The 57,671-nt window shown below is 38.7% G+C and carries 47 protein-coding genes and 4 tRNA genes (1 of these 51 running past the window's edge); 28 read left to right on the forward strand and 23 right to left on the reverse strand.

Features of this window, described 5'->3' with window-relative positions; all coding sequences use genetic code 11:
* The 3 genes from RFX69_RS11755 to RFX69_RS11765 all read left to right on the forward strand — a co-directional run.
* On the forward strand, positions 1-4,261 hold a 4,261-nt coding region (locus RFX69_RS11755; protein ID WP_309169430.1), incomplete at its 5' end, for a BapA/Bap/LapF family large adhesin.
* Between the two features lie 146 nt (positions 4,262-4,407).
* Positions 4,408-6,063 carry a hypothetical protein gene (locus RFX69_RS11760; RefSeq protein WP_005128045.1) on the forward strand — a complete coding sequence of 552 codons (1,656 nt, stop codon included), beginning with the start codon at positions 4,408-4,410 and terminating at the stop codon, positions 6,061-6,063.
* Complete coding sequence (locus RFX69_RS11765; protein ID WP_289332668.1) at positions 6,060-7,784, forward strand: CapA family protein; 1,725 nt, start codon at positions 6,060-6,062, stop codon at positions 7,782-7,784. The genes RFX69_RS11760 and RFX69_RS11765 overlap by 4 nt, the downstream gene beginning before the upstream one ends.
* On the opposite strand, the gene RFX69_RS11770 is transcribed toward RFX69_RS11765, so the two are convergent.
* A complete protein-coding gene (locus RFX69_RS11770; RefSeq protein ID WP_005128048.1) occupies positions 7,781-8,497 on the reverse strand; it encodes a hypothetical protein in 717 nt (238 codons plus the stop codon). The two genes, RFX69_RS11765 and RFX69_RS11770, sit on opposite strands and share 4 nt — an antisense overlap.
* A gap of 81 nt (positions 8,498-8,578) precedes the next feature.
* Here RFX69_RS11770 and RFX69_RS11775 point away from each other — a divergent pair, with 81 nt between their 5' ends.
* Positions 8,579-8,908, forward strand: coding sequence for an MGMT family protein (locus RFX69_RS11775; RefSeq protein WP_001986539.1), 330 nt, complete (start codon positions 8,579-8,581; stop codon positions 8,906-8,908).
* A gap of 55 nt (positions 8,909-8,963) precedes the next feature.
* Here the strand turns inward: RFX69_RS11775 and RFX69_RS11780 are convergent, their stop codons facing one another.
* The 5 genes from RFX69_RS11780 to carA form a co-directional block, all read right to left on the reverse strand.
* Positions 8,964-9,401: a universal stress protein gene (locus RFX69_RS11780; protein WP_000966781.1), complete on the reverse strand. Its 438-nt coding sequence runs from the start codon at positions 9,399-9,401 to the stop codon at positions 8,964-8,966.
* Positions 9,402-9,522: 121 nt separating this feature from the next.
* Positions 9,523-10,155 carry a CatB-related O-acetyltransferase gene (locus RFX69_RS11785; protein WP_000380745.1) on the reverse strand — a complete coding sequence of 211 codons (633 nt, stop codon included), beginning with the start codon at positions 10,153-10,155 and terminating at the stop codon, positions 9,523-9,525.
* A 78-nt stretch (positions 10,156-10,233) separates the two neighbouring features.
* Positions 10,234-10,710, reverse strand: a complete 477-nt coding sequence (gene greA / locus RFX69_RS11790) for a transcription elongation factor GreA (RefSeq protein ID WP_001190204.1) — start codon at positions 10,708-10,710, stop codon at positions 10,234-10,236.
* 87 nt (positions 10,711-10,797) lie between these two features.
* The gene (gene carB, locus RFX69_RS11795) at positions 10,798-14,028 is read right to left on the reverse strand and encodes a carbamoyl-phosphate synthase large subunit (RefSeq protein WP_001126293.1); all 3,231 of its coding nucleotides are present in this window, start codon (positions 14,026-14,028) and stop codon (positions 10,798-10,800) included.
* A gap of 14 nt (positions 14,029-14,042) precedes the next feature.
* Positions 14,043-15,182 carry a glutamine-hydrolyzing carbamoyl-phosphate synthase small subunit gene (gene carA / locus RFX69_RS11800; protein WP_000106446.1) on the reverse strand — a complete coding sequence of 380 codons (1,140 nt, stop codon included), beginning with the start codon at positions 15,180-15,182 and terminating at the stop codon, positions 14,043-14,045.
* 313 nt (positions 15,183-15,495) lie between these two features.
* On the opposite strand from carA, the gene RFX69_RS11805 reads away from it, so the two are divergent.
* Positions 15,496-16,083: a hypothetical protein gene (locus tag RFX69_RS11805; protein ID WP_001282876.1), complete on the forward strand. Its 588-nt coding sequence runs from the start codon at positions 15,496-15,498 to the stop codon at positions 16,081-16,083.
* Between the two features lie 59 nt (positions 16,084-16,142).
* Here the strand turns inward: RFX69_RS11805 and RFX69_RS11810 are convergent, their stop codons facing one another.
* On the reverse strand, positions 16,143-16,679 hold the full coding sequence (locus tag RFX69_RS11810) for a DOMON-like domain-containing protein (protein ID WP_002059670.1): 537 nt from the start codon (positions 16,677-16,679) through the stop codon (positions 16,143-16,145).
* Positions 16,680-16,693: 14 nt separating this feature from the next.
* Positions 16,694-17,017, reverse strand: a complete 324-nt coding sequence (gene yhbY, locus RFX69_RS11815; protein ID WP_000729551.1) for a ribosome assembly RNA-binding protein YhbY — start codon at positions 17,015-17,017, stop codon at positions 16,694-16,696.
* Between the two features lie 199 nt (positions 17,018-17,216).
* On the opposite strand from yhbY, the gene rlmE reads away from it, so the two are divergent.
* The 4 genes from rlmE to RFX69_RS11835 all read left to right on the forward strand — a co-directional run bounded on the left by rlmE (position 17,217) and on the right by RFX69_RS11835 (position 21,330).
* On the forward strand, positions 17,217-17,867 hold the full coding sequence (gene rlmE / locus RFX69_RS11820; protein ID WP_000235573.1) for a 23S rRNA (uridine(2552)-2'-O)-methyltransferase RlmE: 651 nt from the start codon (positions 17,217-17,219) through the stop codon (positions 17,865-17,867).
* 134 nt (positions 17,868-18,001) lie between these two features.
* Positions 18,002-19,897 carry an ATP-dependent zinc metalloprotease FtsH gene (gene ftsH, locus RFX69_RS11825; protein ID WP_001286662.1) on the forward strand — a complete coding sequence of 632 codons (1,896 nt, stop codon included), beginning with the start codon at positions 18,002-18,004 and terminating at the stop codon, positions 19,895-19,897.
* A gap of 132 nt (positions 19,898-20,029) precedes the next feature.
* Positions 20,030-20,881 (forward strand): dihydropteroate synthase, encoded by an 852-nt coding sequence (gene folP, locus RFX69_RS11830; protein ID WP_289332669.1) that lies wholly within the window; start codon positions 20,030-20,032, stop codon positions 20,879-20,881.
* A gap of 134 nt (positions 20,882-21,015) precedes the next feature.
* Entirely contained in the window at positions 21,016-21,330 is a 315-nt protein-coding gene (locus RFX69_RS11835; RefSeq protein ID WP_000461267.1) for a DUF5713 family protein, read from the forward strand.
* On the opposite strand, the gene RFX69_RS11840 is transcribed toward RFX69_RS11835, so the two are convergent.
* Both RFX69_RS11840 and RFX69_RS11845 read right to left on the reverse strand, forming a co-directional pair.
* On the reverse strand, positions 21,331-21,696 hold the full coding sequence (locus RFX69_RS11840) for a hypothetical protein (RefSeq protein ID WP_001112529.1): 366 nt from the start codon (positions 21,694-21,696) through the stop codon (positions 21,331-21,333).
* 54 nt (positions 21,697-21,750) lie between these two features.
* Positions 21,751-21,836 (reverse strand) — tRNA-Leu (locus tag RFX69_RS11845).
* 196 nt (positions 21,837-22,032) lie between these two features.
* On the opposite strand from RFX69_RS11845, the gene RFX69_RS11850 reads away from it, so the two are divergent.
* Positions 22,033-23,796 carry an alkaline phosphatase gene (locus tag RFX69_RS11850; protein ID WP_289332670.1) on the forward strand — a complete coding sequence of 588 codons (1,764 nt, stop codon included), beginning with the start codon at positions 22,033-22,035 and terminating at the stop codon, positions 23,794-23,796.
* 98 nt (positions 23,797-23,894) lie between these two features.
* Here the strand turns inward: RFX69_RS11850 and RFX69_RS11855 are convergent.
* Positions 23,895-23,980, reverse strand: a tRNA-Leu gene (locus tag RFX69_RS11855).
* 11 nt (positions 23,981-23,991) lie between these two features.
* Positions 23,992-24,065: transfer RNA gene (locus RFX69_RS11860), tRNA-Cys, on the reverse strand.
* Between the two features lie 152 nt (positions 24,066-24,217).
* On the opposite strand from RFX69_RS11860, the gene folD reads away from it, so the two are divergent.
* Both folD and RFX69_RS11870 read left to right on the forward strand, forming a co-directional pair.
* Positions 24,218-25,066 (forward strand): bifunctional methylenetetrahydrofolate dehydrogenase/methenyltetrahydrofolate cyclohydrolase FolD, encoded by an 849-nt coding sequence (folD, locus tag RFX69_RS11865; RefSeq protein ID WP_001229846.1) that lies wholly within the window; start codon positions 24,218-24,220, stop codon positions 25,064-25,066.
* Between the two features lie 240 nt (positions 25,067-25,306).
* A complete protein-coding gene (locus tag RFX69_RS11870; RefSeq protein ID WP_001278008.1) occupies positions 25,307-25,975 on the forward strand; it encodes a methyltransferase in 669 nt (222 codons plus the stop codon).
* Between the two features lie 22 nt (positions 25,976-25,997).
* Here the strand turns inward: RFX69_RS11870 and RFX69_RS11875 are convergent, their stop codons facing one another.
* Together RFX69_RS11875 and RFX69_RS11880 are read right to left on the reverse strand one after the other, a co-directional pair.
* A complete protein-coding gene (locus RFX69_RS11875) occupies positions 25,998-26,420 on the reverse strand; it encodes a hypothetical protein (protein WP_001043188.1) in 423 nt (140 codons plus the stop codon).
* Positions 26,421-26,536: 116 nt separating this feature from the next.
* On the reverse strand, positions 26,537-27,868 hold the full coding sequence (locus RFX69_RS11880; RefSeq protein ID WP_001984607.1) for an MFS transporter: 1,332 nt from the start codon (positions 27,866-27,868) through the stop codon (positions 26,537-26,539).
* 374 nt (positions 27,869-28,242) lie between these two features.
* Here RFX69_RS11880 and glpK point away from each other — a divergent pair, with 374 nt between their 5' ends.
* Together glpK and glpD are read left to right on the forward strand one after the other, a co-directional pair.
* Positions 28,243-29,751, forward strand: a complete 1,509-nt coding sequence (gene glpK, locus RFX69_RS11885) for a glycerol kinase GlpK (RefSeq protein ID WP_000063780.1) — start codon at positions 28,243-28,245, stop codon at positions 29,749-29,751.
* A 154-nt stretch (positions 29,752-29,905) separates the two neighbouring features.
* On the forward strand, positions 29,906-31,423 hold the full coding sequence (glpD, locus tag RFX69_RS11890; protein ID WP_000868051.1) for a glycerol-3-phosphate dehydrogenase: 1,518 nt from the start codon (positions 29,906-29,908) through the stop codon (positions 31,421-31,423).
* A gap of 41 nt (positions 31,424-31,464) precedes the next feature.
* Here glpD and RFX69_RS11895 read toward each other — a convergent pair whose 3' ends face one another.
* A complete protein-coding gene (locus tag RFX69_RS11895) occupies positions 31,465-33,297 on the reverse strand; it encodes a phosphoenolpyruvate carboxykinase (GTP) (protein ID WP_000214355.1) in 1,833 nt (610 codons plus the stop codon).
* 391 nt (positions 33,298-33,688) lie between these two features.
* On the opposite strand from RFX69_RS11895, the gene RFX69_RS11900 reads away from it, so the two are divergent.
* The 4 genes from RFX69_RS11900 to groL all read left to right on the forward strand — a co-directional run bounded on the left by RFX69_RS11900 (position 33,689) and on the right by groL (position 37,535).
* A complete protein-coding gene (locus tag RFX69_RS11900; protein ID WP_001247651.1) occupies positions 33,689-34,627 on the forward strand; it encodes a diacylglycerol kinase family protein in 939 nt (312 codons plus the stop codon).
* The gene (locus RFX69_RS11905; protein WP_005128066.1) at positions 34,608-35,366 is read left to right on the forward strand and encodes a metallophosphoesterase family protein; all 759 of its coding nucleotides are present in this window, start codon (positions 34,608-34,610) and stop codon (positions 35,364-35,366) included. The genes RFX69_RS11900 and RFX69_RS11905 overlap by 20 nt, the downstream gene beginning before the upstream one ends.
* Positions 35,367-35,551: 185 nt before the next feature.
* On the forward strand, positions 35,552-35,842 hold the full coding sequence (groES, locus tag RFX69_RS11910; RefSeq protein WP_000065579.1) for a co-chaperone GroES: 291 nt from the start codon (positions 35,552-35,554) through the stop codon (positions 35,840-35,842).
* 58 nt (positions 35,843-35,900) lie between these two features.
* Positions 35,901-37,535 (forward strand): chaperonin GroEL, encoded by a 1,635-nt coding sequence (gene groL / locus RFX69_RS11915; protein ID WP_001274623.1) that lies wholly within the window; start codon positions 35,901-35,903, stop codon positions 37,533-37,535.
* A 175-nt stretch (positions 37,536-37,710) separates the two neighbouring features.
* Here groL and RFX69_RS11920 read toward each other — a convergent pair whose 3' ends face one another.
* Positions 37,711-38,085 carry a diacylglycerol kinase gene (locus RFX69_RS11920; protein ID WP_289332672.1) on the reverse strand — a complete coding sequence of 125 codons (375 nt, stop codon included), beginning with the start codon at positions 38,083-38,085 and terminating at the stop codon, positions 37,711-37,713.
* 106 nt (positions 38,086-38,191) lie between these two features.
* On the opposite strand from RFX69_RS11920, the gene RFX69_RS11925 reads away from it, so the two are divergent.
* Positions 38,192-39,154 (forward strand): MBL fold metallo-hydrolase, encoded by a 963-nt coding sequence (locus RFX69_RS11925; protein ID WP_000732900.1) that lies wholly within the window; start codon positions 38,192-38,194, stop codon positions 39,152-39,154.
* A gap of 44 nt (positions 39,155-39,198) precedes the next feature.
* On the opposite strand, the gene RFX69_RS11930 is transcribed toward RFX69_RS11925, so the two are convergent.
* Positions 39,199-40,341, reverse strand: a complete 1,143-nt coding sequence (locus RFX69_RS11930) for a glycerophosphodiester phosphodiesterase (protein WP_032059408.1) — start codon at positions 40,339-40,341, stop codon at positions 39,199-39,201.
* A 263-nt stretch (positions 40,342-40,604) separates the two neighbouring features.
* Here RFX69_RS11930 and RFX69_RS11935 point away from each other — a divergent pair, with 263 nt between their 5' ends.
* Positions 40,605-43,700, forward strand: coding sequence for a multidrug efflux RND transporter permease subunit (locus RFX69_RS11935; protein ID WP_289332673.1), 3,096 nt, complete (start codon positions 40,605-40,607; stop codon positions 43,698-43,700).
* A gap of 72 nt (positions 43,701-43,772) precedes the next feature.
* Positions 43,773-44,348 carry a DUF4112 domain-containing protein gene (locus tag RFX69_RS11940; protein ID WP_001135457.1) on the forward strand — a complete coding sequence of 192 codons (576 nt, stop codon included), beginning with the start codon at positions 43,773-43,775 and terminating at the stop codon, positions 44,346-44,348.
* A gap of 50 nt (positions 44,349-44,398) precedes the next feature.
* Here the strand turns inward: RFX69_RS11940 and htpX are convergent, their stop codons facing one another.
* Positions 44,399-45,304, reverse strand: a complete 906-nt coding sequence (htpX, locus tag RFX69_RS11945; RefSeq protein ID WP_000984535.1) for a protease HtpX — start codon at positions 45,302-45,304, stop codon at positions 44,399-44,401.
* A gap of 257 nt (positions 45,305-45,561) precedes the next feature.
* On the reverse strand, positions 45,562-46,425 hold the full coding sequence (locus RFX69_RS11950; RefSeq protein WP_000798650.1) for a lytic transglycosylase domain-containing protein: 864 nt from the start codon (positions 46,423-46,425) through the stop codon (positions 45,562-45,564).
* Positions 46,426-46,928: 503 nt separating this feature from the next.
* On the opposite strand from RFX69_RS11950, the gene ttcA reads away from it, so the two are divergent.
* Both ttcA and RFX69_RS11960 read left to right on the forward strand, forming a co-directional pair.
* Positions 46,929-47,834, forward strand: coding sequence for a tRNA 2-thiocytidine(32) synthetase TtcA (gene ttcA / locus RFX69_RS11955; protein ID WP_000271249.1), 906 nt, complete (start codon positions 46,929-46,931; stop codon positions 47,832-47,834).
* 206 nt (positions 47,835-48,040) lie between these two features.
* Positions 48,041-48,424, forward strand: coding sequence for an SCP2 sterol-binding domain-containing protein (locus RFX69_RS11960; protein WP_001110719.1), 384 nt, complete (start codon positions 48,041-48,043; stop codon positions 48,422-48,424).
* A gap of 91 nt (positions 48,425-48,515) precedes the next feature.
* On the opposite strand, the gene RFX69_RS11965 is transcribed toward RFX69_RS11960, so the two are convergent.
* The gene (locus tag RFX69_RS11965; protein ID WP_001984613.1) at positions 48,516-49,628 is read right to left on the reverse strand and encodes a transglycosylase SLT domain-containing protein; all 1,113 of its coding nucleotides are present in this window, start codon (positions 49,626-49,628) and stop codon (positions 48,516-48,518) included.
* 372 nt (positions 49,629-50,000) lie between these two features.
* Between RFX69_RS11965 and greB the strand changes: the two genes are divergently transcribed.
* Both greB and RFX69_RS11975 read left to right on the forward strand, forming a co-directional pair.
* Positions 50,001-50,495 (forward strand): transcription elongation factor GreB, encoded by a 495-nt coding sequence (greB, locus tag RFX69_RS11970; protein WP_000841361.1) that lies wholly within the window; start codon positions 50,001-50,003, stop codon positions 50,493-50,495.
* A gap of 89 nt (positions 50,496-50,584) precedes the next feature.
* Positions 50,585-50,674, forward strand: a tRNA-Ser gene (locus RFX69_RS11975).
* A 78-nt stretch (positions 50,675-50,752) separates the two neighbouring features.
* On the opposite strand, the gene RFX69_RS11980 is transcribed toward RFX69_RS11975, so the two are convergent.
* Positions 50,753-51,307, reverse strand: coding sequence for an SgcJ/EcaC family oxidoreductase (locus RFX69_RS11980; protein ID WP_289332674.1), 555 nt, complete (start codon positions 51,305-51,307; stop codon positions 50,753-50,755).
* Between the two features lie 583 nt (positions 51,308-51,890).
* Between RFX69_RS11980 and posA the strand changes: the two genes are divergently transcribed.
* Positions 51,891-55,889, forward strand: coding sequence for a delta-poly-L-ornithine synthetase PosA (gene posA, locus RFX69_RS11985; protein WP_289332675.1), 3,999 nt, complete (start codon positions 51,891-51,893; stop codon positions 55,887-55,889).
* A 69-nt stretch (positions 55,890-55,958) separates the two neighbouring features.
* Here posA and RFX69_RS11990 read toward each other — a convergent pair whose 3' ends face one another.
* Positions 55,959-56,465, reverse strand: coding sequence for a GNAT family N-acetyltransferase (locus RFX69_RS11990; protein ID WP_001027817.1), 507 nt, complete (start codon positions 56,463-56,465; stop codon positions 55,959-55,961).
* A gap of 33 nt (positions 56,466-56,498) precedes the next feature.
* A complete protein-coding gene (locus RFX69_RS11995; RefSeq protein ID WP_029423986.1) occupies positions 56,499-56,756 on the reverse strand; it encodes a YjhX family toxin in 258 nt (85 codons plus the stop codon).
* 278 nt (positions 56,757-57,034) lie between these two features.
* On the opposite strand from RFX69_RS11995, the gene RFX69_RS12000 reads away from it, so the two are divergent.
* Together RFX69_RS12000 and RFX69_RS12005 are read left to right on the forward strand one after the other, a co-directional pair.
* Positions 57,035-57,454, forward strand: a complete 420-nt coding sequence (locus RFX69_RS12000; protein WP_000750920.1) for a hypothetical protein — start codon at positions 57,035-57,037, stop codon at positions 57,452-57,454.
* Between the two features lie 136 nt (positions 57,455-57,590).
* Positions 57,591-57,671: the 5' portion of a hypothetical protein gene (locus tag RFX69_RS12005; RefSeq protein WP_109850703.1), read on the forward strand. Its footprint extends 666 nt past the window's final position; the window shows 81 of its 747 coding nt (coding positions 1-81); its start codon is at positions 57,591-57,593; its stop codon lies off the right edge, out of view.

The raw sequence follows: 57,671 nt of genomic DNA on the forward strand, positions 1-57,671 counted from the left end.
CCCTGCAGGCAATGCAGGTACAGATACAGCAGTGGTGACCATTGATACCACAGCACCAACGCTTGCGATTATCACTGATGATCTAGCTCTTGCAGCTGGTGAAACAGCGAACATTAGCTTCATATTCAGTGAAGCAGTAACAGGCTTTGATGCAAATGACATCACTCTTATTGGCGGTACGTTGAGTGCATTGGTTACAACTGACAACATCACGTGGACAGCAGTGTTCACACCAGATGGTACAGGCACAGCACCAAGCATTAGTGTGGCTAATGGTACTTATACAGATCTTGCTGGTAACTTGGGTACAGGTGATGTACTCGATGGTACAGACGGCTTTATCGTTGATATTATTGCGCCAGTAGTCGGCTTCACAAATGTAACTACTAATGATGATACGCCACCATTGACTGGTACGATTGATGATCCTACCGCGACTGTTGTAGTGACTGTTGATGGGTTGAACTATAATGCGACCAACAACGGTGACGGTACTTGGACGCTTGCGGACAATACACTTCCTTCATTAATCGATGGTCCACATAATGTAAGTGTAACTGCAACAGACCCTGCGGGTAATGTATCGATTCCTGCAACTGGTACGGTAACGATTAGTTCGTCTAGTATCATTGCTTTCGATAACACTGATACAGCTGTACTTGCTCCTCAACCATTGCTTGTACAAGATGATGCAGCACTAGGTAGTAATACCTACCTAGCACTTGTATCGCTTGCTGGACTTGATTTGCAGTTAGGATCTGAGTCAATCGGCTTTACAGTAGGTGCTGGTCAAGAAGGTAATGCGACATTTACTTACAGTGCTTTAATTGGAGTAGATGCATTATCAGACTACTCTCTGGTAGTTCAAAAATTTGACACAACGACTGGTCAATGGACTGCAATTTATGGCGGTGGCCAAGCAGATATTCTTGATCTCACGCTATTAGGTTCAACACCTGGTGTAGTGATTGATGGGTTAGAAGAAGGTCAATACCGTGCATTCATGACTTACAACGGTCTTCTAGGTATTGGTTTACTTGGCACCTTAACAGGCACAATGGATGTTTATGACACAACACAAGTAGGTGGTTACTACACTGAAGTTGCTGAAGGTAACGTCATCACAGAAATAAATGATGCAGGTGAGGTAGATGTTGTAACTCCAACAACAGTTATAAGTGAGGTTAATGGTCAGCCTGTTGTAGCAGATGGCACGAGCATCACTGGTACTTACGGTACATTAGTGATCAATTTGGATGGTTCATACACTTATACGCCTACTGCTAGTGCGGCAGGTGTAGGACAAACAGATCAGTTTACCTATACCTTAACTGATCCTGTAACTGGTGATACGGCTCAAGCAAACCTCAATATTCAATTGAGTTCTGTGAAAGCTGTGGATAATGTTGTAACTGCAGAAATCAACCCAGAACCGTTGCTAGTTGCAGATGATGTTGCTCTAGGCACTTCAACTTACCTTGCAGCAGTATCGTTAGCTGGTCTGGACTTACAATTGCTTGGTAACGACGCAATTGAGTTTACTGTTGATCCAAACCGCGAAGGTACAGCAACGTTCACATTCGATGCGATAATCACAGCAGATTTACTCAGTGATTATGCGATTGTTGTTCAGAAATTTGATGAAGCAACAGGCCAATGGGTATCGATCGGTGGTACTAACCCAGAAGCATCACTCATCGATCTATCACTAATCGGTGGTACGCCAACAGCTGTGCTTGAAGGATTGGATGCTGGTCAGTACCGCGCGTTCATCGGATATGAAGGCTTGCTAGGTGTAGGTTTAGGCGGAACATTAACTGGTACGATGGATGTCTACAATCCATACATCGTGGCTGGTTACTCTGTTGAACCGATCTCTGGTAATGTCATCAAAGATGCGAGCCTCACTGGTGAAGTTGATGCAGCAAGCAGTAGTGCTGTGATCTCTCAAGTGAATGGTGTTGCGGTTGACCCAGTTGCTGGTGCAACAATTACTGGTACATACGGTACATTGGTGATTGACCAAGATGGCAACTACACTTATACACCGACTGTAAATGGAGCAAACCTAGGTCAGGTAGATCAATTTACCTACACCTTGCTTGATCCTGTAACGGGTAACACTTCTGAGGCAACACTTTACGTTCGTCTCGATAGTGACAGTGTAGATATGACTTGGAACGATGCAGATCCATCTCAACCAGCTGTAATTACTAGTCCGCTTCCAGTAGATGCGATGGATAACGTTGCTTCAGCTGAAATAGACATGGTTTATCCAGTAACGACTGAGGTACTTGATAATGCGATTAGCTACAACTGGTTACTCGGTGTAGGTGGAATTGTTATCGGTTCTAAAGAAGGTACAGCGACATTTACAGTTGATCCAGGTAATCTGACTGATGCGATTATTGCAGTGAACTTTGGTTCGGTTGCTACGGTTGTCGATGGTTTACATGTGGTATTAACACGATTAAATCCAGATGGCACTCGTACTGTAGTTGCAGATAGTTCTGATACTGGTGTGATTGACTTGTTAGGTATCTTTGGTTCTGAAGTTCAATTCAAGATTGATAACTTAAGTGCTGGTACTTACGAGTTGTTCATGGAAAGCAATACACTTCTTACAGCTCTAGGTAGTGTTACTGCGGATATCACGCTGAATCATGGTGATATCACTCAACCGCCTGTACTGGTTGTTGACCCAGTAACTGGTAATGTACTCGCTGATGATAACTCGGCTGTTTACGGTACAAACTATGTGCCAGATTACATTACAACAACTTCAGTAGTAACTGCTGTTACAGCTGAAAATGGTAATACAACTACAGTTGTAGTGGGTACTCCAGCAACGGTTGTAGGGGTATATGGAACTCTGACTATTAATGCAGATGGTACTTATAGCTATCAGGCAACTGCGGATATGGCGAATGTAGGTAAAGTTGATAGCTTCACTTACACAGTGACAGATCCTGTAACAGGTAGAACTGATACTGCTACATTACATGTTCAAGTCGGTTCGCCAGATGTTGATGTAACTTGGAATACAGCAGATCCTTCGGCAGATGCTACACTTCCAACACCATCAGTAACAGCTGATACAGATGATGCAACAATCAGCATGGCACCAGTGGTAGATCCAGTTGTAGATGTTGCGAGTGGTAACGTGACCATTGGTAACTTGGCTGGCTTCCCACCACTACCTGTATTAAGCAGTACAGTAACCTCTAGTCAGTTTACAATAGCTGCAAATACAGTAAGTGATGTACATGTACAGTTGAACTATACAGCATCGTTAAGCTTGTCGGCTCTTCCAACGACTGGATATACAATTCAGCAATTGGTTGGTGGAACATGGGTAAATACAGCGTACTCTGGTTCTGCGACAGCATTGGCAGGTGTGTTGGGTGCCCCAGCATATTCAGCAGATGTACCTCATTTGTCAGAAGGGACTTACCGTGTAGTATTCAGCTTATCAAGTCTGATTTCTCTAGGTACTGTAACTCTAGACTCTGTAGTGACAACTACAGCGACTCATCTAGACCAATACACACCAGATGGTCAAACAGACTGGATTACTGGAAATGTCCTTACTAATGATGTCGTAGAAGGTACTCAGCTCTACGTAATGAACTCAACAACTGGTACTTATGAACTAGCTGCTGGTCAAGGAGTCAATACAGGTGAAGGTACGTTGTATCTATACAATGATGGTTCTTACTTCTACAAACCATTAGACAGCGCTGCAAATGCGACAGTTGATGTGATTGATTACAAGTTAGTTTCGGTGATTGATGGTAGTGAATACACTTCTTCATTGACAATTAACTTGAGTCAAGAGTTGAATAGCCTTGCAGTGAGTACTGCGGCAAATGATACATTTGCTCTTGGTAACGGCTCTGATACCTTGATCTACAACACATTAACAGCTGCAAGCGTAACTAATGCAACTGGTGGCAATACAACGGCTGGTGGTGTAGATGTATGGACTGACTTCCATGTAGGTAATACTGCAACGGATGATCAGGCTGATAAGATTGACCTAAGCAACTTGTTGATTGGTTCACAAACTAACTTAACAATCGGTCAATATGTATCTGTAAGTTACGATGCTGCGTCTCAAACTGCGACAATCAGCGTAGACCGTGATGGTGGATTACTCGTAGAAGGTACTTACACTGAAACACCATTGCTTCAATTGACTAACCTCACTGGTCCAGTCACATTGAATGACTTGATCAACAATGGTCAAATCATTTTCTAATCTGACAATCGATTTATAAAAAGAGAACCCTAGGGTTCTCTTTTTTTATGTTTAAACAATACGTTAACCTAGCTTTGAAAGAGTTCATGCTATGATGCATTGAGAATTTTATAGAACAACAAATAACGGATAGGGACTTAATTCGAGTGGCGGTATTTTTAGACTTCAAAAGACAGCTCAAGCTTTGGTTAGAACATATCGTTCACCATGTTTCAGACCTTCAAGAAGAAACTATTTTATTTATATCATTTGGCCCTAAAGATCACAGATGTAGCGTATGGCATAGTGAAAAAACAGTGCTTACACAAGCAACTCTACAATTATTTGATTTTATTGATGATCAGTTTTCGCCAGATCAACTTCCAGACTACATAAAAATTGATGTTGCGTACAATTTAGAAAAGCAAAGTTGGAACCAAATAGAGCAGCAGGTTCATCACCAATTTCACAATAATCATTACCGCAGAGGTATTGGATTTGATGATTCCTGTTCGGTAGCTTTTCTGGAGCAAGAAATATATGGAAAAGCCATTATTCGGGGCTTAAGTTATGACAAGCCGAACTTTTTTGATGAAACAAATCTGAACTATGCAATTAAACAAAAATATTGTGCAACAAAGCCGGAAATTAAACTTCAGTCACTACAAGAAGTGTGGACTTTCGATACCTATGCAACTTTTTATGAAAATGGACAATTTATTAATTTAGCAAGTCGCTACGATGCAAATGGTATTAGAGCCATTGCTAGCAATAAAAAACAGCACTTTAGAGACCTCATTGAAAAAAATGCAGCGTTTTTACATAGCCAGATTCAAGAAAATGGCAAATTCATTTATGGATATTTTCCTGCTTATGATCGTGATATACGGAACTATAATACGGTACGTCACTGTACTTCGCTTTACGCGCTTTTAGAGACTTTTGAAGTACAAGATAAACCTGAATACTGGCCTAAAATTGTTGCAGCAATTCAATACGCACTTACTACTTTCTATAAAGAAAAAGACCCAATAACTGCGTTTATGATTGATGGTAAAGAAGGGGAGCTAGAAATTAAATTAGGTGCAAATGCCGCAGCTATTTTAATGTTAACGAAATATCAAGAAATCACAGGAAAAGATGATTATTTAAAATATGCGGAGAAACTTGCTCATGGTATTTTAGAATTAGTGGATCCGGATGGATTAACTACTCATGTATTAAATTATCCAAATTATGATTTAAAAGAAAAGTTCAGAATCATTTATTATGATGGAGAAGCAGCATTAGCTTTATTAAGGTTATATCAAATTAATCAGGATAAAAGATTATTAGACACAGTTAAGTTAATGTTTGAAAATTTTATTCATAAAAGATATGAAAAATATCATGATCACTGGTTAAGTTATTGTACCAATGAGCTTACAAAAATATGCCCTGAAGAAAAATATTTTATTTTTGGTTTAAATAATTATTTAAAACATTTTATTTTTATTCGAAATAGAAAAACAACATATGCCACTTTATTAGAAATGCTAATGGCAGCCTATAAAATGGTTAATCGTTTAAAAGAGCAAGGCCATAATGCACTTTTTGAACAAGCATATATGTCTGAGTTAAAAAAACTCATTACATTTCGAGCCGAATTTCAAACCACAGGTTTTTTCTATCCAGAAATAGCCATGTATATGGCTCGACCAGATAAAATATTGCATGCTTTTTATGTACGGCATGATCGCTTTAGAGTAAGAATTGATGATCAGGAACACAACCTTTCTGGTTATATTGCCTACGTAAAAGATTTCGAAGGGGGGGAGATATGACTTACCCTCTATTTGAACTTAAGCTGCTAGCTGCTCTTGATCATGCTCAATTTGAAGAGGCAATTTGGGCATTTGAAATTGATGGAGACATTTCTACATTATTACTGATTGATTATGCATTAGAACAATTCCATCAAAAAAAAGTTCAAGCTGATGAAATCTATCGGGTTCCTGAACAAAAAATTAAGAAAATTGGTGAACAAAATTTAGGTCTAGAAAAAAATGAATCATATACATTTGCCGAGCTCTTACAATTCTTAATTTTTACTCAGGCAAATGATGTTAAAGATGCCTTAAGCAATATGCTGTTGGGTTCTGTTGAGCAAACACAATTGATCTTGTCTAAAAGAGCAGAATATTACCAGTTAGCTTTAAGAGCACCTAATCAATTAAAAAATCTATTTTTGTTGGTAAAACACATTTATAGCTATCCAGCCGAGCTGAAAAAACTTTTCTTTATTAGAACACTTTCTTTTAAAAATAAAGTATATCAACCGATTACGCCTTTGCTTGGTCATCCGGTACTCACTTCGGTTTTATATATCTCACATACCTTTAGACAGATTTATATCACTTATTCCGAACATAACCGGAGCATTGGTTTTTTCTCTTTTCTGGATGATATTCACCGTCTGGAGCATTTGGTTCCTTACTATCATTATTTTCAAGAAGGGCATGTTGAGGCAAAAAAATATTCTTCTCAAACAGGTATTATCAATATTCTTGGAGATACCTATTTTGGTGAAATGTATACCGAAAAGCGTAAGTCTAGAGGGCAAACAGATGCCTTACAGCAATATGGATATCATTATTCATTTGAAAAAATACAGCCCTTTTTAGGTAAAAATGACATCAACATCGCTAACTTTGAAGCAGTATTTTCTTTAGAAAATCAATCGCCGTTAAAAGATAAAAAGTCATTTGTTTTAAAAGCAGATGCTAAAAAAACATTAGAAGAATTTAAGCGCATTCATCTAAATTATTTGGTTTTGGCAAATAACCATTTGAAAGATTACGGTGAGCAAGGATTAGCCTATACATTACAACAGTTGGATCAGGCGAGTATTTCTTATATTGGCGCTGGACTGAACCAGAAAGATGCTCACAATTACTTTGAAATCACTTTTGAGACTAAGCACTATGCGATTTTTAATGGTTATTGGCATAGAGACGCGGCCTATCTGGATTATGACTTTTATGCGTTAGGATCAAGAAGTGGAGTAGCTTGCTTAAATGGCGTTTTACTTGAACAAATAATGCGTTATAAGCAGGCTCACCCAGAACGCAAAATTATTGTTATTTGTCATTGGGGTGTCGACTTTAAGCCTATTACAAAAGACCAAACTAAACTCGCGACTATTCTTACTCAAGCAGGAGCGGATCTGATCGTTGGTCATGGTGCTCATACTATTCAACCAATCCAGATCATCAATCAAAAGCCTGTTGTTTTTAATATAGGCAATGCAGTCTTTAATAGTGACGGTGAATATGAACAGCAAAATGCTTTGCCATTTGGCTGTATAGCTAGACTTGATTTAGCAAAAGATATCATTCGCCTTTACCCCATTTACACCAATAATTTACAAACATTTTGGCAGCCTTATCCTGTAGATGCTGAAGACTTCTCAAAGGCCAGTATTTATATGACATCTTTACTGACCCCTGAGAATTACATGGCATCCCAAGATAAATTAGGGAGATATCTTGAAGTTAAATTTTAAGGATATTGGTTGTAAGTCGATAAAATGGTTTGAAGTTGTGCTGGAGTAAACCCTAAATTTCTTAAGCCACCACTGCCTAATTTACATTCAGCACTTGTCATAATGTTGGTTGGAGTACGTTTTGTAGCCTTCGGGGCACAAACATGTTTTAGACCAAATACATGCCCCATCTCATGCACACTACCAGCCTGAATATTATAATTTAGACGGTTCCAATCTAATAAAATAAAAGGTTTGCCATTATTACGAAACGCTCTACTTGTTACATCTTTAAATTTCCATTTTGTTGAATAGGCATCATAAATAAAAATAATGACTTCTTTACTTGCAGTACGCTTAGGAAAACATGTATTTACACTGGCAGGAATAGTTTCAGTAGAAATGGGATAAGGCTGGTTAATTTGTTGTTTCAAATCACAATGTAACTTTGAGAACTCTTCGTAAGGGATATAACGGTTTAATTTGAAATTAAATATTTTCTTTCCTTGGTCATCTAAATAATATTTATTAAGGATACTGATTTCTTTACGCATCTGCGTAAAGTTATCAAATTGTGCAGCAGAAGGATTGTTTGTTGTAAAAACGAAAGTTACAGGGACTACAGGTCTATTATTACCAGGCTCCTCTAATAAGTCTGGCTTTTGTAGAGGGGGACGAGTAGTACAAGAAACACACAGTAAAGTTCCACTGATCAACAGCAATATTTTTTTCATGCGATTTTCCCTTGAGCTCATCTTGGAGTAGGTTTAATTTTATTCAAAAATTTTTATATGATATGAATAATGTCAACGTTTATGGATTCCATTTTGACAACTCAGTATGAACTACATCGACAAATTTTAGAAGTCATCGCTTTGATTCCATATGGAAAAGTTGCAACTTATGGCCAAGTTGCTCGTATGGCAGGTTTACCTAAACATGCCAGATTAGTTGGGTATGTGCTTAAACATCTTGAGGCAGATCATCAGGTCCCTTGGCATCGTGTTATTAATTCGCAAGGTAAAATTAGCCTAAGTAAGTTTAATGAAAAGGGCGAAAACGTTCAGCAGTTAAAGCTTGAAGCAGAAGGAATCTATTTATTAAATGGCAAAGTAAACTTAAAGCAATTTGCTTGGCAGCCTTAAAAATATTTTAATAATTGCCTGCCTTGCTGAATTAAGCTAGACAGGCTTTTTAGTTTTAACGAACTATTAAAACCGGGATATGACTTTCACCTAAAACCTTTTGCGCAACACTTCCTAATACAAGTTTTCGTACACCTGTGCGGCCATGAGAACCCATCACAATCAGATCAGCATTAAGCTCTTGTGCAGCTTGAATAATTTCTTCGTGAACAACAAAACCTTCAAGTAATTTGGTTTCTACACTAAGACCTTCTTGCAAAAATTGTTGCTTGGCTTGCTCTAAAATATCTAGCAAATATGTTCTAGTACGCTCAATCAATTCATTGGTTTGCCCCGTCTTAACGTAAAGGTCAGCAATAATCGGGTCAAGTGCCATAACTTGTACAACCGTAATTTTACTGTTTAATGCTTTCCCAATTTTGATTGCTTCTTTCATAGCAACCATAGAAGTTTCAGAACCGTCAATTGGTACAAGAATATGTTGATATAACATGAGTTTATTCCTTATTGTAATGATGGTTATTTATTCAATACTTTATACTTCTTTTCTTACGATTGAAATTCGTGCACGTAATCATTTGTGTTTTTAAGCAAGAAATTCTTGCAAATATATTTTATTCGCTCTGTAATTTTTTAAGATGTGCTGTTAATGCATCTATATCATCCGTTTGTAAATATTCCCGCATTTTTAAAACTTGTTTTTCATCTAAATCATAAATTTTTAAAGCAAGTAGTTTTTCTATTTGCTCTTGAGGAAAACGGTATTTAATAATTTTTGCAGGTACGCCACCAACAATTGCATAGGGGGGGACATCTTTAGTGACCACAGCTCCAGTTGCAACAACAGCACCTTCACCGATTTTTACACCTTGCATAATCATTGCACGGCTTCCAATCCAGCAGCCATCTGCAATTATAGTGTCACCAGCGGCTAAAAAACTTCGGGTATCAAAGGGGAATGTCGATATCCAGTCTGGCCGATGAAGTTGGTTACCACCCATCATAATCACGCATTCAGCGCCAAAACAAACAAAATTACCAATATAGAGCTGATCAATTGGCTTGTCTGGAGTAGAAGGCTTGTCATGTAGATATCGCACTACACAACGTTCAAAACCTTGATCCCAATATGCCGAGTAGTAAGAGTAATTCCCTTTAATATGGATATTTGGATTTTTCACAGTTTTGGAAATAAACTCAAATTCACACCAATGGCGGACTGGTGTGTTAATTAGAGGAGTATCCATAATTTATTATCCAAACAAAAATGAGCCAAACCATATTAAATAAAAACCCCTCATGAAGAGGGGTTCAAGTGTATTACCTTAGAGGTATTCTACACTTACAACTTCGTATTCCACTTCGCCTTGAGGAGTGGTAATTTTTACTTCATCACCTTCATTTTTACCCAAAAGGCCACGTGCAATTGGCGAATTTACTGAAATTTTATTGATTTTAAAATCAGCTTCATCATCACCAACAATCTTATAAGTCTTGCGTTCTTCAGTATCAAGGTTTTCAATCGTTACCGTAACACCGAATACAACACGACCGTTTTGTTCTAAGTCTTTAACATCGATGACTTGTGCAGCACCCAATTTTCCTTCGATATCTTGGATACGGCCTTCACAGAAACCTTGCTGTTCACGAGCAGCATGATATTCTGCATTTTCTTTTAAGTCCCCATGTTCACGTGCTTCAGCAATCGCTTGAGTAATACGTGGACGTTCAACAGTTTTCAGATGTTGTAATTCTTTCTCTAAGGCGATTTTACCTTCAGGGGTCATTGGATAACGTTGCATTTCGGTCCCTCTTAAGTTGAGAAAACACAGTTAAAAAAATGAAAAAATCCCGCCACCGATAAGGTGGCGGGACTTATCGGAAAAAAATTAACCTACAGTTAAATCTTGCAAGCGGTATACATCCATTGGCAATTTCACAGCAAAGGCTTGGCAAACCGCTTCTGCGCCATTGATAGTCGTTGTGTAATACACTTTGCCTTGTAGGGCAGCACGACGAATCATTGCAGAGTCATATTGAGCTTGTTTGCCTTCAGTAGTATTGACAATAAGGTGTATTTCACCATTTTTCAAGCGGTCAACAATATGTGGACGGCCTTCAGTTACTTTATTTACAGATTCACACTCTAAACCTGCTTCTTTAAGTACCTGATATGTTCCACCTGTTGCTACAAGTTTGAAGCCATATTCAACTAATTTCTTAGCAATATCAGCGATGTATTTCTTGTCTGACTCACGAACAGATAAGAATGCATGCTTTACTTCACCTTCAGTTGGCAAGCCTGGTAAGCGGTCATTTGAGCCTAAAACAGCCTTATAGAATGCTTCACCAAAGGTTTGACCAACACCCATTACTTCACCTGTAGATTTCATCTCAGGACCAAGCATTGGGTCTACGCCAGGGAATTTTGCAAATGGGAATACTGCTTCTTTTACTGCGAAACGATTTGGAATAATTTCTTTAGTAAAACCTTGAGACTCAAGTGATTGACCCGCCATACAACGAGCAGCTACTTTTGCTAAAGATTCACCAATACATTTCGATACGAATGGAACAGTACGTGATGCACGTGGGTTTACTTCAAGAACGTAAATATCGTTGCCTTTCACTGCGAACTGAACGTTCATTAAACCAACTACACCAAGTTCTTTTGCCATCGCAATTGTTTGACGACGCATCTCATCCTGAATCTCTTTAGAAAGAGAGTAAGGAGGGATAGAACATGCAGAGTCACCTGAGTGAATACCTGCTTGTTCGATGTGTTGCATAATACCGCCAATCACGACATCTTTACCGTCAGATACGCAATCAACATCAACTTCAGTTGCATCATCAAGGAAGTGGTCAAGAAGAACAGGTGCTTCATTAGAAGCCTGTACTGCTTCACGAAGATAACGTTTAAGCTCATCTTCGTTATAGACGATTTCCATTGCACGGCCACCTAATACATAAGATGGGCGAACAACTAATGGATAGCCAACTTTCGCAGCTTCAGAGATACCTTCTTCAGCAGATTTTACAATGCTGTTGTTTGGTTGACGAAGCTGTAAACGTTGAATCATTTGTTGGAAACGTTCACGGTCTTCTGCACGGTCAATTGCATCTGGAGATGTACCGATAATTGGAGTACCAGCTTCTTCTAAAGCACGTGCCAATTTCAGTGGAGTCTGACCACCGTATTGTACGATTACGCCTTTAGGCTTCTCTGTACGTACGATTTCAAGTACATCTTCAAGTGTTACAGGTTCGAAGTATAGACGATCAGATGTGTCATAGTCGGTAGAAACAGTTTCAGGGTTACAGTTCACCATGATTGTTTCATAACCGTCTTCACGCATTGCTAAAGCAGCGTGTACACAGCAGTAGTCAAATTCGATACCTTGACCAATACGGTTTGGACCACCACCAATAACCATGATCTTGTCACGATTTGATGGGTTAGCTTCACACTCTTCATCGTAAGTCGAGTACATATATGCTGTACCAGATTCAAACTCGGCAGCACATGTATCAACACGTTTGTAAACAGGGTAAACACCCAAGTTCCAACGTTGCTTACGGAATTGCTTTTGAGAAATACCCATAAGGTTCGCAATACGAAGGTCAGATAAACCTTTACGTTTGAACGAACGGATATTTTCAGCAGTGAGATCACCAAAACCTAAAGTTTTTACTTGAGCTTCTGTGTTGACGATATCTTGAATTTGGATCAAGAACCAACGATCAATTTTAGTCGCTTCAAATACATCATCTAAAGAGAAGCCGTGACGGAATGCATCTGCTACGTACCAAATACGTTCAGGTCCCGGAACTTTAAGCTCTTTTAGAATAGTTTCTTTTACATTTGTTGCACCAGCTTCGATTTTTTCATCGAAACCGCTTACGCCAACTTCAAGACCACGTAATGCTTTTTGTACCGATTCCTGGAAGTTACGACCAATAGCCATGACTTCACCAACAGATTTCATCTGAGTGGTTAATACAGGTTCTGCTTGTGGGAATTTCTCGAAGTTAAAACGAGGAATCTTTGTTACAACGTAGTCAATTGATGGTTCAAAGCTTGCAGGAGTTACGCCACCAGTGATGTCATTTTTCAATTCATCAAGGGTGTAACCAACAGCAAGTTTGGCTGCGATTTTTGCAATTGGGAAACCAGTTGCTTTAGACGCAAGCGCAGAAGAACGAGATACACGTGGGTTCATCTCGATCACAACCATACGGCCGTCTTTCGGGTTAATACCGAACTGAACGTTAGAACCACCTGTCTCAACGCCAATTTCACGAAGAACTGCAACTGAAGCATTACGCATCAATTGATATTCTTTGTCAGTTAAGGTTTGAGCCGGTGCTACAGTGATTGAGTCACCTGTGTGAACGCCCATTGGGTCGAAGTTTTCGATCGCACATACGATAATACAGTTGTCGTTTTTGTCACGAACAACTTCCATTTCGTATTCTTTCCAGCCAATTAAAGATTCGTCGATCAATAATTGGTGAGTAGGAGAGAGGTCGAAACCACGTTCACAAATCTCAAGGAATTCTTCGCGGTTATATGCAATACCACCGCCTGAACCACCCATAGTGAATGACGGACGGATAATTACTGGGAAACCAAAGCGAGATTGAATTTCTAATGCTTCTTCCATTGTTTCAGCAATGGCAGCTTTTGGACATTCCAAGCCGATTTTGCGCATTGCTTCATCAAACAATTTACGGTCTTCAGCTTTTTCAATTGCTTCTTTTGTTGCACCAATAAGTTCTACGCCGTATTTTTCTAATACACCATTTTCATCAAGTGCAAGTGCGCAGTTAAGTGCAGTTTGTCCACCCATAGTAGGGAGTACTGCATCTGGGCGCTCTTTTTCAATGATTTGAGCAACAGTTTGCCAAGTAATTGGCTCAATATAAGTTGCATCAGCCATTGAAGGGTCAGTCATAATGGTTGCTGGGTTAGAGTTAACCAAAATAACACGATAGCCTTCTTCACGAAGTGCTTTACATGCTTGAGCACCAGAATAGTCAAACTCACAAGCTTGACCAATGACAATTGGACCAGCACCAATAATTAAGATGCTTTTAATATCCGTACGTTTAGGCATTATTCGCTCCTTAATTACTGTTTAGATGCTTCAATAAGTTCGATGAAATGATCGAACAAAGGTGCACAATCATGTGGACCTGGGCTTGCTTCAGGGTGACCTTGGAAGCTGAAAGCTGGTTTGTCTGTACGATGAATCCCTTGTAGAGTGCCATCGAACAATGATTTATGCGTTGCTTTTAAGTTAGCCGGTAATGTTTCTGCATCTACAGCAAAACCATGGTTTTGAGATGTAATCATCACTGTACCATCTTCAAGATTTTGTACAGGGTGGTTCGCACCGTGGTGACCATGATTCATTTTTACAGTTTTTGCACCAGAAGCGAGTGCCAAGATTTGGTGTCCTAAACAGATACCAAATACAGGTAATGTTGTGGTTTCAACAATAGTTTTTACAGCTTCGATAGCGTAATCACAAGCAGCTGGGTCGCCAGGGCCGTTTGAAAGGAATACGCCATCCGGATTAAGTGCTAATACTTTTTCAGCCGGAGTTTCAGCAGGTACAACAGTGAGTTTACAACCGCGGTCTGCAAGCATACGCAAGATGTTGGTTTTGACACCATAATCGTATGCAACCACATGGTATTTTAACTCAGGTTGAGTAAAGCCTTTACCTAATACCCATGAACCTTCAGACCATTCAAAGCCTGTCGGATCACAGCACTCTTTTGCGAGGTCTAAACCATTTAAACCACCAAAAGCGCGAGCTTTAGCAATTGCTTCTTCTTCAGTAATATTTTCGCCGGCAAGGATGCAACCATTTTGTGCACCTTTATCACGTAAAATACGAGTAAGTTTACGTGTGTCAATATCAGCAATTGCGACAACATTGTGCGCTTGCAAATATTCACTTAATGATTGCTCAGAACGGAAGTTGCTGTGTAATAGTGGAAGGTCACGAATAATTAAACCATTCGCCCATACTTTATGGATACGACCAGATTCAACGTCTTCTTCGTTGCAACCAGTGTTACCAATATGAGGGTAAGTTAATGTCACAATTTGTTGTGCATAACTTGGGTCAGTCAAAATTTCTTGATAGCCTGTCATGGCTGTGTTAAAAACGACTTCTCCAGTCGTACTTCCCGTTGCGCCGATTGACGTTCCTTTAAAGATCGTTCCATCTGCGAGGGCTAAAATGGCGGGGGTGCTCAAACCAAAGCTCCTGAATTTCGGCTGTAAAAAAGCGAGTAGACCTAAAAAAGATAGGCGATGTTCTAAAAAAACATGCCCCTCCTCACTGGTCTGCTCGCTTGTAACTTAACAGCGCATTATACGCATGGAACCTTAAAAAGTCTATTTATTTTCTATTAAAAAATTTAATTCATTGCTTGCTTTTAGCAAAAAAATTCATCCACTTGTCTGAAATTGATACTTTTAGCAAATTGTCTGACAATCTGGCTGCTGAAATTGTCTAATTCCTCTTATTGTAATGTTAGCTAAAAAATAAACAATACGAGGAAATAGCATGAGCGATAACCAAGTTTCAAAAGACATAGCTGAGAATACTTCAGCAGTAGCAGAGACTGTAAAGACAGAAGTAGCGGAAGCCAAAGAGGCCGTAGCCAAAACGACGACTCGGGCTAAAAAAGCGGTTAGCACTAAAGCTACACAGGTAAAAGAAGTTGTAGCTGAAAAAACAGAACAGGTCAAAGAAGTGGCTCACGAAGCGACTTCGCAAGTTAAAGAAGCTATTGCAGAAACACAAGAGCAAGTAAAAGCTGTAATTAATGAGACCGAAGAAAAGATTGAAGCTGAAACTCAAGAATTGAATCAGAACATTCACAATCAATTTGCTCAGATTAAACAAGATATTTTACAGCGTCTTGATGTGATTAAAGCTCAGTTCAATACTTCACAAGAAGGATTGAATGAATTAAAAAATACTTTAAAAGCTGAAATCAATGCATTAATTGAAGATCTAACCAAAGTGACTAAGGAACTTAAAGGTGACATTAGCCAAATTTCTTTAAAACACAAAGACTCTTTAACTGAAAGCTTAAAACGCACTAAAAATAATGCGGTTGAAGCTTGGAACAAAGCAAGAGATCACTAAAGATTTAGCATTAAAAGTTAATAAAAAAAGCGAGAATTAATTTCTCGCTTTTTTGTTTTTTAAAACTCATGCAGCCAATCACGTTTATTGTGAAAATCAGCATGTTTTCCACTATGCTGCATTGCATAGTACTGCATACCATCTTTTGTTTTTAAAACAGCAGTCAAACCTAGATAAAGGTTTGACCATTTTAAGCGGTGCTGTTGCATAAACTGGCTTAAGTCAAGACTTACATTTAACCCATAGTGGGTACGTTTGAGATGATTCAATTCGATATCGTAAGCAACGAGGGGAGGCATGCTTTCCGGATAGCGATATTCTTCAAACTGGTAAGTCTGCCATGCTTGAGAAGGGGAAAGATTAATTTCCCGGTAGAAATCTTCATCATGCACGCCAATGAAAATTTCAAAACAAGTCTCTTCCCACAAAAAGTCCTGGCGAGGATGAGCTGCGACTTCTTGGGGCCAGATAATCAGTTGGTTTGGATCACGAATCCAAAAACCCACATTTAATGTATATGGGGCTTGCTGTTCAATTGCGCCAACAACAGAAACAGCATGAAAACGATCAAAAGCTGAAAGTTCGTAACTTGCCATAAGTAGTCAATAAGTTAGTTTGCTAAGTGTGCGTGACGAACAAGGTTAGATAAATGTTGATTTTGCTTAGCTGCTTTTTTATAGAGTAAAACAATTTTACCAATTTTCTGTACAGCTTCAGCACCAGTTGCTTCTACAATCGCATCAATTACTGCGGCACGAGCTTCACGGTCTTCACCAGCAATTTTTACCTTGATAAGTTCATGATCGTTTAAAGCACGAAGCGTTTCTTCAATAACAGCGTCTGTTAAGCCTTGTCCACCAATCATGACAACCGGATTAAGCACATGACCAATTTGACGTAAACGTTTACGTTCATGAATAGATAAAGCGGCCATTAAAAATACCTGATTTTAAAAACGACTTAGTATAGCAAAAAACTTAAAATCAAATGTACGAAAAACTGTATAAATAATCGATCAACATTATTGGAAAAAAACTGTAAAAGTTATTGAGATTACGTTACATCCGTACTGTAATGAGAGTAATTTTCACGTACAATGAGCAATCAGAAGTTTTTTTGATATTTAGTGAGTTATGGCAACACGCATCACCAACCAAAAATTGTCTAAAAGTAGTCGTGCGTGGATGAGAGAACATCTAGACGACCCTTTTGTAAAAAAAGCACAAAAGGAAGGATATCGTGCACGAGCAGCGTATAAACTTCTTGAAATTCAAGAAAAATATAAGTTGATCAAGCCAGGCATGACAGTGGTGGACTTGGGAGCAGCTCCTGGGAGTTGGTCACAAATCGCTGGGAAACTCGTTGGTAGTAAAGGATTGGTTATTGCTTCCGATATTTTACCTATGGATGCTTTGCCAGATGTCACTTTCTTACAAGGCGACTTCAGAGAAGAAGCTGTATTTGAAAAATTGTTAAATATTTTAAACGGAAGACAAGTAGACATTGTAATTTCTGATATGGCCCCCAATACATCAGGTAATAGGGCTGTTGATCAACCTCGACAGATTTACTTGTGTGAACTTGCTTTAGACTTTGCTCAGAAAGTCTTGGGTCCAAATGGACAGTTTGTTGTTAAAGTGTTCCAAGGCGCAGGATTTGATGAGTTTCGTAAACAAGTCGTTGATAGTTTTGATGTGTTAAAAACAGCAAAACCAGCAGCTTCTCGGGCACGATCTAAAGAAGTTTTTTTGGTTGGACAAGGGCGTAAGAAAGCATTGCAATAAAGTTTACTTGCCAAGCTCCTAAAAATTGTGCATTTTGTATCTTTTAGGTTATCCGCAAGCAAGACAATTGCTGTTTTTAAGACGATCGGCCAAGTTTGGGCATGATCAAATTAGATTGATATGGGAATAAAGCTTTGAGCGATTACTTCAAGAATGCCGTATTGTGGCTAATAATACTTGGTGTTCTGATTTTAATTTTCAGTAATATCAGTGACCGCAATAAGCCAACTGCAATGAAATATTCAGATTTTGTTGCAGCGGTGAATGCTGGCCAAATTAAGCAAGTCACGATTGACGGTTTAAATATTAGTGGTGAAAAAACTAACGGATCTCAGTTTGAAACTGTTCGTCCGCAAGTTGAAGACACTGAACTTATGCCAAGCTTAAACAAGCAAAATGTTGTTGTAGAGGGCACAGCCCCACAACGTCAAGGCATTTTGATGCAACTTCTCATTGCTAGTTTCCCTGTACTGTTAATCATTTTGTTATTCATGTTCTTTATGCGTAACATGGGTGGTGGTGCAGGCGGCAAAAATGGTCCGATGAGTTTTGGTAAGTCGAAGGCAAAAATGCTTTCTGAAGACCAAATCAAAGTGACTTTTGCTGACGTTGCCGGTTGTGATGAAGCGAAACAAGAAGTTGTGGAAATTGTAGATTTCTTAAAAGATCCTGCAAAATTCAAACGCTTGGGCGCTACTATTCCACGTGGCGTGCTTATGGTTGGTCCTCCAGGTACTGGTAAAACGTTATTAGCCAAAGCAATTGCTGGTGAAGCAAAAGTTCCATTCTTTAGCATTTCTGGTTCTGACTTTGTTGAGATGTTTGTGGGTGTGGGTGCGTCCCGTGTCCGTGATATGTTTGAACAAGCAAAACGTCATGCGCCATGTATTATCTTTATTGATGAGATTGACGCAGTAGGTCGTCACCGTGGTTCAGGTACAGGTGGTGGTCATGATGAACGTGAGCAAACCTTAAACCAAATGCTCGTAGAGATGGACGGTTTTGAAGGTAATGAAGGCGTAATTGTTATTGCTGCGACTAACCGTGTTGACGTATTAGATAAAGCATTGTTACGTCCAGGCCGTTTCGACCGTCAAGTTATGGTTGGTTTACCTGACATCCGTGGTCGTGAACAAATTCTAAATGTACATTTGAAAAAATTGCCTTCAGTTACTGGTGTAGATGTTAAAGTTTTATCTCGTGGTACGCCTGGTTTCTCTGGTGCTCAGTTGGCAAACCTTGTAAATGAAGCTGCTTTGTTTGCTGCTCGCCGTAATAAGAACACTGTCGATATGCATGACTTTGAAGATGCAAAAGACAAGATCTATATGGGTCCTGAACGTAAATCAATGGTTCTACGTGAAGAAGAGCGTCGTGCAACTGCTTACCATGAAGCTGGACATGCAATTGTTGCTGAGATTTTACCGGGCACTGACCCTGTGCATAAGGTAACAATTATGCCGCGTGGTTGGGCTTTAGGTGTAACTTGGCAGTTACCTGAACAAGATCAGATTAGCCACTATAAAGACAAAATGCTAAATGAAATTGCAATTTTGTTTGGTGGACGTATTGCTGAAGAAGTCTTCATTCAGCAACAATCGACTGGTGCTTCAAATGACTTCGAACGTGCTACAAAAATGGCTCGTGCGATGGTAACGAAGTACGGTATGTCTGACAAAATGGGTGTGATGGTTTACGAAGATGAAAATCAAAATGGATTCTTCGGTAACGTAGGTAGCCGTACAATTTCTGAAGCGACTCAACAACAAGTTGATCAGGAAGTACGCCGTATTTTAGATGAACAATATAAAGTTGCTCGTGATATCTTGGAAAATAATAAAGATATCGCCCATGCAATGGTTAAAGCGTTGATGGAATGGGAAACTATTGATCGTGACCAAATCCGTGACATCATGGAAGGCCGCGAACCTCAACCGCCGAAAGTTTATATTGCTGAAAATCCGGTATCTGCGTTTGAGCCACCAAAAGATGGTCCATCTACTCCACCGCCATTACCAGCGATGAATTAAGTTAAGTAATAAAGAAGCCACAGTCATGTGGCTTTTTTTATTTGTCTTAACTTTGGATAAAGCTGAAAAGAAATCGACAGCATGTAAAGCTTACTTGCTAAAATAGCCGCTGATTTTGAACCGGAGCTTTTTATGCAGTTAATATCTTTACCAAAGCAGATTTTACAGTGTGGACAGCTTCAATTAGATTTATCTCAGCCCCATGTTATGGGTATCTTAAATGTCACTCCTGATTCTTTCAGTGATGGTGGTAAACATAACCAATTAGACCAAGCGGTTGATCATGCACTTAGTATGATTGAGCAAGGCGCGACTATTATTGATATTGGGGGGGAATCTACCCGACCTGGTGCTTCAGAAGTTGTAGTAGAAGAAGAAGTGCGTCGTGTAGTACCTGTGGTCGAGGCTTTATCTCACCATAACGTTATTTTGTCGATCGACACAAGTCAGCCAGAAGTTATTCGCGCAGCAAAAGCAGCAGGAGCACATATCTGGAATGATGTCCGTGCCTTAACACGTCCCAATGCTTTAAAAACTGCCGTAGAATTAGATATACCTGTAGTAATTATGCATATGCGCGGTGAACCAACGACAATGAATCAGTTGGATCAGTACACTAATGTAACACTCGATGTGATGCAAGAGTTGCAACAGCGTATTGATGAGGCTTTGGCTGCTGGGGTAAAAAAGCACAATATTATTGTTGATCCTGGATTTGGCTTTGCGAAAAATGCCCAGCAAAATTTAAAACTATTAAAAGAATTTTGGAAACTTAATGAACTTGGTTATCCAATTTTATCTGGCCTTTCTCGTAAACGTTTCATAGGTGAAGCTTTACAAGGCGCTCCTGCAGATCAACGTGCTGTGGGAAGTGTAACTGGGCATTTGCTTAGTATTCAGCAGGGAGCATCCATTGTAAGAGCGCATGATGTAAAGGAAATGCATGAAGCAATTTTAGTTTGGAAAGCGATGCAGCAAGCCTAAATAATGACGTTATAAAATTGGACTCACTCAGTGCTCATTAAAATAGAGTAGATGAGTGAGTCGGGTAAATATCTCGTGATTTTTACGAAAATATGTTATAAGCGGCAAGTTTTTGCTGTTGTGTAAACTTTTGTATGTTTGAAGACTTACTTCTCCCAATGTTTGATGATGAATATTATCCAGATATTTTGGTCGCTGAACTCAAGCAGCTTATTGAACAATTTGCTAAAAAAGTTCAAAAACCTGCTTTAGCTGAGCAAGATATCTATCGATATGCTCATCAAACTGTAAATGAAATTAATGAAATGAAGCCACAGTTCGAAGATCTAGATTCATCGCTTGATGATAGTGCTGCTGATTATATTGCTGAGGCAATGATGATGGTGGTACAAGATGCAGGATATTTAGATCTGGAAATGGAAGAGTTGGTGATGAATCGAGAGTGGTGATTACTCTCGATTTTCAAAATTTTTGAGAGCTTCTAATAAATGACATGTCTCGTCTAAATGAACTTCGTCTATTTTCTCAATTTTTAAAATTAAATTTCCATTCTGCTGTTCATTTACTTCTGCCAATACGCTGACCCAATAGTTTTTTTGTTGCTGCTGTAGCTCTTTAAATTGAGTAAATATCTCTTGAGGGGCTTCAATTAGATAGTCATCTTGAGTAATAGAGCAGCGTACAAAGTGCCAATCATTATTTTTGAACAAGATTGTACCGTTAAATATATCTTCGGCATTTGCAAAGCGTATAAAAAAGAGTAGAGCGGATATAAATATTAATATTCTGATCATAGCATTATTTTCATCAGGCATAAAAAAACCAGCTTACGCTGGATTCTTTATGGCACCAAATTCAATAGTTGAAAATGGTGCCCGGGGCCGGACTCGAACCGGCACGCTTTGAGGGCGGGGGATTTTAAATCCCCTGTGTCTACCTATTTCACCACCCGGGCATGTGCGCAATAATAGAGGACAAGTGCGCGATTGGCAAGAGAAAAACAGAGAGTTTGCTTTATTTTCAATCAGTTCTTATCAGTATTTATATAAATTAACCAATTTATGTCATGATTTGTTCATCAAACTGAGATCAGTTGTTCATCTTCTCTACTTAAGTTTAAGACACTCATTGCTTAAAACTTAGGTAATTTTATGTCAGAGAAAATTTCACGCCGAGAATTAATTCAAAAAAGTCTACTCGGTTTTGGGGCTTTATCTATACCTGTTGCTTTTACAGGTTGTAATGATGGCTCAGATGATGAAAGCCCAGAAATACAAGCAGATTTTCTTCATGGTGTCGCAAGCGGGGACCCACTACAAGATAAAGTTATTTTGTGGACACGAGTAACACCGACAGACTCTGGGGGGCGCTTAAAGGTTGTATGGGAAATTTCAACCGATAATCAGTTTAAACAAAATTTAAAGACGGGAATGGTTGAAACAAGCAAGACTGATGACTTTACAGTGAAAATTGATGCAGCTGGGTTACAAGCAGATACGGTGTACTACTACCGTTTTAAATTTGGTAATAAGGTCTCATCAGTGGGGCAGACGAAAACATTACCAACATCCACCAATAAAGTGAGCTTTGCAGTATGTTCTTGTTCTAACTATCCTGCGGGTTACTTTTATGTTTATCGTGAAATGGCAAAACAGAATGTTGATGTCATTATTCACTTGGGTGACTATATTTATGAATATGGGGCAGATGGCTATGCGACAGAAGATGCAACCAAGCTAGGCCGTAATTTACCTGCCGATAATAATAAAGAAATTATTAAATTAGATGATTACCGCAAACGTTATGCGCTTTATCGTCAAGATAAAGATTTGCAAGCAGCTCATCAGCGCCATCCTTTTATTGTGATTTGGGATGACCATGAGTTGGCAAATGATGCTTGGCGTGAGGGGGCGGAAAATCATCAAAGTAATGAAGGGGCTTTTTCGGACCGTAAATTAGCTGCTCTACAGGCTTATTTTGAATGGATGCCAATTCGTCCAGTTTCTAGTACAGATCATTTAAATATTTATCGCCAGTTTAATTTTGGCTCTCTTGTTCAGTTAACCATGCTAGATACGCGTATTATTGCGCGTGATAAGCAGTTTGCATATACAGACTACATGACGGCTACAGGCTTGGATATTGCAAAGTTTCAGGCAGATTTAACTAATCCGGTGCGTACTTTGATGGGGTATACACAAAGAGATTGGTTGGTTGATAAATTAAAGCAATCTACAGCAACATGGAATGTAGTAGGGCAGCAAGTTTTAATGAGTAAAATGTGGATTCCAGCTGAGTTGTTGGCGTCTTTAGGGCAAATTACTTCAGGAGGAACTTCGCCTGATGCGCTTGCTAAGATGAATGCACAAATTACCGAGTTGGTCGCTTTAAAACTTCGTTTACAACAAAATGATCCGACATTAACAGCCCAAGAAAAAGCAAGAATTATGACGGTTGCGCCATATAATCTCGATGCTTGGGATGGTTACTATGCTGAGCGAGAGTTTGTGTACGATAAATTGGCCGAGTTTAATAAAAAGATCATTGTGTTAGCCGGGGATACACATAATGCATGGGCATCTTATTTATATAGCCAGAAAGGGAAATATGTTGGAGTTGAATTAGCGACGAGTTCTGTATCGTCTCCAGGTTTAGAAAAATATTTAAGTATTCCACTGGCTCAGCTTCAACAGTTTGAATTTGCATTTACTACATTAATTGATGAATTGGTTTATTGTAATTTAAATCAACGAGGATACTTGTTGGTTACTCTAGATCAGGCGCAAGTTCATTCTGAGTGGAGATTTGTAGATTCAATTAAAAATGCTGAATATCAAATCGATTCAAGTAGACAAAAAGATATTGTATTGGATCTGAACTTGATGCCGTTAAAACAAGGTCAAAAGACGGCTTAAAATTAAAAAATAGAGGGTTACATAGTAGCCCTTTTTTTAGGCATAAAAAAACCAGCTTACGCTGGATTCTTTATGACACCATATTCAGTACTTGAAGATGGTGCCCGGGGCCGGACTCGAACCGGCACGCTTTGAGGGCGGGGGATTTTAAATCCCCTGTGTCTACCTATTTCACCACCCGGGCTTTACCAAATTTGGAGGCGGAGGTCGGAATCGAACCGGCGTCCACGGAGTTGCAGTCCGCTGCATGACCACTCTGCCACCCCGCCTGCATTTGGTGATGCACATATTAGCAACCTTTACAAAAAAAACAATACTGTTTTGAGCGAAGATGCACATAAAAACAACATCTAGAATAAAATTGTCGAAATTATCATGTATTATTGGCACATTAAATTCATGTCTACCTTGGAGATGTGCTGTGGCATTGGTTTTAGACGGTCGTGCATTAGCAAAGCAAATTGAAGAAAATTTGTTGGTACGTGTTGAAGCTTTAAAAGCGAAAACAGGTCGTACCCCAATTTTAGCGACTATTTTGGTTGGGGATGATGGTGCTTCTGCAACTTATGTACGTATGAAAGGGAATGCCTGCCGCCGAGTAGGTATGGATTCATTAAAAATCGAATTACCACAAGAAACCACAACAGAACAATTATTAGCTGAAATTGAAAAGCTTAATGCCAATCCAGATGTTCACGGTATTCTTTTACAGCATCCAGTTCCTGCACAAATTGATGAGCGCGCATGTTTTGATGCAATCTCTTTAGCAAAAGATGTAGATGGCGTAACTTGCCTTGGTTTTGGCCGTATGGCAATGGGTGAAGCTGCATATGGTTCAGCGACTCCTGCTGGCATTATGACGATTCTTAAAGAAAACAATATCGAAATTGCTGGCAAACACGCGGTTGTAGTTGGTCGTTCAGCAATTTTAGGTAAACCAATGGCAATGATGTTGTTGCAAGCAAATGCGACAGTAACGATTTGTCATTCACGTACACAAAACTTACCTGAGCTTGTGAAACAAGCTGACATTATTGTTGGTGCTGTAGGTAAAGCTGAACTTATTCAAAAAGACTGGATTAAACAAGGTGCAGTTGTTGTAGACGCTGGTTTCCATCCACGTGATGGCGGCGGTGTAGGCGATATTCAATTACAAGGTATTGAAGAAATTGCTTCTGCTTATACACCAGTACCAGGTGGTGTTGGTCCAATGACCATTACAACTTTGATTCGTCAAACTGTAGAAGCTGCTGAAAAAGCTTTAGGTTAATTTAGTTTATTCACGGCAGCATCCTACCGTTTAACGAAAATGTTAGGAGCTCGTATGTTACTTTTCTTTCGGGATGAGTAGCGAATGCTACGCAAGACCAAAACGGTTGCACTAATTAAAGCAGTGGAATTGAACTAACGTATTTTTAGTAACTAGCCACTAACATGCTTTAAGCTACTGTTTTAGTCTTGCTCGTTATGCAGATGATCAAATAGTAATTATAAATTGTTGAGCTTATTTATGAGCTGCACCTTTCAACTGTCCAAAGCCCCTGAACATTTACTTCAAGCCTTACATGAAGTCATTCCTCATTGTGAATTAATGGCACAACAGCTGCCAGAAACTCCAATTTCTTTATGGTTGATTCCACCTGTTTTTCCAACTGATCGATTGGATGACGAAGTTATTCGCCGTATCTGGAATGACACGCCGTATTGGATTTTCTGTTGGGCATCAGGCTTGGCGATGGCTCAGTGGATACTTGCAGAGCCGCACCATGTTAAAGATAAAGTGGTGTTAGATTTCGGAGCAGGTTCTGGTGTAGTGGCAATTGCTGCAAAAATGGCAGGAGCAAAACGCGTAATCTGCTGTGATATTGATCAGGTCAGTTTAAATGCTTGTCGTGAAAATGCTTTACTTAATGATGTAGAACTCGAATATTTGGATGATTTATATAAGGCTGAGCAAGTCGATGTTTTACTTGCTGCCGATGTGTTATATGACCAATGTAATCGCTTTTTCTTAGATGAATTTTTAAAATTTGCACCAGAAGTATGGGTAGCAGATAGCCGTGTTAAAAATTTTAGTCATCCAAAATATGAAAAAATTGAAGAAAGAAGTGCAACAACTTGGCCAGATCTGGATGAAGCAAAAGAATTTAGAAATGTAAGTTTTTATAAGACGCTGTAAGAGAACAGCGTCTTTTTTTATGTTATGAACAAGTATAACGAACGACTTTTAATGTACTTGGACGTGCTTCAAGTGCTTGGCGTGTCGCATAATCTTCACCATTATTTAAGCTAGGTGTATTTGATAAGCCAAAAGAAGCGCGGGTTTCACCTAGTTGAATTCCGTAATGCTCATCTTTAGCTGGATTAGGAATTTCATTGATGCTTAAAATTGATAATTTATAAACTTTCTGAGCACCTAACACATTTTGACAAGCGCGTTGCAATTTACGCTCATCAAGTTGCTGGTTACTACGACCAGCTAAAGTGTAAGCTAAAGTCGCTGAAGTTTTTGTTTGATTTTCAATCTGGTAGCCAGTTGAACCATTATATTGTCGAGGCGTAGTCTGACATGCAGTTAAAATGAACATACTACTTAATGCCAAACATAGAATACTTTTATTCATCAGTATCGTCCTTATTTTCTTATATGAAGTATCTCATAAAATAGAAACGTTGTTGGAGCTTATTCACTAAGTTAGAGCTAACATTCACTTATGATATTAGCTCTAATTGAAGGATTTTAATGTTCTTTAATTTTTGAATGATGCTTGGTGTCTTTCATGAAGATATAAATCAGCAATGAAATGAAAATCATGATACTGACGTAAATAAAGAACCAAGATTCGTGCCCGGCTTCTTTAAAACTTAATGCAAAAAACTCGGCTGTACCACCAAATAAAGTATTCGCAATTGCATAAGGTAATGCGACACCTAAAGCTCGAATATGTGCAGGGAAAAGTTCAGCTTTCACTACAGCATTAATTGATGTGTAGCCGGTTACCATAACCAGTCCACCTAAACATAGCCAGAAAGCAGTCCAGTAGTTATGCGTGTTTGCAAGTGTATCAAACAAAATATAAGTGAATAAAACACCTGTGACCCCGAAGGCGATCATAAGCGGTTTACGGCCAATTCGATCTGATAAGGCACCTGCCAATGGCTGTAAGCACATAAAGATGAATAAGGCTAAAGTGGTAATTTGAGTAGCCTCAGGCTTGGTAAAACCAGAAGTATTCACTAAATATTTCTGTAAATAGGTGGTGTAAGTATAAAAAGCTAAAGTACCACCAGCAGTTAGGAATAATACAGTGAAGGCTTCTTTAGGATAATGTTTAAATAAAGCAAACATTCCTGATTTCGGCTGATCTGTTTCTGCTTGAGCGTTTTTAAAGGATTGAGTTTCCAATAAGCCACGACGAATACGGAACACCACAATAGCTAAAAGGGCTCCGATGAAAAACGGAACACGCCATCCCCAGTCATGCAGTTGTTCTTCGGTGAGTATCATTTGCAAGATGAGTAGTACGCATAAAGCTGTAAGCTGTCCTGCAATTAAAGTGACATATTGGAAGCTTGAGAAAAAACCACGACGATCTTTTTCTGCCATTTCACTTAAGTACGTTGCACTTGCGCCATATTCACCGCCTACACTTAAGCCTTGAATTAAACGTGCAATAACCAAAAGCAATGGAGCAAATACGCCAATACTTTCGTAGGAAGGTGTAACAGCAATCAGTAGCGAACCGATACACATTAAAGTAACGGAAAGCGTAAGGCCCGCTTTACGTCCTTTACGGTCAGAATAGATCCCCATAATCCATGCGCCAATGGGACGCATAAGGAAACCAACTGCAAAAATAGCTGCAGCTTGAAGAAGTTGAGCGGTTTGACTTCCTTTTGGGAAAAATGCATGAGCAAAATAGAGCGTAAATGCGGCATATACATACCAGTCGTACCATTCGACAAGGTTACCGGCAGAACCGCCCAAAATTGATTTTAGACGGGTTTTTGTATCTAAATTAGAATGTGGAGTTGTTGCGGTAGAAGGTTGATCAACCATGATTCGCTCCATGTTTCGCTTGGGTTGAATGCTAAAAAAGAGAAGATTTATTCCGTTTTTACATATTATCTACAGGAGTATTTCACTTTATTTTTTTTATGTCTGTAAAACAATGTTTATTATTTAAGCAAAGGAATAAGTTGAATATTTATGTGATTTCAAATTAGGCGATCAGCATATTTTTATCTTCTAATTTCAATATTTTTCTTATTACTTTTTTCCATGCAGTAAAAAATTGATAAAGAATGGGTAATGTTTGGACGAAGAAACCCTATGCCACTTAAAAATAATGATATATTCCAAAGAAAATTTTAAATAAATACAGTTAGGCATGATGTTTTTGCATTGTGGGCTAGATGTGTGTGGAAAATGAAAGGGACATTCAGATGTCAAATTGCCCGAAAAAATATATTGTCGCTTTTGATCAGGGAACAACAAGCTCAAGAGCAATTGTTTTAGATCATGATGCGAACGTTGTCAGTATTGCTCAAAGAGAATTTACCCAGATTTACCCTCAGCCAGGTTGGGTTGAGCATGATCCTATGGAAATTTGGGCAACTCAAAGTGCTGTATGGGTCGAAGCATTGGCTCAAGCTGGCATAAAGAGTGAACAAGTTGCGGCAATTGGAATTACAAACCAACGGGAAACCACTATTGTCTGGGACAAAAAAACAGGAAGGCCTATTTACAATGCGATTGTTTGGCAAAGCCGACAAACAACGGAAATATGCAATCAATTGTATAAAGCAGGTTGGCAAGAATATATCCGTAAGACCACCGGTTTAGTCATTGATCCATATTTCTCGGCCACAAAAATTAAATGGATTTTGGATCATGTTGAAGGCAGCCGTGAGCGTGCTGAGCGGGGAGAGTTATTATTCGGTACGGTGGACACTTGGCTCATTTGGAAACTAACTAATGGGGCCGTCCATGTCACTGATTTTACCAATGCATCTCGAACCATGCTGTTTGATATCGAAAAGCTTGAGTGGGATGAAAAGCTTTTACAAGCTTTAGACATTCCTAGAGCAATGTTGCCGGAGGTTCGTAGTTCATCTGAGGTTTATGGATATACACATACCATTAGTGGACAAGAAGTAGGAATCCCAATTGCCGGAATCGCGGGTGATCAGCAGGCTGCGCTTTTTGGTCAAATGTGTGTTGAGTCGGGACAGGCTAAAAATACCTACGGTACTGGCTGTTTTCTACTCATGAATACGGGTAAAAAGATTGTCCGTTCAGAGCATGGATTACTCACAACTATTGCCTGTGGTGCGAGTGGTGAGGTGAACTATGCCTTAGAGGGTGCCGTATTTAACGGTGGTTCTTGCGTACAGTGGTTACGTGATGAACTAAAGGTTATTAAGAATGCTAAGGATTCCGAGCTTTATGCAACACGTGTAAAGGATAATAATGGTGTATATGTAGTACCTGCTTTTACCGGGTTAGGAGCACCGTATTGGGACCCGACAGCTCGCGGCGCAATTTTTGGTCTGACGCGTGGGGCTAGTATTGAACATATTATTCGTGCAACTCTAGAGTCTATAGCCTTTCAAACTCGAGATGTTTTAGACGCCATGCAACAAGATGCAGAAGAAGAGCTTCGTACACTCCGTGTTGATGGAGGAGTAACGGAAAATAATTTCTTGATGCAATTTCAGGCCGATATTTTAACGACACCGGTAGAGCGTCCAATAATGAAAGAAACTACAGCATTGGGTGCAGCTTTCCTGGCAGGGTTGGCCACTGGTTTTTGGCAAGATCTTCATGAGTTAAGAAATAAATCTGCCATAGAAAAGGTATTTGAACCGAAAATGCCTTCTGAACAAGCTGAACTCATTTATAAAGGTTGGCTAAAAGCAGTTAAGCGTAGCCAAAATTGGGCAGAGGATTGAGCTTTTTCTTAACTAGTTGAATTCAATAGTAGGGTAGTCAATGGATAGTTAAATGCTAGAGGATGCAAAATTGATTATTCTACTTTTTTGATTGTTGTTTCATCAATTTGATGTTTTAATTTTTATAAGATCAACAATAAAAAGAACATGAGAAATGAAAGTACAACCTAATGATTATTCAAAAATATATGATATTGCTGTAATTGGTGGCGGTATTAATGGTGTTGGTATTGCCAATGATGCAGCAGGGCGCGGATTATCGGTATTTTTATGTGAAAAAGATGATTTAGCCAGCCATACCTCATCTGCTAGCAGCAAATTAATTCATGGCGGCCTACGTTATTTAGAACATAAAGAATTCAGGCTGGTCAGAGAAGCATTAGCAGAGCGTGAAGTATTGCTAGCTAAAGCACCACATATTATTAAACCCATGCGCTTTATTATGCCTCATCGACCACATTTACGCCCTGCATGGTTGATTCGTGCTGGGCTGTTTTTTTATGATCATTTGGGAAAACGAGAAAAATTATTAGGATCAAATCTCATTTATTTCAAAGAAGATAGCCCTTTAAAACCAGCGATAACACGTGGTTTTGAATATTCTGACTGTACTGTAGATGATGCGCGTCTTGTGGTGTTAAATGCACTACAAGCTAAAGAGAAAGGGGCAAAAGTCGTTACACGTACGCGTTGTGTTAAGGCTTATAGACAACAGGAGTTGTGGCATCTGGAGTTACAAAGCGGAGCTGAGTTTTATCAGATACGTGCACGAGCTTTAGTGAATGCGGCGGGACCTTGGGTTGAAGAAATTATTAGTGAAAACCTGAACTTAAGTTCACCTTATCAAATTAGGCTTATACAAGGAAGTCATATTGTTGTGCCAAAATTATATGACTGCCATAAGGCCTTTATTATGCAAAATGAAGATCGACGGATCGTTTTTGCAATTCCTTATTTAGAAAAATATACCCTCATTGGTACAACAGATCAGGAATACACAGGTGATCCACAAAAAGTAGAGATTACTGATGTGGAAATTGATTACCTTTTGACAGTGACAAATTCACATTTTAAAAAGCAGTTGACGCGAGCTGATATTGTAAGTCAGTACTCGGGTGTGCGTGCTTTATGTGATGATGAGTCGGATAATCCATCTGCAATTACACGCGACTATACTTTGGCTCTACAGGCAGAAGATAAAACTACACCATTGCTCTCAGTGTTTGGGGGCAAGATTACAACTTACCGAAAGTTAGCCGAGGCTGCTTTAGAGCATCTGGCTCCGTTTTTTAATGACATGGCAGAGGAGTGGACTGCAGATGAGCCATTACCTGGCGCCGAAAACTGGACCACACTAGATGATTTAATCAACCAGATTAAAACACGTGTAAGTGGAATTTCTGAATCACTTGCTAACCGTTGGGCTCATGCATATGGCACAAGAGTGTGGAATATGCTTAAAGAGCGAAATGCTATAGAACAATTGGGTCAACATTTTGGCCATGATTTGTTTGAGTGTGAAGTCAGATATTTGTGTGAATATGAATGGGCTCACACAGCAGAAGATATACTTTGGCGCAGATCTAAATTAGGTTTAGCATTTGATGAAAAACAGGTAAAAGTTTTAGAAGCTTATTTATCAGAACGTCGATTAAAAGACGATGCCGCATAATAAAAAAGGTCGCACATGGCGACCTTTTTTATATAGAGCAATTAGAAGCCAGTTTTTACAGCTTCAAGTAAAGCTGCTTGACGTTCTTTTAATGCTTTAGGTAAGCGTTCGCCAAGTTTATTGAATAACTCAGTGTGGCTTTCAATTTCAGTAACCCACTGGTCTTTATCTTGATTTGTGATGAGGTCAAATTGTTCTTTAGTGAACTCAGTACCTTCCCAATTCAAGTCTTCATATGTTGGAACAAAACCGATAGGTGTTTCAACAGCGTTCGCACGACCTTCACAACGATCAATGATCCACTCAAGAACACGCATGTTTTGACCGAAACCAGGCCATACGAAGTTGCCTTCAGCATCACGACGGAACCAGTTTACGTTGAAGATTTTTGGTAATTTATTGCCAGAAGCTTCAGCTTTTTCACTTACTTTCGCACCAAGGTTTAACCAGTGGTCAAAGTAGTCAGCCATGTTATAGCCAGCAAATGGAAGCATCGCGAATGGGTCACGGCGAACAATACCTTGTTGACCAACAGCAGCAGCAGTAGTTTCAGAACCCATAGTTGCCGCTTTATATACACCGTCAACCCAGTCGAAAGCTTCAGAAACTAAAGGTACTGTATCTGCACGACGACCACCGAAGATGAATGCAGAAATTGGAACACCTGCTGGGTTTTCCCAATCAGCATCGATAGATGGACATTGACCTGCTGCAACAGTGAAACGAGCATTTGGATGTGCTGCTTTTTCGCCGTTTACGTGAGGTTGACCTTTCCAGTTAGTTAAGTTTGCTGGAACTTCTTTAGAAAGACCTTCCCACCATACTTGACCATCGTCAGTTACTGCTACGTTTGTATAGATAACGTCTTTGTGAAGAGTTGCCATACAATTCGGGTTAGTTTTGGTATTTGTACCAGGTGCTACACCGAAGAAACCAGCTTCAGGGTTAATCGCATATAAACGACCATCTTCACCTGGTTTAATCCAAGCAATATCGTCACCTACAGTTTCGATCTTCCAACCTTCATAACCTGCTGGCGGAATTAACATTGCAAAGTTTGTTTTACCACAAGCAGACGGGAATGCAGCAGCGATGTAGTGTTTTTCACCTTGAGGGTTAGTTACACCAAGAATAAGCATGTGTTCAGCTAACCAACCTTGTTCGCGTCCCATGACAGAAGCGATACGAAGAGCTAAACATTTTTTACCAAGTAACGCGTTACCGCCGTAACCAGAACCGAAAGACCAGATTTCGCGAGTTTCTGGGTAATGAACGATATATTTCTCTGGGTTACAAGGCCAAGCAACATCTTTTTGACCTTCAGCAAGTGGAGCACCTACTGTATGTACGCAAGGAACAAACTCGCCATCTGTACCTAATACGTCATAAACTGCTTTACCCATACGTGCCATTTTGCGCATGCTAACAGCTACATAAGGAGAGTCAGTTAATTCGATACCAATGTGAGCAATATGGCTACCTAAAGGACCCATAGAGAAAGGAACAACGTACATGGTACGGCCTTTCATTGAACCTTCAAATAAACCATTTAATTTTTCACGCATAACAGCTGGATCTTCCCAGTTGTTTGTCGCACCAGCATCTTCTTTATTTTGAGAGCAGATGTAAGTACGATCTTCAACACGCGCAACGTCAGATGGGTCAGAATTTGCAAGATAAGAACCAGGATGTTTTTCTTGGTTTAATTTCTGCATGGTGCCGTTAGCGATCATCAAGTCGATTAGACGTTGATACTCTTCTTCGCTTCCGTCACACCATTCGATTTTTGCTGGTTTGGTTAAGTTTGCAATTTCTTCAACCCATGCTATAAGCTTAGGATGACGAACGAATTCTGGTGCGTTCACTGTGGTCATGGTGAGGCCTATTCAAAATATGTACAACGTACAAGTCATTCATTGGGATACAATGAAAGATCAAATAAAAAAGTGGCTGTATTAAAGCATAAAATCATAAAAAAAATAAGACTAAAGACTAACTAGCAGATATTTGGAGTTTTCTTTATTTTTTAATGAAAATCATATGTTTATATGTTTTTATAAGGTTTTTGCTTTTATATTTTTATGTTATATGTATGTTATTTATCTAAATTATTTTGTTTAAAATCAATTAGTTAGGCTTGAAAAATTTTTTTGAGAATTATTATTGATTATACAAATGAAGCTCATTCAAAATTTACATAAAGAGACTTTTAATAGGCGATTTTATATACAAAATAGAATAAAGAACTGACTTTACGATAATAAAATGCGGCCTTTGAAACCTCTTTCAATCATCTATAACGAAAAATCAGGATTTCATGCTTCAAAACATGAAGACGTCTATGAGCAGCTCATGACTGTATTTACAGAATATGGTTTTGAAATACAAGTATTTGAATTAAATGAAAATACATTATTTGATGATTTGATAAATAATGTTATTCATCGACATTCACAAAATGAAAATACAGGAGTGGTTGTTGCGGCAGGAGGAGATGGTACTTTAAATGCGGTTGCAACTAAACTTAAAAATACTTCTATTCCCATGGGAATTCTGCCTTTAGGGACTTTTAATTATGTTGCTAAAGTTTTAGAGATTCCGTTAGACCTTTTAGAGGCAGCAGAGGTTATTGCAACAGGTAAACCTAGGTCAGTACATGTAGCAGTTATTAATGATCATATTTATCTAAATAATGCCAGTTTAGGTTTATATCCTCTTTTTATCAAAAAACGCGAACTCTACAATAAATATTTAGGAAGACTGCCTTTACATGCCTATACCTCAGCTTTAGATGTTTTATTGAGAGAAAATAAATCAATGAAGCTTTCTATAACTGTAGATGGCAAGAAATACCCAGTTAAAGCGCCGCTTATTTTCTTTGGAAATAACCAATTGCAACTATGTGATATGAAGCTCAGAATTGCAGAATGTGCAGCACAGGGAAGAGTCGCTGGAGTTGTAATTACAAAAAGTGATAAGCTGAGTTTACTAAATATGCTTTGGCAATGGGTTCAAGGTAAAGTTGAAGATGCACAAGATGTATATAGTTTTTGTGCTGATCATGTCATTGTTGAATGTGCAAAGAAAACCAAACTCACAGTGGCCTTAGATGGAGAAATCATAGAGATGAAACCTCCTTTAAATTTCACTGTAGAAAAAAATGCTTTAAATATTATGGTGCCGAATGTTACTACATCTGTCTGATTTACACTTTGGGACAGAAAAAAAAGAGTGTTTAGAGGCAATAAGAGATTTTTGTATTCAGCAACAGCCTGAAGTGATTGTTGTGAGCGGCGATATTACTCAACGCGCCAAATATGAACAATTTTTTAAATGTCGACAGTATTTAGATAGCCTCAATATTCCTTATCTTGTGGTGCCTGGTAACCACGATATACCTTTGTATCATATCTGGAACCGTTTTTTTTCTCCATTTACCCGTTATCGATATTTTTTTGGTGAATTAGAGCCGACTTTAGAAACTGAACATTTTTATATTGTTGGGGTGAATAGTATACGTCGTCGTTATCATACGCGTGGGCATATTTCGATTGAACAAATTCAAGCTACTTATGAGCGTTTAGACAGGGGACCTAAAAATAAAATAAAGCTAGTTGTTTTTCATCAACCCTTTTATACGCCGCCTGATAATAAGCATGGAATAAAAGATTGTCCGGTTCTAGGCAAAATCGCTTTAGAAAAGTGGAGTACTACTGGTCTATTTGGAATGTTACATGGGCATCTCCATAAAACAGCTATATATGATTTAACTCAGATTTATTCTTTAAAAATAGATCATCCTATTTTTGATATACATGCAGGTACAGCAACTTCTACTCGCTTATATCATCATAATCCAAATAGCTTTAATACAATTTCAAATGAAGGAAAAATTCAGCATTATTGGTTTAATGAACAGCTGGCTGAATTCACTTCATATTGATTTGGTTTAGATGAGCTTAAATATTTGATTGTTTAAAAAATATTCAAAAAAGAGAAAATTTTTTCTTATTTCCCCTTGAAGCCATTTTTTTCATCCCCACAAAAGTGACATCTAAATATTTTGTTATTGCTCTGGATTAAAGCAATAACGATTAATCAAAAAGACTAAGTCTGATGGAGTTAATTATGAGCAACATTCGTCCATTACATGATCGCGTTGTGATTCGTCGCGTAGAAGAAGAAACCAAAACTGCTGGCGGTATTTTATTGCCAGGTTCTGCTGCTGAAAAACCATCTCAAGGTGAAGTAATTGCAGTAGGCAATGGTCAAATCACTGATAACGGCGTACGTGCTTTGGATGTTAAAGTTGGTGACAAGGTGTTATTTGGTACTTATGCAGGTACAACAGTTAAAGTAAATGGTGAAGAACTCTTAATCATGAAAGAGTCAGACATCTTAGCTGTATTAGAAGGCTAATCGATCCATAACTCAATTCATTATCAGATTCAGTATTTAAAAAGATTCGGAGTTTAATATGTCAGCTAAAGACGTAAAATTTGGTGATTCAGCTCGCTCAAAAATGATTGCAGGGGTAAACGTACTTGCAGATGCGGTTAAAGTGACTTTAGGTCCAAAAGGCCGTAATGTTGTGATCGACCGCTCCTTCGGTGCGCCGCACATCACTAAAGACGGTGTAACTGTTGCAAAAGAAATTTCATTAAAAGACAAGTTTGAAAACATGGGTGCTCAACTTGTTCGTGAAGTTTCAAGCAAAACTAACGATATCGCAGGTGACGGTACAACAACTGCAACTGTACTTGCTCAAGCAATTTTAAATGAAGGTATCAAATCAGTAACTGCTGGTATGAACCCAATGGATTTAAAACGCGGTATCGACATTGCAGTAAAAACTGTAGTTGAAAATATCCGTTCTATTGCTAAACCAGCTGATGATTTCAAAGCAATTGAACAAGTAGGTTCAATCTCTGCTAACTCTGATACTACTGTTGGTAAACTTATTGCTCAAGCAATGGAAAAAGTAGGTAAAGAAGGCGTAATCACTGTAGAAGAAGGCTCTGGCTTCGAAGACGCATTAGACGTTGTAGAAGGTATGCAGTTTGACCGTGGTTATATCTCTCCGTACTTTGCAAACAAACAAGATACTTTAACTGCTGAACTTGAAAATCCGTTCATCCTTCTTGTTGATAAAAAAATCAGCAACATTCGTGAATTGATTTCTGTTTTAGAAGCAGTTGCTAAAACTGGTAAACCACTTCTTATCATCGCTGAAGATGTTGAAGGTGAAGCGCTTGCAACTCTTGTTGTAAACAACATGCGCGGTATCATCAAAGTATGTGCTGTTAAAGCTCCTGGTTTCGGTGACCGTCGTAAAGCAATGCTTCAAGACATTGCGATCTTGACTGGCGCAACAGTTATTTCTGAAGAAGTTGGTATGTCTTTAGAACAAGCAACTCTTCAAGATTTAGGTACAGCGCACAAAATTACTGTTTCTAAAGAAAACACAGTTATTGTTGACGGTGCTGGTGATGCTGCTGCTATCGCTGAACGTGTTCAACAAATCCGTGCTCAAATCGAAGAATCTACTTCAGAATATGACCGTGAAAAATTACAAGAACGTGTTGCTAAGTTAGCAGGCGGTGTTGCTGTAATTAAAATCGGTGCTGCAACTGAAGTTGAAATGAAAGAGAAGAAAGACCGCGTAGACGACGCACTTCACGCAACTCGTGCAGCAGTTGAAGAAGGTGTTGTTGCTGGTGGTGGTGTTGCTCTTGTTCGCGCTGTAAATGCTCTTGAAGGCTTAAAAGGCGCTAACGAAGATCAAACAGCTGGTATCAACATTTTACGCCGTGCGATCGAGGCTCCACTTCGTCAAATCGTTGCGAATGCTGGTGATGAGCCATCTGTAGTTATCAACGCTGTTAAGAATGGTGAAGGTAACTTCGGTTACAACGCTGCAACTGGCGAATATGGTGATATGTTAGAAATGGGTATCCTTGACCCAGCTAAAGTAACTCGTTCTGCACTTGAGCACGCTGCTTCTGTTGCTGGCTTAATGTTAACTACAGAATGTATGATTACTGACATTCCGGAAGACAAACCAGCTGCTCCAGATATGGGCGGTATGGGTGGTATGGGCGGAATGATGTAATAACGCATCAACGCTTTAACCCAAAAAAATCCCTGCATTCGCAGGGATTTTTTTTATTTTTCCATTAATTTTAAGAATAAGTTAAGTTCAGAACCCTAAAATTAAAACAGGAACAGCAGCTAGAAGTTCCTCTTTTGTTACAACCATGCTTATCTATTTATAAGCATGGTTTTTTTTATCCAAATAAAATAATAAGCCAAGTGGCGACAATAATAGAAAGTGCAACAAACTGAGCGGCACTACCCATATCTTTTGCATTTTTGGAAAGTTGGTGTTTCTCGAGTGAAACTCGGTCAACCACTGCTTCAATGGCAGAGTTGAAGAGCTCAACAATGATGGCAAATAAACAGACAATGATCATCAGGGTATGTTCGCCGCGAGTTACATCCAGGAAAAAGCTTATAGGGATGAGTACAAGATTAATTAAAACAATTTGCCGAAATGCAGCTTCATTTTGATAAGCAGCTTTAAATCCTGAAATTGAATAACTGGTGGCATTCAAGATGCGCTTTAGGCCACTTTTACCTTTATAGGGAGAATAACTATCCATTCACTTATATTTTTGACACTTTTCATGCATTATATAGTGCAGCCCTTAAAAAAATATTAAATCTTTTTTAAAGATTTTGACTTTATAACTCCATAGAGAAGAAGAGATGAAAAAACTATTTGTAGCCTTAGGACTTATCATGGGTAGCTTGCATATAAGCTATGCAGAACCAGCTTCAGCTCAACAAGTACCCGGATATTACCATCATCAATTTGGTAATTATCGGATAACTTCCTTGCTCGATGGCACTATTTATCTAGATCCTAAATTGTTTAAAAATTTAAGTCCGGCTGAAAAAACTAAAATTTTAACGAAATATGCTGCTGTAAATGAGAAGGGGATTCAGACTTCAGTAAATGCCTTTTTAGTTGATGATGGTAAAAGTTTGACGCTTGTTGACAGTGGAGCTGCGAGTTGTTTTGGTCCACAGTTAGGTTCAATTGCTAAAAATCTTGAATTAGCGGGCTATCAACTTGCCAATGTGAAAACTGTTTTATTGACCCACTTACATCCAGACCATGTGTGCGGTATTGCTCAAAATGGAAAAGCCGTATTTCCTAATGCAACGATCTATGCTCATGAACGTGAAGCAGATTATTGGTTAAATCCAGCAAATGAAAAAACTGTACCAGCGGATAAAAAAGAAAATTATTTAGGTACTGTTAAAAACGTAAAAGCTGCACTTGCACCTTATCAAGCAAAAAAAGCATTCAAAACCTTTAAAGATGGTGATGTTATTCAAGGTTTTGAAGTGATCAATACACATGGGCACACACCGGGACACCATAGCTTCCGTTTGAAGAGTAAAGGGCAACAAATTGTCTTTGTTGGTGATATTGTCCACTCACATTCTTTACAGTTTGATGCTCCAAAAACTGGGGTAGATTTTGATGTAAATTCAGAGCAGGCAATTAATACTCGTTTAAAAATGTTTGCTGAAATTTCAAATAAGCAACAATGGGTAGCTGCCCCGCATTTACCGTTCCCTGGAATTGGCCATGTGTATAAAGTGAGTGCTGAGCAGTATCAGTGGATTCCTTTATATTTTAATAACAGTCTTGATAAATAAAAAAAACAGGGCATTCATTGCCCTGTTTTTTTATGAAGATTGAGTTATTTTACTGCTTTTTCAAAATTAGTGACAGCTTCGCGACCGAGTGCTGGGTCATCTGTAAAGACGCCATCAACGCCTGCCTTGAAATAGGCTTCAAACTCTTTTAACGCACCAGATGGACAACGTTCTGCAGGTTTATCTGAGCTGCACTTTAACGGCGCTGGTAAGAAGTTATTTTCTGGTCGGAAAGTATAAGGATGTACTTTTAAGCCAGCCGTATGTGCATCAGAAATAAACGTACTAGTTTTATAAGAGCCATCATTATTAAAGGTCAGTATGTAACCTTTACTTGGTCCTACACCATTTGCATATTTGGCAACATCTTTTAACCCTTGTGCTGTGGCCAAATCTGCATAAGTTTTAGTGTCACCAGACTCTACGAAGTCTGCTGGTCGAGATGTTTTTGAATCGTATAGCTGAATAATTTGTGCATGTTTAAGCGTCTTATGAAGATCCAGCTCATTTTTTAAATATTTTAAATTACTCACTTCAAAAGACTGTAAATAGACAGGTGCAATATCACGTGTATATTTATATTTGGCTAAGGTTTTTAGAAGAGTATCTTCCATTGCCAGATTTTGATTTTTAAAATAAGTCGGATGTTTCGTCTCAATATATAACCCTATAATTTTCCCCGTCTTTTTATAGTTAGCTTCGGCAAGCTCAATGATTTGTTCTAGAGTTGGGACAGGGTAAAGATCATTATAAGCTGTGTTGGCTGGTCGAAACTCAGGAATACGTTCACGCGCTTTAAGCTGCTGTAATTCACTTAAAGTGAAGTCTTCCGTGAACCAACCGGTTAAGTCGACGCCATCAATATTTTTTGTTTTTTTACGGTCTGCAAACTGACTTAAAGTGCTTACATTGGTTGTTCCACCAATCTCATTTTCATGGCGGGCAACCAGTACGCCATCTTTTGTAGAGACTAGATCAGGTTCAATGAAATCTGCGCCGTCATCAATCGCTTTTTGATATGAAGCTAAAGTATGTTCAGGACGTAAAGCGCTAGCGCCACGGTGTCCTACTACTAAAATTTTAGGAAGTTGATATTCTGGCGTGGTTGGCGTCGTTTCAGTTTTATCGTCATCATTACAACCAACCAAGCTAATTAAACTTAAGCATAAAAGTGCTTTTCTAAACATAATTCTACTCATATTGTTTTAGTTGAAACGACTCAAGTTTCGGTGCTTTGTTTGACATGATCATGAAGAATTCATGAATTTTAAGTGACACTCGTTAACTGGTTTTTTATTGGTTTGTTGGAAATATTCAATCACGCTTTGTTTTTGTCTTAATTACATTTATTGTTTAATTCTACTTGTCTTTTTTATACCGCTCGTTGATCATCACAAGGTCTCGAAGCGGCATTTACTTCTGTTAATTAACGACATCATACCGAGCAGCCATGCTATCTAAATTTTTTATTCAACGCCCCATTTTTGCCAATGTATTGGCGATCATTGTTATGGCTTTCGGTATTTTTTCGGTTATGAATTTGCCTGTAGAACGGTATCCAGACATTGCTCCACCTAAAATTACTGTGTCAGCCAACTATAGTGGTGCAGATGCACAAACGGTTGAGCAAAGTGTTACTCAAATTTTAGAACAGCAAATACAAGGGATTGATCACTTACTCTATTTTAGTTCATCAAGTGACTCATCTGGACGTAGTCGAATCACTATAAGTTTTGATAACGGAACAAATCCGGATACTGCTCAGGTCCAAGTACAAAATAGTATTAGTGGCGTAATACGTCGCTTACCTGATGAAGTTCAACGCCAAGGTGTTACGGTAAGTAAGTCACTGGGTGATACTTTTATGGTAATTGGCTTATATGACTCGACTGGTAAAACAGGAAACATTGAGCTATCGGACTATTTAACTACGCATGTGGTAGATAACCTGAACCGTATTGAAGGGGTGGGCGAAACTGATGTATTTGGTTCACAATATGCCATGCGTATCTGGTTAAATCCGGATAAATTAAAACAATATAATTTAATGCCAAGTGATGTAGCGAATGCAATCACCGCACAAAATACTCAGGTCGCCGCAGGGGCAATTGGTGACTTACCCGTAATTGACGGTCAATATTTAAATACAAAAGTCACAGCAGGTTCTCGCTTAAAAACAGTTGAGGATTTTAAAAATATTGTCGTGAAGTCGAATAAAACGGCGAGTTATGTGTATTTAAAAGATATTGCCAGAGTTGAGTTAGGTGCAGAAAACTATCAGTCTTTTAACACTATTAATGGCTATCCTGCCGCAGGTTTGGGTATTTCTTTATCTTCGGGTGCAAATGCAATTCAGACCTCTAAGCTCATCCACCAAACTCTAGATCAGCTTACAACGAAACTACCAGCGGGTTATAAAATCGTTTATCCACGAGATAATACGCCCTTTGTTCAAGAGTCAATTAAGGAAGTAGTAAAGACTCTGGTAGAGGCGATTATTCTGGTTATTTTGGTCATGTTCCTGTTCTTACAAAGCTGGCGTGCTACGCTCATTCCGAGTATTACTGTTCCAGTTGTAATTTTAGGAACCTTCGCTGTCTTATATGTGCTTGGTTTTAGTATTAACACCTTAACATTATTTGCGCTGGTACTTGCGATTGGTTTGCTGGTCGATGACGCGATTGTGGTCGTGGAAAACGTTGAGCGGCTCATGCATGAACAGCACTTATCTCCTAAAGAAGCTGCTATTGAGTCGATGGGGGAAATTAGTGGGGCCTTAGTCGGAATTACGTTGGTTTTAACTGCTGTTTTTATTCCAATGTCCTTTTTAGGCGGTTCAATTGGGGTGATTTACCGTCAGTTTTCTATTACTTTAGTTGCCGCTATGGCGTTGTCCCTTATTGTTGCGCTCATTTTAACACCGGCTTTATGTGCATTAATTTTAAAACCAAACCCTCAACCTCAGCGCTGGGCCGTATGGTTTAACCAAAAGATTGAGCAACTTAAAAATCAATATATCAAGCTTGTTCAGACGAGTATTCATTACAGTAAATCAGTTATTGTGATTTTTGTGGCTTTAATTGCCGTTTTTACGCTGTTCTATAACGGTTTAAAAAGCGGTTTTATTCCTAAAGAAGACCAAGGAATTTTAAGTGTTCAAATTAAGCTCGTAGATAGCGCACCAATTTCTCAAAGCCAGAAAATTGGTGAGCAAGTCCGCCAATATTTCTTAACTCAAGAAGATAAAAACGTAGATTTGGTTTTAATCCGCTATGGACGAAATTATTCGGGCACGGGACAAAACTTGGCACAAGGGTTTATTGCTCTAAAACCGTGGGATGTCCGAACAGGAAAAGAAAACTCGGCTGAGGCTATACAAAAGCGTGCAATGAAATACTTTAGTCATTTTAATAATGCACAGATTAATGTGACTTTACCTGCCTCAGTTAATGGCTTAGGTCAAACAGATGGTCTGGATTTATGGATTCAGGATTTGAATGGGCAAGGGCAAGATTTTCTAGATAGTGCCTTCCGCCAATTGCAGGCTCAAAGTAAAAATTATTCAACCTTCGAAAACTTTGATAAGCAGTCAACCAATAGCAAGGCAAATCTTAATATTAAGATTGACCAGAAACAGGCACTAGCAAATGGACTACAGCTATCGGCAATTAATAACACTTTGTCGAGCGCATGGGGCGGAACTTATGTAAATGACTTTGTTGATCGGGGACGTATTAAACGTGTCATGATTCAAGGTGATGCCGAGTTTAGATCTAAACCGGAAGATTTATATAACTGGTCTGTACGTAATGACCAAAATGAAATGGTTCCGTTTAGTTCATTTGCCAACTTTAGCTGGGGCGGGGCGCCGGAAATTGTAAAACGCTATATGGGATATAGTGCTTTACAACTACAAGCAGATGTTGCGAGTGGCAGCAGTTCTGGCCAAGCGATGAAAGATGTAGAACAACTTGTTAACCAACAAAAAGATATTGGTTTAGCGTGGACAGGTTTATCTTTTGAAGAACAGAAGTCGACTAATCAGGCTGTGTGGTTATATTTAATTTCGGCTGGATTTATTTTCTTATGTTTAGCTGCTTTATATGAAAGCTTAAGTATTCCTGCCGCCGTAATGACATCTATTCCGCTTGGTGTAGGAGGAAGTGTGATTTTCTCTTATATTTTTGGTTTGCCAAATGACGTGTATTTCCAAATTGCGCTATTAACGACTATTGGTTTGTCATGTAAAAATGCCATTTTAATTGTTGAATTCGCGGCCTTAGCGCAAGAAAAAGGTAAGAATGCCATTCAGGCAGCTTTAGAAGGTGCGAGCTTACGATTAAGACCGATTTTAATGACATCTTTGGCTTTTGGTGCTGGTGTGATTCCTCTTGTGTTTGCACAAGGCGCTGGAGCTGTAAGTCGTCAAGAAATCGGTATTAGTATTTTAGGTGGCGTTATGTTTGGTACTGTACTGGTTCTTTTCTTTATTCCAGTCATGTACGTGTTACTGCGTTCCTTGTTCAGATCGAAAGCTACTAGTTAAAAGTAAACAATTTAAAAACGGGCATCAAATCAAGTATATTAAGATTAACTTTTCTTCTTATATTTGATTTTGATGCCTCAAGAAAAAAAATTAACACAGCAGCAGGTTATCGCCCTAGAACGGGATCTTGCCAAGTTCGCAACCATGATGGACAGTGCAGTTCGTATTCCTTTTACAAAGCAGGGTATTGGTGCTGATGCTGCGCTGAGTACGATTCCAATTGCAGGTGATGTCGCTGGGTTCGCACTGACGTGTTATGCCATCTATAAGGCTAAACAAATAGGTGTGCCTCAGCATAAGCTCACTCCAGTGATCAAACTTGCTGTAGTCGATGCCGTAGTCGGTTTTGTTCCAGTTGCAGGGACTATTTTCGATATTTTTATACGACCAAGTCGAAAAGCATTAGATGTGGTGCATACGCATATTCGTGAAGAATATGCGATCCAAAGTGATATTCATGTCGTTCATCCGTATTTACATGAAAAGCTCGAAAAGAAGCAGCAACAGTCGGCATTCTGGCGTAACCCTGTTGTGAGTTGGTTATGGTTGCACATACCCGATTTATTAGGTGCGTTTGTACTGCTATTAATTGGCTTAGCTGTGTGGTGGGGTGCAAGTTACCTTTGGGGGCTTTATCAAACCATGTAATCAAAAAAATAAAGCCTCCATTTGGAGGCTTTATTTTTACATTAAACGTTTTATGGGCAATCTAATTGGTGTAGAGCTGCCACACGTTGTTCAATTGTAGGGTGAGTTTGGAACAATGCAGCTAAACTAAAGCCTTGTTCTTTACCTTCCGCAATTGCGAACGCTTTCATTTCTTTTGGCATTTGGTCAGGTAACTCTGTTTCAGCTTGCAAACGTAATAAAGCAGAAATCATTGCTTGTTTACCAGCTAAACGCGCACCGGCTTCATCTGCACGGTATTCACGGTAACGAGAGAACCACATCACAATGGCAGAGGCAAGAATACCGAACACGATATCTAGAACCATTGTAATGATGAAATAACCCATACCTGGGGCTTCATTGTCTTGACGACCAAAGACATTACGGTCAATAAAGTCACCTACTACACGAGCAAAGAACATAACGAAGGCGTTTACAACACCTTGGATGAGCGCCAATGTGACCATGTCACCATTTGCAACGTGGCCGATCTCGTGCGCGAGCACAGCACGTAGCTCATCTTTGTTCATACGCTCAAGTAGACCGCTTGAAACGGCAACTAAGGCATCATTTTTATTCCAGCCTGTTGCAAAGGCATTAGACTGATATGAAGGGAAGATACCAACTTCTGGCATATTAATACCAGCACGTTGAGAAAGTTCAGCGACTGTTTGCAATAACCAGCTTTCAGCTTGGTTACGAGGAGCATTTGGGTCAATCAGTTCTGTACCAGTAGTTTTCTTAGCCATCCATTTGGACATGAATAGAGAGACTAAAGAGCCCACCATACCGAACACAAAACAGATGACTAAAAGGTTGCCTAGATTTAAGCCACCCGCGCCATGGTAACTACCGACACCGAAGAGTGACAAAATAATGCCAGCTACAACCAGTACCGCGAGGTTGGTAAGCAAAAACAAACCAATCCGCATCATTGAGAAAATCCTCTTATAAATAAAATATTATCTGATTTATAAATTATAAATCACTCAGCTAATATGCGGCGCTTAGGGGAAAAATTCAAGAAAAAAATAAGGAATCAATACATTCTTTGCGATCTAAGAATGTATTTAAATTAAACAAGTTATTAGAAGGCCCCTCTGAACACGACAGTGGGAGTAATAGATCATTACAATTTTTTGACAATAGAACCCGCTAAATAAATAACCGTAAGGTATGAGGCCTTTTAAGCTTACTCAATCCGGATATGTGCAATAGCAGTTGCATTATTGGTGACATAAGTTCCCGTAGGTGCATCTGTATATGTACCATCTGGCAATGTAACGATTTGGCGTGAAGAAGAATACTTAATAGGCTGAGCAGAGACTTGCGTCGAAGTACTGTGCGGTATGGCTGGTTGGTTTATCGCTTGGGCAGAAATACTCGAATTGCTAAAAGAAGAAAGGCCTACACCAGAAGAATATAAGTTTTGGTAGCGGCTAGTGACTCGGCGAACATAATCTTGGGTTTCACGGAATGGCGGAATACCGCCATATTTATCGACGTTTCCTTCTCCTGCATTATAAGCGGCAAGGGCCATTTGCGTATTGCCGTTAAAACGTTTGAGCAACCAACTTAAATATTTAGCACCAGCGAAGATATTTTGCTGAGGATCATAAGCGTTAGATACGTTAAAACGACGAGCAGTAGCCGGCATAAGCTGCATTAAACCTTGGGCGCCAACTGGAGAGCGGGCATTTACGTTAAAGCCAGACTCGGTATGCATGACGGCTTTGATTAATCCTTCCGAAACGCCGTGCTGTTGTGCTGCCTGCTTAATAATATGGTCAAAAGCATTTTTGTTTTTGCTATAGCTTGGTAGAACCGAAGCCTCTGAAGTCCCCCAGTTGCTATAACTATGAATATTACTATCCGGGTAGTAGGTGACTTTTACTTTTTTGAGTGAATGGTCATAACTTTTACGGTTAGTCAGTAAAGTACTGCCGTTTTTGTCTTGGTAAATATACATCTGACCTGCTGAGGTCGGCGTTATACCTACCGAAAAAGTGGTCATCCCCAGTAAACAAGAAAAAAGATATTGAACCGAATTTTTCATTTTATGTTATTCACAATTTTAGGGTCTCAAAACTTGTCAAAGAGTTTATCAAAAAATATTACTTAAAGAAGTTTTGTGTAATTTTTTTTATTTTGACTCTTTGAAAAAATCAAGCAGTTTTGCTCGAATGATCATCAAAAAAAATTAAAAAAAATTTTTAAAATGATTCTATTGACTTGAATAACTATTTGAAAAATAAGGGTAAAAATCATTGGTTAAAAAATGATCAATTTAAATAAAACCCTTAACAGAAGGTCAAAACAGTTTGTCAAGTATTAAGAAATCCACAATTTTATCCACAGGTTTTGTGGAAAACTGTGGAAAAGTCCAAAAAGTAAGCATTTTGCGCAAAAAATGAACTCATCGGTCAAAATAGCGCACTGCTTTTGCATCATGCCTGAGCATTATGACGACTTCAAGAATTGAAACTATTCTTTTGATGCGATTCTCATCCGAATCATATAAAATTGCGCGGTATTTTTATTTATGGGTATATCTCGTCTATGTACGCGCCAGTTGAGTCCAACGAAGGATTTAATTTTAAGCCTGAACTTCCAACAAGCTCGGCCTATTATCGTTTGCTTAAGAAGCTTCGCCGTCAAGTTGGACATGCCATCCGTGACTTCAATATGATTGAAGATGGTGACAAGGTCATGGTGTGTGTGTCTGGTGGTAAAGACAGTTATACCTTGCTCGACATTTTGTTGCAGTTCAAACGTATTGCACCAATTAACTTTGATATTGTTGCGGTTAACCTTGACCAAAAGCAGCCGGGTTTCCCTGAAGATGTCTTACCACGTTATATGGAAGAGAATAACATTCCGTATTACATTTTGGAAAAAGACACTTACAGCATTACCAAACGTTTAACTCCTGAAGGTAAAACGTACTGTGCTGTGTGTTCACGTTTACGCCGTGGTTCGCTTTATGGCTTTGCTCAAGAAATTGGTGCAACCAAAGTTGCGCTAGGGCATCACCGTGATGACATTATTGCTACTTTCTTCTTGAACTTATTCCATGGCGGTAGCTTAAAGGCAATGCCACCTAAGCTTTTATCGTCAGATAAGAAAAATATTTTGATTCGTCCTTTGGCTTATGTTGAAGAAAAGGACATTATCAAATATGCAGAGTTACGTAAGTTCCCGATTATTCCGTGTAACCTTTGTGGTTCACAAGAGAACTTGCAACGTGCCATGATCAATGAAATGCTTCGTGAATGGGACAAACAGTATCCAAAACGTTTACACAGCATTTTTGGTGCGTTACAGAACGTTTCACCTTCACAACTTGCTGACCGTGATTTGTTCGATTTCGAAGTTCTTGACTCGCAGCGCGAATTAGACTTTAAAGATCCGGAAGAACTGAAAAAACGTTTAGATGTAGTGAACTTAAGCTTTGCTGCTGAATAAAACGAATTAATAAGTCAATTGAAGGCACTTTATAAACAAGTGCCTTTAATGTATCAAAATACTAAAAAATGAATGTTCCGTACAAAAAGTCATAGCTCAACCTTAAAATTACATGCTATAACAACGCTCAAGCAGAAGTGCTTCACACGATGTTGTCTGGATAGGCAACACTAGAGAAATTGAACAAATAAATTTGAGGAAGAATCATGCCTGCATTTTTAACTGATGATTGGTTTGCGACTGTCGAAAAATTAACTGCTGAAGCAGGTGATCTTAATTTGCCACCAGCTCTTGCGAATTTGGCAATTAATTTAGTAGTTACAGATGCTTCTGGAAATACCGAATTAGCGTTAGATGGGGGTAAAATCCAAAAAGGTTTGTCTTCAAATGCCAAAACTACATTAAACATGGATGCTGAAACTTTACGTAAAGTATTCCTAGAGTTTGATATGGCAGCTGCTATGCAGGCATTCATGACTGGTAAAATAAAAGTTCAAGGCGATATGTCTCAGTTAATGGCTTTACAAACAGCTAAACCAAGCCAAGAACAAAAAGATTTGTTCAAAAAAGTATTAGAGCAAACCGCTTAAACTGAAAAAGTATTCAAATAAAAAGCTTACCTGAGAGGTAAGCTTTTTATTTATACAAACAATGAATTTATCAACTTTTAGATGATAAAAACTAGATATTAATTCGCGTTTGTGCCGTTTTAATGTGCTCAAGATAAGCACGTATACGAGTCACATACTGAACCGCTTGTTTGTATCGACCATTGCGAGTTTTGTTACTCTGCAAATAATTATAGAGATTAACCCATTGGTTTGGGTCTTTCCCTTGGGCTTGCAAGCGCTTTTGAATCTGGTTCACCGCACCCGGTCCCATATTGTAAGCCACAAGCGCATACCAGTTGCGATCTGGGAAAGGAATATCATCATACTCACTTAACATGAGATCATAATATTTCGCACCGCCCTGTATACTCTGTGCTGGATCATTACGGTTACTTACACCCATTGCCCGAGCTGTACTATTGGTTAACATCATTAACCCACGGACACCTGTTGGTGAAACAGACTCTGGCTTTAGGTACGATTCTTGATAACCAATCGCTGCAAGCAAATGCCAGTCTAAATCGTACTGAGCAGCACTTTGTTTAAAGCTTGCTTTGTAAATCGGTATACGTGCACTTAAGTCACGTTGAATCGTAGACCAAGCTTCTGGTTTTACAACATTACGGTTATAAAAAGAAGCAAGTTGCTGAGTTAGACCATTTTGTTTGCTTTGACAAACAAAACCGCTTGCTGTTTGTGTAAGCGGGTCATCTGCTTGTTTAAACACCCAGCTTAAATTCGGATTTAATCCATTTTTTTGCAAATTTACGATATCACCACAACTTGCAGAAAAAGACATTAAACCTTTGTTCTCGATTGAACTTAAGCTTGCGGTTGTCATGGCAAGATTTGCTTTACCTTGCTGAACCCACTTAAGCGCCGTGGCATTGTCTGTCACGATTTTGAAGTCCAACTTTACATTTAAGCTTTGTGCATAGTTACGCGCTAAGTCATAACCGAAGCCGTGTAAAAACTGGTCTTCTTTAAAAACAGTCGTTGGGCTTTCTACAGCAACCACTGTTAATGTGTTTGTGTTAACTACAGTATTGTACTGTAGGGTTTTTCCTGCATTGATACTATGAAAGGGAAAAAACATAGTGCTGAGCGCAAGAACTTTCAATGGGAGAGAAGAAAATAAAGAGCTAAGGCCAAGCCTCGACCCAGAACTTGAATTACTGTGCATGTTGTCTCCGCTACAGGTAATTTATGCCCTAAAAGTCAGACAAAAAGCTGCCATAACTTCTAAAAGTTGATAAATTCAATAAGGGGTGGGCAGTCATGACGTCATTCAAAATGACATGAAATGAAAAAAGCAAACTGTGTAGAAAATCTACATAGTTTTTGAGTGGGTTAAAAAATACTCAACATTTAAGATGCGCGCATCATAATATTGAAAAAAAGTATTGTCAAATTTTGTACAATTAAATATCCGATATATCATCATAACAACATGAATTTATTAAGGAAGAAAATTTATACACTTCTGATGTGAGAAAATAGGGTATAAAATGCTACATCTTGTAACCCTTATGTTGTTAATCAGTGGTTTTTAATCATGAAATCTAACTTAATCACTCGGTCAGGCCATGACAAATTAGTTGCTGAATTAAAACAACTTTGGCATGAAGAAAGACCAGAAATTACGAAAAAAGTAAATTGGGCTGCAAGCCTCGGTGACCGTAGTGAGAATGCAGATTATCAATATAACAAGCAGCTCCTTAGAAAAATTGATCGACGAGTACGCTACTTAGGAAAGCGTTTAGAAGAGTTAAAAATTGTTGATTACTCACCTGAGCAAGAAGGCAAAGTTTACTTTGGTGCTTGGGTCGACATTGAAAATGAAGAAGGGGAGCAAAAAACTTTACGAATTGTCGGGGTAGATGAAATTTATGATCACCATCCTCAGCATATTTCAATTGAGTCACCTATGGCACGTGCACTCTTGAGTAAAGAAGTCGATGATGAAGTAGAAGTACACACGCCTCTGGGCAAAAAGCTGTGGTATATCAATGCAATTCGCTATGAAAAACCTAAAAATGATGAAATTTAGATAGATTTGTTTTTATTTTGAGCGTTTGAATTAAAAATTAAATAAAAGATTTGCCAACTTGCATTTTTGTTTATATTATAGCGCTCGTTGGAAGCGTGGCAGAGCGGTTTAATGCACCGGTCTTGAAAACCGACGAGGGTGTGAGTCCTCCGTGAGTTCGAATCTCACCGCTTCCGCCAAAATTCTTAAAAAGCCCTTGTTAATGACAAGGGCTTTTTTTTATGCATATAAATTACTAAAAACGATCGTGTTCCCTTCTACATATTTCTAAGTATGGTCTCTCCCGTTCGAGGGTTCGTCAAAGTGACATTTTCTAGCGCCTGAATATACCAAGAATGATTCTTCTGGGTGAGCACAGTAAGAATGAGAGTATCAATCTGATGAGGCCCTTGAGGATGAGCTACGCCTGCAGTGAGGCGGCTCCAAAAATGTGAAATACATATATCCTCACTCATAGGTATGAGGTCTATCAGCTCATTCTCTAGTGTTGAATCACGATAAATGGTTTCATGAATAGGTTGATGCAGTGCAATAATTTCATCAACTCCTTTAACGTAGTGACCGAAACGGTTAACGAAAGTCGCCTCTTTATCAAAAAGAGCAGCAAAGGCCTGCATATCATGCTTATTCCAAGCGGTTTGAAATGCTAAAGGTATTTCTTTCGGGTTCATTATGTGTTGACTCATATCAGCACCACTGTTTAATTCTTTAAGTCCATTTTCAAATATTATAAATAAAGATACTTCGTCACGCTTAAATGAAACAGGTGATCTTAGCTCGCCTTCTAAGAGTATCTTCGTTTTAACCCACACAACTCACCACACCAAATAGGGTCGGTTGAGTTATGAGGAAAATAGATAAACAACTGCTCGCTCAATCCGTTTAATGGAGTTAAGTTTTTATAAAATCCAGATAAAGATATAAGTTAAATAGAATTGATGCATACAATTTTAATATAATGTTAATAATCAACCATTATGTATAAATTTAAATACACTCTTTTATTTTTTAAGAACTCTTTTAATAATTCAGAACTAAACAATTAAGTTTAAAATATGAAGAATTTGTATACAGGATAGCTTTTATTAGTTTAATTAAAATGAGAACTATATAAATCTTGTGAATTCTAGCTTTTTACTTCATTAATTTTGTACTTTTTTATCTTAAAGATAATCATAAAATCAGAATAATAATATTAAATATTTGATTTTTATTTATAAATTAAAATTAACAGCTAAGGTTCTTACTCTGTTGAATAAACATCAAAACTAAAAAATTTAATCTTGCTTTAAGTTCTCTTAATTAATTTATGGCCTATCTAGATTTCGTTAATGGGTCAGAAAAATAAATTATGACTTCATTTAAGCCAAATCAGAAAATTAAGAGAGTATAAAAATGAACCAGTTTGTAACGAACACGAAAAATGTAATTCGTGGAAAGTATCATCCGGAATTTTTGCAGAATGAAGTCTTAGCCGATATTTTTGCTCATACTGCACAAACTCTTCCTGATAAAACGGCTTTAATTGAAGCAGATAAAACGCTGAGTTATGGTGAGCTGTATCAGCAAGCCTTAATTATGGCTCAACATCTGGCTTTAAAAGGGGTAAAGCTAGGTCATATTGTAGGGCTATGGTTGCCGCGTGGTATTGAGCTTTTAAAAGCTCAACTGGCCATTTGTTTAAGCGGTGCAGCTTGGCTTCCTTTTGATATGGATACGCCCGCGGACCGTATTGCGGTATGTCTTGAAGATGCCGAAGCGGTAGGAATGATTACTACAGATGAATGGTATGAACATTTAGCTGAAGTGCCGCAAACAAAATGGACCAACACCGAGCTGCAAAAACCATTAAGCGAAAGTGTAAGTTTAGCGAAAACCACTCCAGATCAACCTGCCTATATTATTTATACCTCGGGTTCGACAGGTAAACCCAAAGGAATTGTGATTACTCAAAAAAATATTTGTCACTTTTTACGTAGTGAAAATAGTATTTTGGGTATTCAAGAGCAAGACAAGGTCTATCAAGGCTTTTCAGTCGCTTTTGATATGTCGTTTGAAGAGATTTGGCTTTCTTATTTGGTAGGTGCAACGTTGTGGATTGCACCGAAGTCACTTGTCAGTGATCCTGAGCGGTTATGCCAAACCTTAAAGCAGGAACAAATTACAGTACTGCATGCTGTTCCAACGTTACTTGCCTTATTTCCTGAAGACGTACCTAATTTAAGAATTATTAATTTAGGTGGGGAAATGTGTCCGGATTCACTGGTTGACCGTTGGGCATTACCTCATCATCAAATGTTTAACACCTATGGACCAACCGAAACCACGGTTTCTGCAAGTCTTGAGTTATTAGAACGCGGCAAACCTGTCACGATTGGCAAACCCTTACCAAACTACGGTATGTTGGTCATTAACTCTGAAAGAGAGCTGCTCGAGCAAGGTGAAACAGGGGAGTTATGTATTTTCGGTCCAAGTGTGGCACAAGGCTATTTAGGACGACCTGATTTAACCGCAGATAAGTTTATTGAGAACCCTTGGGCAATGAGTATAGAGGAAGAATTACTCTACCGTACTGGGGATTTGGCTAAAATTGATGAGTTTGGTCAAGTACACTGCTTAGGTCGTGCCGATGACCAAGTTAAAATCCGTGGTTTCCGTGTAGAGCTTGGCGAGATCGAAGCTGCGCTTTGCGATATTGACGGAATTGGTACGGCAGCCGTTATTCTTCGTCCTGAAGACGGCATTGATCAACTTATTGCGTTTATTGCACCAGAAATTGATGCAAAGCAAGCTATAGAAATTAAAGAACTACGCCATAACTTGAGTCAGCGATTACCGCCTTATATGGTGCCAAATCGTTTTGAGATTATTGAAGAAGTTCCACGTCTATTATCTGGGAAAATTGACCGTAAAGCTTTAAAAGCAAGACCGCTCACAAGTGTGGTAGACCGCAGTGAATCTGACCAGCCACAGAACCCGGCCGAAGAAATCCTATTTGAAATTTTGAATCGCTTGTTCCCGAACATGCCGATTAAACTCGATTCCGATTTCTTTGATGATTTAGGCGGGCATTCACTACTCGCCGCTGTTTTAATTTCAAATCTGCGTGAGCATGCGGAATATAGCCATCTGACCATTCAAAACTTATATCAAGCGAGAAGAGTAGGCGCGATTGCTGCACTCATGTTAGAGCAGCCTGAACCTACTTTATTTGATAGCCAAATTGGACAAGATAACCCTCGTAATCAGACCTATAAATGGTTATGTGGTATTGCACAGCTCGTAACTATTCCGGTTTTAATCTCGATTAATATTTTGCAGTGGTTAGCGCCATTCTTTACCTATCACTACTTTACCGGTGGAACTCGCGACAGTATCCCGTATGCGATTGCGTTGTCTTTATTGGTGTATGTCAGTGTCATTATGAGCAGTTTTGTACTGTCGATTACGGTAAAACGACTATTAATGTTAGGAATTGGCGCAGGGCGTTATCCATTATGGGGATTAACCTATTTCCGTTGGTGGCTAGCAGACCGTATTAGTAATATTTCACCTGTTTATCTTTTATCTGGTTCGACTTTACTTAACTTATATTTGAAAGCACTTGGCGCAAAAATCGGCCACGACGTTACCATTAGTTCCGTACATATTCGTATGCCATCTTTACTGACTATTGAAGATGGCGTGAGTATCGGTTCTCAGGTGAATTTAGAAAATGCCAAAGTTGAACATGGCCACTTGGTATTAGGTTCAATTCACCTTAAACAAGACAGTTATGTAGGTTCGTATGCTGTATTAGAAGAAAATACAGTGTTAGAAAAACAGGCCCATGTAAATGCCTTAACTTCAATTGAATATGACACGGTTGTACCTGAGGGCGAAATTTGGGATGGAACACCTGCTCAGAAAATAGGGCATATAGATGAGCAAGCTAAATTGCCAGAGCGTCCTAAACTATCGTTTATACGTAAAATTGCTGAATATGGATACTATGGCGTTAGCGCATTAATTATTGCCTGTCTTTTCTTTATTCCAATTTTTCCAAGCTTCCTTTTGGTCGACTGGTTAGATGTAAATGTATTTAATATTAACCCGAACAACCATTTGCAAATCGCGCTTTACTATTTCATTTTAGCGATTCCGGCTAGTGCAATGATGATGATGATTACTGCGGTGATTTCTTCAGGTTTACGTAAAATTGCATTGCCGCGTCTTGAAACCGGAACCTATGCGGTTCATGGCAGCACGTATTATCGTAAATGGTTTGCGGCCCAAATTTTAGAAACCAGCTTACAAACCTTACATGGCTTGTTTGCCACCATTTATGCGCCTACATGGTTCCGTATGCTGGGAGCAAAAGTGGGTAAAAATACCGAAATTTCTACCGCAACTGGTGTCATTCCAGAAATGCTGACTTTGGGTGAAGAGAGCTTTATTGCCGATGCGGTAATGCTGGGTGATGAAGAGATTAAAGGCGGTTGGATGTCTTTAAAAGCAACCAAAATCGGTAACCGTAGTTTTGTGGGAAATAGTGCTTATATTGCTGATGGGACAGTGTTACCAGACAATGTTTTAATTGGCGTGCAATCAAAAACACCAGATAACCGTGAAATGTATGATGGACAAACTTGGTTTGGTTCTCCGGCGTTGCTGTTACCTGCACGTGAAGCTGCTGAAAAATATCCTGACCATTTAACCTTTAAACCAAGTATTAAGCGCCGTTTAATGCGCGGTTTTATTGAAGGGCTTCGTATTGTATTGCCGGCCGCACTTGCGATTGGGGTGGGTTATATGATCGTACTAGACGTTATTGATGTGATTAATAACTACAATATTGAGACAGGACTGGTTGCATTAACGCTCGCAGGGCTGCTTTATGGTGTTGGCTGTTTCCTTATTGTTGCGCTATTAAAGTGGATTTTGATTGGTCGCTATCAACCGCGTTCGGCACCTATGTGGACCATGTTTGTATGGTTAAGTGAAGGGATTACCAGCTTATATGAATCAGTTGCGATTCCTAACTTCTTAAACTACTTAAGAGGAACACCAATGTTGCCATTCTTCTTGCGTATTTTAGGGGTTCGTATTGGTAAAGACGTTTATATGGATACGGCTGATATTACCGAGTTTGACTGTGTCAGCATTGGTGACCGTGCCGAGTTTAATAGCTTTTCAGGCCCGCAAACTCACTTGTTTGAAGACCGTATTATGAAAATTGGGCAAGTGAACGTGGGGCATGATGTAGTGGTCAATGCGCGCAGTATTATTTTGTATAACGCAAACGTGAGCAATCATGCAGTGTTAGGTCCATTAACACTGGTCATGAAAGGTGAAAATATTCCGGCTAAATCTGCGTGGATTGGTTCACCGGCTGTGCCTTGGGTTCATAAATAATAAATTGTTGAATTGAAAAAAAGCCTCTATAAATAGAGGCTTTTTACTATGTGTGGTAAGCGAACTTATTTATTCAGTTGCCGTAAAAGCGTCATGGTAAGTAACTTCACCTGAGGGAATATGGTTAATGAAGCTTAGAGCTTGAAAGTATTCATTAGGCACATCAGGTAAATTTAAATCAGGGTAAGATTTAAAACCAAATCGACTGTAATAATTTGGATCACCTAATAGAACGCAACCTTTTCCGCCTAATTCTTTTAACTTTTGAAGAGCTGCATTCATTAAAAGAGAACCAATGCCAATTCCTTGTTTCTTTGGACATACAGAAATAGGGCCTAGGCCATACCAACCAGTGTCACCTGACGTAATTGTAACTGGTGAAATAGCCACATGACCTACAATTAAGTCATCTTCTATAGCAACCAAAGAAATTGTAAGTTGCTTATGTTTACGAAGGCTATTTACAATAAATTGTTCAGTGTGGCTAGAATGCTCTTCATTTAAGAACGCGGCTTTCGTCAACGCTTCGATATTTTTAATATCTTCGGGTTGTTCATCTCGAATTGTAATATTCATATTTTTCTTTCTCTTAATAAATAGCAACTTATATCAACGATTGTCTAGTTGAGGGCGGACCGTCTGGAGTCCTAACAATGTAATTTGATAAGGTTGGCTATTTTTAGACTTGATTAAACGTTTTGCTTTTAGCTTTTTAAATACCTCTAAAGAACAATCAGATAGCACGAAACCTTCTCGTGTGTAGCATTCAACGAAATAGACTGTGCCTGATGCGTCACGTTGGTATTTAATATGTCCGCCTTTAGCAAGGACATGGAGAGTTCGTTGTTCGAACTTTGAAAGATTCATGTTGGAGCCTTGATAATAATCAAACGTGCAAATAGAGGTGATCAGAAATATGACCACAGAAAAATTGCGACATTGATAATCAACTCAATAATAGAAATTGAGAGTGATTATCAGATGATTACTATCTCCAACAAATGAACCTCTTTGAGAAGGGGGATACATTTATTCAAAGGATATATTAACTGTATATATCACTTAATAACAAATGTTTTTTATATTCATAGACCTTTCATTTATATAAAATCAGGCAACAAAAAATTATGTATGAGTTTTAGTAAATGAAAAAAACAATTTTTAGCCTAATTTTCGCTACCTGTGCAGCTTTTTCAAATAGTATTCAAGCAGAAGAAGTTTATTATCAACAAGAAGATATCGCTTATGCTTTTGAACTAGATTCAATCGAATTTTATTTACCAAGTAAAAGTAAATTTAAAATTACTGCTACCAGAAAACTAGTTGGCGTACCTGAAACAAAATTTTATACAGGTGATTTTGATAAAGATAATATCGCACAATTCCATATGGCTTTTGACTGTTCACATAAGACGATACAGATTTTAGACTTTATGATTGGTGATAAAAATAATGGTGAACTTAAGTACAAGAGCGATAAAAAGAGTGAAGTAATGAAAGCCACGCGTGATAATGATTTAGCTATGCTTAATTTAGTGTGTGAAAATGCTAAGGCTATAAAATAGTGTCTGTGCATCATAAGGCTTGTTTTTAATACTCTTATATACAATTTTCTTGGCGACCCACCTTTGAAAAAATGAAATTAAAGATTTAACAATTATGATACCTGTACAGACATTCTCGGTTTTTGCAATTTTTTTGTTGTTTATTGCTCCATTGATTGGTGTTGTACTAACGCTAGGTTTATTAGTGAAAGCACTATTCTTTTGGCGAAATAAGGCT

It is taken from the genome of Acinetobacter sp. 148 (genome assembly GCF_031196675.1).
In the GTDB taxonomy this organism is placed as follows: Bacteria; Pseudomonadota; Gammaproteobacteria; order Pseudomonadales; family Moraxellaceae; genus Acinetobacter; species Acinetobacter baumannii.

Excerpts from the sequence above, each read along its gene's own strand:
- folP (WP_289332669.1), top strand. The coding sequence starts at position 20,030 with ATGCAGTTAATATCTTTACCAAAGCAGATTTTACAGTGTGGACAGCTT.
- RFX69_RS12000 (WP_000750920.1), top strand. The coding sequence starts at position 57,035 with ATGAAAAAAACAATTTTTAGCCTAATTTTCGCTACCTGTGCAGCTTTT.
- RFX69_RS11765 (WP_289332668.1), top strand. The coding sequence starts at position 6,060 with ATGACTTACCCTCTATTTGAACTTAAGCTGCTAGCTGCTCTTGATCAT.
- groL (WP_001274623.1), top strand. The coding sequence starts at position 35,901 with ATGTCAGCTAAAGACGTAAAATTTGGTGATTCAGCTCGCTCAAAAATG.
- RFX69_RS11965 (WP_001984613.1), bottom strand. The coding sequence starts at position 49,628 with ATGCACAGTAATTCAAGTTCTGGGTCGAGGCTTGGCCTTAGCTCTTTA.
- RFX69_RS11875 (WP_001043188.1), bottom strand. The coding sequence starts at position 26,420 with ATGAATAAAAGTATTCTATGTTTGGCATTAAGTAGTATGTTCATTTTA.
- RFX69_RS11995 (WP_029423986.1), bottom strand. The coding sequence starts at position 56,756 with ATGAATCTTTCAAAGTTCGAACAACGAACTCTCCATGTCCTTGCTAAA.
- greB (WP_000841361.1), top strand. The coding sequence starts at position 50,001 with ATGAAATCTAACTTAATCACTCGGTCAGGCCATGACAAATTAGTTGCT.
- RFX69_RS11950 (WP_000798650.1), bottom strand. The coding sequence starts at position 46,425 with ATGAAAAATTCGGTTCAATATCTTTTTTCTTGTTTACTGGGGATGACC.
- RFX69_RS11905 (WP_005128066.1), top strand. The coding sequence starts at position 34,608 with ATGTTACTACATCTGTCTGATTTACACTTTGGGACAGAAAAAAAAGAG.
- RFX69_RS11840 (WP_001112529.1), bottom strand. The coding sequence starts at position 21,696 with ATGCCTGATGAAAATAATGCTATGATCAGAATATTAATATTTATATCC.
- RFX69_RS11925 (WP_000732900.1), top strand. The coding sequence starts at position 38,192 with ATGAAAAAACTATTTGTAGCCTTAGGACTTATCATGGGTAGCTTGCAT.
- RFX69_RS11835 (WP_000461267.1), top strand. The coding sequence starts at position 21,016 with ATGTTTGAAGACTTACTTCTCCCAATGTTTGATGATGAATATTATCCA.
- greA (WP_001190204.1), bottom strand. The coding sequence starts at position 10,710 with ATGCAACGTTATCCAATGACCCCTGAAGGTAAAATCGCCTTAGAGAAA.
- RFX69_RS11770 (WP_005128048.1), bottom strand. The coding sequence starts at position 8,497 with ATGAAAAAAATATTGCTGTTGATCAGTGGAACTTTACTGTGTGTTTCT.
- glpK (WP_000063780.1), top strand. The coding sequence starts at position 28,243 with ATGTCAAATTGCCCGAAAAAATATATTGTCGCTTTTGATCAGGGAACA.
- RFX69_RS11920 (WP_289332672.1), bottom strand. The coding sequence starts at position 38,085 with ATGGATAGTTATTCTCCCTATAAAGGTAAAAGTGGCCTAAAGCGCATC.
- RFX69_RS11880 (WP_001984607.1), bottom strand. The coding sequence starts at position 27,868 with ATGGAGCGAATCATGGTTGATCAACCTTCTACCGCAACAACTCCACAT.
- glpD (WP_000868051.1), top strand. The coding sequence starts at position 29,906 with ATGAAAGTACAACCTAATGATTATTCAAAAATATATGATATTGCTGTA.
- RFX69_RS11935 (WP_289332673.1), top strand. The coding sequence starts at position 40,605 with ATGCTATCTAAATTTTTTATTCAACGCCCCATTTTTGCCAATGTATTG.
- RFX69_RS11775 (WP_001986539.1), top strand. The coding sequence starts at position 8,579 with ATGGATTCCATTTTGACAACTCAGTATGAACTACATCGACAAATTTTA.
- RFX69_RS11850 (WP_289332670.1), top strand. The coding sequence starts at position 22,033 with ATGTCAGAGAAAATTTCACGCCGAGAATTAATTCAAAAAAGTCTACTC.
- htpX (WP_000984535.1), bottom strand. The coding sequence starts at position 45,304 with ATGATGCGGATTGGTTTGTTTTTGCTTACCAACCTCGCGGTACTGGTT.
- groES (WP_000065579.1), top strand. The coding sequence starts at position 35,552 with ATGAGCAACATTCGTCCATTACATGATCGCGTTGTGATTCGTCGCGTA.
- ttcA (WP_000271249.1), top strand. The coding sequence starts at position 46,929 with ATGTACGCGCCAGTTGAGTCCAACGAAGGATTTAATTTTAAGCCTGAA.
- RFX69_RS11870 (WP_001278008.1), top strand. The coding sequence starts at position 25,307 with ATGAGCTGCACCTTTCAACTGTCCAAAGCCCCTGAACATTTACTTCAA.
- RFX69_RS11810 (WP_002059670.1), bottom strand. The coding sequence starts at position 16,679 with ATGGCAAGTTACGAACTTTCAGCTTTTGATCGTTTTCATGCTGTTTCT.
- RFX69_RS11930 (WP_032059408.1), bottom strand. The coding sequence starts at position 40,341 with ATGTTTAGAAAAGCACTTTTATGCTTAAGTTTAATTAGCTTGGTTGGT.
- carB (WP_001126293.1), bottom strand. The coding sequence starts at position 14,028 with ATGCCTAAACGTACGGATATTAAAAGCATCTTAATTATTGGTGCTGGT.
- posA (WP_289332675.1), top strand. The coding sequence starts at position 51,891 with ATGAACCAGTTTGTAACGAACACGAAAAATGTAATTCGTGGAAAGTAT.
- RFX69_RS11900 (WP_001247651.1), top strand. The coding sequence starts at position 33,689 with ATGCGGCCTTTGAAACCTCTTTCAATCATCTATAACGAAAAATCAGGA.
- RFX69_RS11780 (WP_000966781.1), bottom strand. The coding sequence starts at position 9,401 with ATGTTATATCAACATATTCTTGTACCAATTGACGGTTCTGAAACTTCT.
- RFX69_RS11990 (WP_001027817.1), bottom strand. The coding sequence starts at position 56,465 with ATGAATATTACAATTCGAGATGAACAACCCGAAGATATTAAAAATATC.
- rlmE (WP_000235573.1), top strand. The coding sequence starts at position 17,217 with ATGGCAACACGCATCACCAACCAAAAATTGTCTAAAAGTAGTCGTGCG.
- RFX69_RS11960 (WP_001110719.1), top strand. The coding sequence starts at position 48,041 with ATGCCTGCATTTTTAACTGATGATTGGTTTGCGACTGTCGAAAAATTA.
- RFX69_RS11940 (WP_001135457.1), top strand. The coding sequence starts at position 43,773 with ATGCCTCAAGAAAAAAAATTAACACAGCAGCAGGTTATCGCCCTAGAA.
- yhbY (WP_000729551.1), bottom strand. The coding sequence starts at position 17,017 with ATGGCCGCTTTATCTATTCATGAACGTAAACGTTTACGTCAAATTGGT.
- RFX69_RS11805 (WP_001282876.1), top strand. The coding sequence starts at position 15,496 with ATGAGCGATAACCAAGTTTCAAAAGACATAGCTGAGAATACTTCAGCA.
- RFX69_RS11895 (WP_000214355.1), bottom strand. The coding sequence starts at position 33,297 with ATGACCACAGTGAACGCACCAGAATTCGTTCGTCATCCTAAGCTTATA.
- RFX69_RS11785 (WP_000380745.1), bottom strand. The coding sequence starts at position 10,155 with ATGGATACTCCTCTAATTAACACACCAGTCCGCCATTGGTGTGAATTT.